At 57.2% G+C, this 57,671-nt stretch carries 55 protein-coding genes (1 of these 55 running past the window's edge); 17 read left to right on the forward strand and 38 right to left on the reverse strand.

Features of this window, described 5'->3' with window-relative positions; genetic code table 11:
• From PMI23_RS16485 to PMI23_RS16505, 5 genes are all read left to right on the forward strand, one after another.
• The coding region (locus tag PMI23_RS16485) for an ABC transporter permease (protein WP_042704968.1) at positions 1-331 on the forward strand (331 nt) is incomplete at its 5' end.
• The gene (locus PMI23_RS16490; protein ID WP_007911975.1) at positions 331-1,596 is read left to right on the forward strand and encodes an ABC transporter ATP-binding protein; all 1,266 of its coding nucleotides are present in this window, start codon (positions 331-333) and stop codon (positions 1,594-1,596) included. The genes PMI23_RS16485 and PMI23_RS16490, both read left to right, overlap by 1 nt.
• Positions 1,593-2,969, forward strand: coding sequence for a glycosyltransferase family 4 protein (locus PMI23_RS16495; protein ID WP_007911973.1), 1,377 nt, complete (start codon positions 1,593-1,595; stop codon positions 2,967-2,969). Before PMI23_RS16490 ends, PMI23_RS16495 begins: the two co-directional genes overlap by 4 nt.
• Positions 2,953-4,083 carry a glycosyltransferase family 4 protein gene (locus PMI23_RS16500; RefSeq protein WP_007911970.1) on the forward strand — a complete coding sequence of 377 codons (1,131 nt, stop codon included), beginning with the start codon at positions 2,953-2,955 and terminating at the stop codon, positions 4,081-4,083. The genes PMI23_RS16495 and PMI23_RS16500 overlap by 17 nt, the downstream gene beginning before the upstream one ends.
• Positions 4,084-5,214 (forward strand): glycosyltransferase family 4 protein, encoded by a 1,131-nt coding sequence (locus PMI23_RS16505; protein ID WP_007911969.1) that lies wholly within the window; start codon positions 4,084-4,086, stop codon positions 5,212-5,214.
• Positions 5,215-5,276: 62 nt separating this feature from the next.
• On the opposite strand, the gene PMI23_RS16510 is transcribed toward PMI23_RS16505, so the two are convergent.
• The 19 genes from PMI23_RS16510 to mnmG form a co-directional block, all read right to left on the reverse strand.
• Entirely contained in the window at positions 5,277-7,307 is a 2,031-nt protein-coding gene (locus PMI23_RS16510; protein WP_007911968.1) for a pyridoxamine 5'-phosphate oxidase family protein, read from the reverse strand.
• 45 nt (positions 7,308-7,352) lie between these two features.
• Positions 7,353-7,979, reverse strand: coding sequence for a glutathione S-transferase family protein (locus PMI23_RS16515; protein ID WP_007911967.1), 627 nt, complete (start codon positions 7,977-7,979; stop codon positions 7,353-7,355).
• Positions 7,980-8,084: 105 nt separating this feature from the next.
• The gene (locus tag PMI23_RS16520; RefSeq protein ID WP_007911966.1) at positions 8,085-9,011 is read right to left on the reverse strand and encodes a LysR family transcriptional regulator; all 927 of its coding nucleotides are present in this window, start codon (positions 9,009-9,011) and stop codon (positions 8,085-8,087) included.
• A gap of 74 nt (positions 9,012-9,085) precedes the next feature.
• Positions 9,086-10,918 carry a glutamine--fructose-6-phosphate transaminase (isomerizing) gene (glmS, locus tag PMI23_RS16525; protein WP_007911965.1) on the reverse strand — a complete coding sequence of 611 codons (1,833 nt, stop codon included), beginning with the start codon at positions 10,916-10,918 and terminating at the stop codon, positions 9,086-9,088.
• 2 nt (positions 10,919-10,920) lie between these two features.
• Positions 10,921-11,697, reverse strand: coding sequence for a DeoR/GlpR family DNA-binding transcription regulator (locus tag PMI23_RS16530; RefSeq protein WP_007911964.1), 777 nt, complete (start codon positions 11,695-11,697; stop codon positions 10,921-10,923).
• A gap of 158 nt (positions 11,698-11,855) precedes the next feature.
• Entirely contained in the window at positions 11,856-13,223 is a 1,368-nt protein-coding gene (glmU, locus tag PMI23_RS16535) for a bifunctional UDP-N-acetylglucosamine diphosphorylase/glucosamine-1-phosphate N-acetyltransferase GlmU (RefSeq protein ID WP_007911963.1), read from the reverse strand.
• 118 nt (positions 13,224-13,341) lie between these two features.
• Entirely contained in the window at positions 13,342-13,767 is a 426-nt protein-coding gene (locus PMI23_RS16540) for a F0F1 ATP synthase subunit epsilon (protein ID WP_007911962.1), read from the reverse strand.
• A 45-nt stretch (positions 13,768-13,812) separates the two neighbouring features.
• Positions 13,813-15,192 carry a F0F1 ATP synthase subunit beta gene (gene atpD, locus PMI23_RS16545; protein WP_007911961.1) on the reverse strand — a complete coding sequence of 460 codons (1,380 nt, stop codon included), beginning with the start codon at positions 15,190-15,192 and terminating at the stop codon, positions 13,813-13,815.
• 27 nt (positions 15,193-15,219) lie between these two features.
• The gene (gene atpG / locus PMI23_RS16550; protein WP_007911960.1) at positions 15,220-16,080 is read right to left on the reverse strand and encodes a F0F1 ATP synthase subunit gamma; all 861 of its coding nucleotides are present in this window, start codon (positions 16,078-16,080) and stop codon (positions 15,220-15,222) included.
• Positions 16,081-16,130: 50 nt separating this feature from the next.
• Positions 16,131-17,675 (reverse strand): F0F1 ATP synthase subunit alpha, encoded by a 1,545-nt coding sequence (gene atpA / locus PMI23_RS16555; RefSeq protein WP_007911958.1) that lies wholly within the window; start codon positions 17,673-17,675, stop codon positions 16,131-16,133.
• 21 nt (positions 17,676-17,696) lie between these two features.
• The gene (locus PMI23_RS16560) at positions 17,697-18,233 is read right to left on the reverse strand and encodes a F0F1 ATP synthase subunit delta (protein ID WP_007911956.1); all 537 of its coding nucleotides are present in this window, start codon (positions 18,231-18,233) and stop codon (positions 17,697-17,699) included.
• 12 nt (positions 18,234-18,245) lie between these two features.
• A complete protein-coding gene (locus PMI23_RS16565; protein ID WP_003229781.1) occupies positions 18,246-18,716 on the reverse strand; it encodes a F0F1 ATP synthase subunit B in 471 nt (156 codons plus the stop codon).
• A gap of 59 nt (positions 18,717-18,775) precedes the next feature.
• Positions 18,776-19,033, reverse strand: coding sequence for a F0F1 ATP synthase subunit C (atpE, locus tag PMI23_RS16570; protein ID WP_003097235.1), 258 nt, complete (start codon positions 19,031-19,033; stop codon positions 18,776-18,778).
• A gap of 133 nt (positions 19,034-19,166) precedes the next feature.
• Entirely contained in the window at positions 19,167-20,036 is an 870-nt protein-coding gene (gene atpB / locus PMI23_RS16575) for a F0F1 ATP synthase subunit A (protein WP_007911917.1), read from the reverse strand.
• Positions 20,037-20,052: 16 nt separating this feature from the next.
• On the reverse strand, positions 20,053-20,460 hold the full coding sequence (locus PMI23_RS16580) for a F0F1 ATP synthase subunit I (protein ID WP_003229783.1): 408 nt from the start codon (positions 20,458-20,460) through the stop codon (positions 20,053-20,055).
• A gap of 148 nt (positions 20,461-20,608) precedes the next feature.
• Positions 20,609-21,481 (reverse strand): ParB/RepB/Spo0J family partition protein, encoded by an 873-nt coding sequence (locus tag PMI23_RS16585; RefSeq protein ID WP_007911911.1) that lies wholly within the window; start codon positions 21,479-21,481, stop codon positions 20,609-20,611.
• A gap of 9 nt (positions 21,482-21,490) precedes the next feature.
• Positions 21,491-22,288: a ParA family protein gene (locus tag PMI23_RS16590; protein ID WP_007911909.1), complete on the reverse strand. Its 798-nt coding sequence runs from the start codon at positions 22,286-22,288 to the stop codon at positions 21,491-21,493.
• An 18-nt stretch (positions 22,289-22,306) separates the two neighbouring features.
• A complete protein-coding gene (rsmG, locus tag PMI23_RS16595) occupies positions 22,307-22,951 on the reverse strand; it encodes a 16S rRNA (guanine(527)-N(7))-methyltransferase RsmG (protein ID WP_007911906.1) in 645 nt (214 codons plus the stop codon).
• A complete protein-coding gene (gene mnmG / locus PMI23_RS16600) occupies positions 22,948-24,846 on the reverse strand; it encodes a tRNA uridine-5-carboxymethylaminomethyl(34) synthesis enzyme MnmG (protein ID WP_007911904.1) in 1,899 nt (632 codons plus the stop codon). Before mnmG ends, rsmG begins: the two co-directional genes overlap by 4 nt.
• Before the next feature lie 571 nt (positions 24,847-25,417).
• On the opposite strand from mnmG, the gene PMI23_RS16605 reads away from it, so the two are divergent.
• The 3 genes from PMI23_RS16605 (at position 25,418) to PMI23_RS16615 (ending at position 29,426) form a co-directional block, all read left to right on the forward strand.
• Positions 25,418-25,924, forward strand: a complete 507-nt coding sequence (locus PMI23_RS16605; protein WP_007911902.1) for a sigma-70 family RNA polymerase sigma factor — start codon at positions 25,418-25,420, stop codon at positions 25,922-25,924.
• On the forward strand, positions 25,924-26,871 hold the full coding sequence (locus tag PMI23_RS16610) for a FecR domain-containing protein (RefSeq protein WP_007911899.1): 948 nt from the start codon (positions 25,924-25,926) through the stop codon (positions 26,869-26,871). The genes PMI23_RS16605 and PMI23_RS16610 overlap by 1 nt, the downstream gene beginning before the upstream one ends.
• Positions 26,872-26,990: 119 nt before the next feature.
• Positions 26,991-29,426, forward strand: a complete 2,436-nt coding sequence (locus PMI23_RS16615; protein ID WP_007911894.1) for a TonB-dependent siderophore receptor — start codon at positions 26,991-26,993, stop codon at positions 29,424-29,426.
• Positions 29,427-29,469: 43 nt separating this feature from the next.
• On the opposite strand, the gene mnmE is transcribed toward PMI23_RS16615, so the two are convergent.
• The 5 genes from mnmE to rpmH form a co-directional block, all read right to left on the reverse strand.
• Positions 29,470-30,840, reverse strand: a complete 1,371-nt coding sequence (gene mnmE, locus PMI23_RS16620) for a tRNA uridine-5-carboxymethylaminomethyl(34) synthesis GTPase MnmE (protein WP_007911892.1) — start codon at positions 30,838-30,840, stop codon at positions 29,470-29,472.
• 81 nt (positions 30,841-30,921) lie between these two features.
• Positions 30,922-32,604, reverse strand: coding sequence for a membrane protein insertase YidC (gene yidC, locus PMI23_RS16625; protein WP_007911890.1), 1,683 nt, complete (start codon positions 32,602-32,604; stop codon positions 30,922-30,924).
• A 2-nt stretch (positions 32,605-32,606) separates the two neighbouring features.
• Positions 32,607-32,852 carry a membrane protein insertion efficiency factor YidD gene (gene yidD, locus PMI23_RS29345; RefSeq protein WP_077430980.1) on the reverse strand — a complete coding sequence of 82 codons (246 nt, stop codon included), beginning with the start codon at positions 32,850-32,852 and terminating at the stop codon, positions 32,607-32,609.
• Positions 32,845-33,246: a ribonuclease P protein component gene (gene rnpA, locus PMI23_RS16630; RefSeq protein ID WP_042704971.1), complete on the reverse strand. Its 402-nt coding sequence runs from the start codon at positions 33,244-33,246 to the stop codon at positions 32,845-32,847. The genes yidD and rnpA overlap by 8 nt, the downstream gene beginning before the upstream one ends.
• Before the next feature lie 16 nt (positions 33,247-33,262).
• Positions 33,263-33,397 carry a 50S ribosomal protein L34 gene (rpmH, locus tag PMI23_RS29350; RefSeq protein WP_003213577.1) on the reverse strand — a complete coding sequence of 45 codons (135 nt, stop codon included), beginning with the start codon at positions 33,395-33,397 and terminating at the stop codon, positions 33,263-33,265.
• A gap of 567 nt (positions 33,398-33,964) precedes the next feature.
• Between rpmH and dnaA the strand changes: the two genes are divergently transcribed.
• The 4 genes from dnaA to gyrB are packed head-to-tail and all read left to right on the forward strand — an operon-like array spanning position 33,965 to position 40,178.
• Positions 33,965-35,494 carry a chromosomal replication initiator protein DnaA gene (dnaA, locus tag PMI23_RS16635; protein WP_007911888.1) on the forward strand — a complete coding sequence of 510 codons (1,530 nt, stop codon included), beginning with the start codon at positions 33,965-33,967 and terminating at the stop codon, positions 35,492-35,494.
• A gap of 39 nt (positions 35,495-35,533) precedes the next feature.
• A complete protein-coding gene (gene dnaN / locus PMI23_RS16640; protein WP_007911887.1) occupies positions 35,534-36,637 on the forward strand; it encodes a DNA polymerase III subunit beta in 1,104 nt (367 codons plus the stop codon).
• A gap of 14 nt (positions 36,638-36,651) precedes the next feature.
• Positions 36,652-37,755 carry a DNA replication/repair protein RecF gene (gene recF / locus PMI23_RS16645; RefSeq protein ID WP_007911886.1) on the forward strand — a complete coding sequence of 368 codons (1,104 nt, stop codon included), beginning with the start codon at positions 36,652-36,654 and terminating at the stop codon, positions 37,753-37,755.
• Between the two features lie 5 nt (positions 37,756-37,760).
• Positions 37,761-40,178 carry a DNA topoisomerase (ATP-hydrolyzing) subunit B gene (gene gyrB / locus PMI23_RS16650; protein WP_007911885.1) on the forward strand — a complete coding sequence of 806 codons (2,418 nt, stop codon included), beginning with the start codon at positions 37,761-37,763 and terminating at the stop codon, positions 40,176-40,178.
• Positions 40,179-40,304: 126 nt separating this feature from the next.
• On the opposite strand, the gene PMI23_RS16655 is transcribed toward gyrB, so the two are convergent.
• The 7 genes from PMI23_RS16655 to PMI23_RS16685 all read right to left on the reverse strand — a co-directional run bounded on the left by PMI23_RS16655 (position 40,305) and on the right by PMI23_RS16685 (position 46,093).
• The gene (locus PMI23_RS16655) at positions 40,305-40,748 is read right to left on the reverse strand and encodes a DUF3291 domain-containing protein (protein WP_007911884.1); all 444 of its coding nucleotides are present in this window, start codon (positions 40,746-40,748) and stop codon (positions 40,305-40,307) included.
• Between the two features lie 292 nt (positions 40,749-41,040).
• Positions 41,041-41,976 carry an N-acetyl-gamma-glutamyl-phosphate reductase gene (argC, locus tag PMI23_RS16660; RefSeq protein ID WP_007949983.1) on the reverse strand — a complete coding sequence of 312 codons (936 nt, stop codon included), beginning with the start codon at positions 41,974-41,976 and terminating at the stop codon, positions 41,041-41,043.
• A gap of 74 nt (positions 41,977-42,050) precedes the next feature.
• A complete protein-coding gene (locus PMI23_RS16665) occupies positions 42,051-42,905 on the reverse strand; it encodes a ThiF family adenylyltransferase (protein WP_007949984.1) in 855 nt (284 codons plus the stop codon).
• A 16-nt stretch (positions 42,906-42,921) separates the two neighbouring features.
• Positions 42,922-43,365: a GNAT family N-acetyltransferase gene (locus PMI23_RS16670; RefSeq protein WP_007949985.1), complete on the reverse strand. Its 444-nt coding sequence runs from the start codon at positions 43,363-43,365 to the stop codon at positions 42,922-42,924.
• 45 nt (positions 43,366-43,410) lie between these two features.
• Entirely contained in the window at positions 43,411-44,133 is a 723-nt protein-coding gene (locus PMI23_RS16675) for a 2OG-Fe dioxygenase family protein (RefSeq protein ID WP_007911880.1), read from the reverse strand.
• Between the two features lie 16 nt (positions 44,134-44,149).
• Entirely contained in the window at positions 44,150-45,073 is a 924-nt protein-coding gene (locus PMI23_RS16680) for an iron-containing redox enzyme family protein (RefSeq protein WP_007911878.1), read from the reverse strand.
• Positions 45,074-45,175: 102 nt separating this feature from the next.
• The gene (locus PMI23_RS16685) at positions 45,176-46,093 is read right to left on the reverse strand and encodes a fatty acid desaturase family protein (protein ID WP_007911876.1); all 918 of its coding nucleotides are present in this window, start codon (positions 46,091-46,093) and stop codon (positions 45,176-45,178) included.
• Between the two features lie 317 nt (positions 46,094-46,410).
• Here PMI23_RS16685 and PMI23_RS16690 point away from each other — a divergent pair, with 317 nt between their 5' ends.
• Positions 46,411-47,409: a LysR family transcriptional regulator ArgP gene (locus PMI23_RS16690; RefSeq protein ID WP_007911875.1), complete on the forward strand. Its 999-nt coding sequence runs from the start codon at positions 46,411-46,413 to the stop codon at positions 47,407-47,409.
• A gap of 73 nt (positions 47,410-47,482) precedes the next feature.
• Here the strand turns inward: PMI23_RS16690 and PMI23_RS16695 are convergent, their stop codons facing one another.
• Entirely contained in the window at positions 47,483-48,199 is a 717-nt protein-coding gene (locus PMI23_RS16695; protein ID WP_007911873.1) for a response regulator transcription factor, read from the reverse strand.
• A 169-nt stretch (positions 48,200-48,368) separates the two neighbouring features.
• Between PMI23_RS16695 and PMI23_RS16700 the strand changes: the two genes are divergently transcribed.
• The gene (locus tag PMI23_RS16700; protein WP_042704970.1) at positions 48,369-49,901 is read left to right on the forward strand and encodes a sensor histidine kinase; all 1,533 of its coding nucleotides are present in this window, start codon (positions 48,369-48,371) and stop codon (positions 49,899-49,901) included.
• Between the two features lie 168 nt (positions 49,902-50,069).
• Here PMI23_RS16700 and PMI23_RS16705 read toward each other — a convergent pair whose 3' ends face one another.
• From PMI23_RS16705 to glyQ, 4 genes are all read right to left on the reverse strand, one after another.
• Positions 50,070-50,849 carry a lysophospholipid acyltransferase family protein gene (locus tag PMI23_RS16705; RefSeq protein WP_007911870.1) on the reverse strand — a complete coding sequence of 260 codons (780 nt, stop codon included), beginning with the start codon at positions 50,847-50,849 and terminating at the stop codon, positions 50,070-50,072.
• Between the two features lie 83 nt (positions 50,850-50,932).
• A complete protein-coding gene (gene gmhB / locus PMI23_RS16710; protein WP_176472334.1) occupies positions 50,933-51,472 on the reverse strand; it encodes a D-glycero-beta-D-manno-heptose 1,7-bisphosphate 7-phosphatase in 540 nt (179 codons plus the stop codon).
• A 4-nt stretch (positions 51,473-51,476) separates the two neighbouring features.
• Positions 51,477-53,531: a glycine--tRNA ligase subunit beta gene (gene glyS / locus PMI23_RS16715; RefSeq protein WP_007911868.1), complete on the reverse strand. Its 2,055-nt coding sequence runs from the start codon at positions 53,529-53,531 to the stop codon at positions 51,477-51,479.
• Positions 53,528-54,481 (reverse strand): glycine--tRNA ligase subunit alpha, encoded by a 954-nt coding sequence (glyQ, locus tag PMI23_RS16720; protein WP_025112261.1) that lies wholly within the window; start codon positions 54,479-54,481, stop codon positions 53,528-53,530. The genes glyS and glyQ overlap by 4 nt, the downstream gene beginning before the upstream one ends.
• An 81-nt stretch (positions 54,482-54,562) precedes the next feature.
• On the opposite strand from glyQ, the gene PMI23_RS16725 reads away from it, so the two are divergent.
• The 3 genes from PMI23_RS16725 to PMI23_RS16735 all read left to right on the forward strand — a co-directional run bounded on the left by PMI23_RS16725 (position 54,563) and on the right by PMI23_RS16735 (position 56,361).
• Positions 54,563-55,120, forward strand: a complete 558-nt coding sequence (locus PMI23_RS16725; RefSeq protein ID WP_007911866.1) for a DNA-3-methyladenine glycosylase I — start codon at positions 54,563-54,565, stop codon at positions 55,118-55,120.
• 40 nt (positions 55,121-55,160) lie between these two features.
• Complete coding sequence (locus PMI23_RS16730; protein WP_007911865.1) at positions 55,161-56,048, forward strand: lysophospholipid acyltransferase; 888 nt, start codon at positions 55,161-55,163, stop codon at positions 56,046-56,048.
• A 73-nt stretch (positions 56,049-56,121) separates the two neighbouring features.
• Entirely contained in the window at positions 56,122-56,361 is a 240-nt protein-coding gene (locus tag PMI23_RS16735; protein ID WP_007911864.1) for a PilZ domain-containing protein, read from the forward strand.
• A 1-nt stretch (position 56,362) separates the two neighbouring features.
• Here the strand turns inward: PMI23_RS16735 and PMI23_RS16740 are convergent, their stop codons facing one another.
• Positions 56,363-56,677, reverse strand: a complete 315-nt coding sequence (locus tag PMI23_RS16740) for a tetratricopeptide repeat protein (protein WP_007911863.1) — start codon at positions 56,675-56,677, stop codon at positions 56,363-56,365.
• A 167-nt stretch (positions 56,678-56,844) separates the two neighbouring features.
• A protein-coding gene (gene trkA, locus PMI23_RS16745; protein ID WP_007911861.1) for a Trk system potassium transporter TrkA crosses the window boundary here: on the reverse strand, positions 56,845-57,671 show its 3' portion. Its footprint extends 550 nt past the window's final position; only the last 827 of its 1,377 coding nucleotides appear in the window; its start codon lies beyond the right edge, outside the window; its stop codon occupies positions 56,845-56,847.

Raw genomic sequence — 57,671 nt, forward strand, 5'->3', positions numbered from 1 at the left:
AGTGATCTTTGCCGCGGGGCTGGGGATGCTGCTCGGCATTCTCAATGTGTTCTTTCGCGATGTCGGGCAGATGTTCGGCATCTGCCTGCAGTTCTGGTTCTGGCTGACGCCCATCGTTTACCCGCTTTCGATCCTGCCGTCAGGCATCCAGCACGTCATCAGCCTGAACCCGATGACGGCGCTGATGACCAGCTACCAGAACGTGTTCCTTTACAACCAATGGCCGCAGTGGTCGTCACTGACACCGCTGCTGATCATCGGTCTGCTGCTCTGCACCATGGCGTTGCGCCTGTTCCGTCAACGAGTCGGTGAAATGGTGGACGAACTCTGATGGGACACATACGCGTTACTGGCCTGGCCAAAGCCTATAAACAATATCCGAATCGCTGGAGTCGCTTGCTGGAATGGCTGGTGCCGTTCTCGCCGAACCGCCATCACCTGCACTGGGTCTTGCAAGACGTCGATTTCGAGATCAAACCCGGTGAAGCGGTTGGCATCGTCGGCGTCAACGGCGCGGGCAAAAGTACCCTGCTGAAAATGATCACCGGCACCACCCAACCGACCTGTGGACAGATCCATCTGCAAGGCCGCGTGGCCGCGTTGCTGGAATTGGGCATGGGTTTTCACCCGGACTTTACCGGTCGGCAGAACGCTGTCATGGCCGGTCAGTTGCTGGGCATGCAGGTCGAAGAGATCGAAGCGTTGATGCCGCAAATCGAAAGCTTTGCCGAAATCGGCGACGCCATCGATCATCCGGTGCGTACCTATTCCAGCGGCATGCAGATGCGCCTGGCGTTCAGTGTCGCGACCGCGCGGCGTCCGGACATCCTGATCGTCGACGAAGCGCTGTCGGTCGGTGATGCGTATTTCCAGCATAAAAGTTTCGAGCGCATCCGCAGCTTCCGCAAAGCCGGTACGACCCTGCTGATCGTGTCCCATGACCGCTCGGCCATTCAATCGATCTGCGACACCGCGATTCTCCTGGAGAACGGACGTCTGGCCATGCGTGGCAAACCCGAAGAAGTCATGGACTACTACAACGCCATGCTGGCCCAGCGCGAGGGCCAGACGGTGCGCCAGGAGATGCTCGCCAATGGCCAGGTACAGACCATTTCCGGCACCGGTGAAGCAGCGATTCTCAGCGTGCGCCTGCTCGATGAGCAAGGACGCAGCCTTGAAGTCGCGGAGGTCGGTCAGCCTGTGGTGCTGGAAGTGCAGACCGAAATTCGTGAAGACATCGAGCGGCTGATTCTCGGCTTCATGATCAAGGATCGTCTGGGCCAGGCCATTTATGGCATCAACACCCATCGCCTCGACAAAGCCATTACCGAGCTGAGTGCCGGCGAACGCGTGACCTTTCGCTTCGCTTTCGACATGCGTCTGGGCAAGGGTAACTACTCCGTGGCGTTGAGCCTGTCACGTCTGGATTCGCACCTGGATCGCAACTTCGAGTGGCGCGACTATGGTTTGATCTTCCACGTGATCAACAATCGCCAGGAAGACTTTGTCGGCTGCTCCTGGTTACAAGCCCGGACCGAAATCACCCGTTCCAGTGAAAACCTTTTAAAAACGCCTGATACGGAGATCTTGCGATGACACGATTGCTGGTGGAGTGCACTTACGTTTTCGAACATCCCTCCGCCAACTCGGGCATTCAACGTGTTGTACGCAACGTCATTCAGCAATTGCCGACGGCCGATGACACCCTCGAATGCATCCCGGTGGTGATGATCGATGGCGGTTTGTATGAAGTTAAAAGTCTGGCGCCGCTGAAGTCCCCGAAGCTCGACCTGATGGGTCTGCGGGTGAAACTGGAACAGTGGGCCAACGCCTTCTGGCTACGTCACCGAGCGGTGGAGCGACGCTGGCCGTTCAACCAGTCGCATTTCACCCGTCGGGTGCTGTACGTCGGCTGCCGACTCACGGCATTCGCCTGTTTCAGCTTGCCCATGCGCCTGCTAGAGCGCGTCCTCAAGGGCCAACAGATTCCCGAGCGCTGCATCCCGCTGGTCCACCGGGGGGGCGATCAATTGGTGCTGCTCGACTCGTCCTGGCACGCCAACTTTTTCCCCCTCGCCGAGCAACTCAAGCGTGAGGGCGTGGGCATCATTTCGGTGATTTATGACCTGATCCCCCTGACCCACCCGCAGTTTTGCGATGCCGGACTGGTCAAAGTGTTCAACGACTGGTTCGACTGGATCGCGCGCACCGCTGATGGTTATGTCGCGATCTCGACCACGATCCGCGATCAGGTGCGCGAGGAAATGCTGCGCCGGATCGGCACGCAACAGGTCGGGCAGCGCTGGTTTGATTATTTCCACCTCGGCTCCGAACTGGACTTGAGTGAGGCCGATGCCAAGGTCGACCGTGGCCTGCTGGACATGTTCCAGACCAAGGACCCGGTGTTTCTCATGGTCAGCACCATCGAGCCGCGCAAAAACCACGCGTACCTGCTCGAGGCGTTTGAACTCGCCTGGGCAACAGGATCGAAAGCGCGGTTATGCATCGTCGGCAAGATCGGCTGGAAGTGCGACGCACTGATCGAACGAATCCGCCAGCATCCCGAGCTGAACCGACGCTTGTTCATGTACAACTCGCTCTCGGACAAAAGTCTTGAGCACGCCTACTCTCACGCCACGGCGCTGGTGTTTCCGTCCCATGTCGAAGGTTTCGGCTTGCCACTGGTGGAAGCCATGCAACGCCAGTTACCGGCAATGGCCAGCGACATCCCGGTGTTTCGCGAGATCGGCGGCGACTACATGGCGTATTTCGACCTGACGAATCCACAGAGTCTGACTGATCTGGTGACCGACATGGAGCGCTCCGGCGAGTTTCCGGCAACGCTGAGCCTCGAACAATGGCGCTGGTTGAGCTGGCGTGAAGCGAGCGCCCAATTGGTCGAACGTATTGAACGCAACTTGAATGCAGCGATGCCTGCCCCCGAGAGTCAGCATGCGCATTGCTCTTAACGCGCGCATTCTCCAGGCACCGCGCACCGGCATCGGCCATTACGTTGCCGAACTGGTCAACGCCTTGCGCAGTGAGCCCGACATTGACGTGACGCTGTTCCACGGCTGGGGCTGGAGCTCGGCATTGCCGGAAGCGGCCATGCCCGGTTACTCGCGCCTGACACCGCTGCTGCGGCAGATCCCCGGGGCCTATCAGGCGCGCCGCTGGCTGGAACAGAAACGCTTCGATCAGGGCCGCGCGCAAGGCATCGACCTCTATCACGAACCAAGCCTGTGGCCACTGGCCTTCGACGGCCCGACCGTGATCACCCTGCATGACCTGACGCACCTGCATTTCCCTGAGACCCAGCCTGCGGCGCGACTCAAGGAAATCGAACGTCGATTGGCCGTGGGTGTGCAGCAAGCCCAAGTAATTCTCACCGACTCGCAAGCCATTGCCGACGAAGCTCAAGCGTATTTCGGCCTGCCTGCCGAGCGTTTTGTGGTGGCACCACTGGGGGTCGCCAAGCGCTTTCATCCGCGCGAAGCGTGCGCCATTGACGCGGTGCTCAAGGCTCATGCGGTGGCGGCGCGGGAATATTTTCTTTGCGTGGGCACGCTGGAGCCGCGCAAGAACCTTGGCCTGGCCCTGCGCGCCCATGCCCTGCTGCCGGAGGCGGTGCGCCAGCGCTTTCCACTGTTGATCGTCGGCATGGCCGGCTGGGAGCGCGAACAGTTCAGCGAACCCCTGCGTCAGGCGCTGGCCAGCGGGCATGTGTGCCTGCTCGGTTATTTGCCCGATGAACAGGTCGCGCAATTGCTGGCCGGCGCGCGGGCGCTGATTTTTCCGTCGCTGTATGAAGGTTTTGGTCTGCCGGTACTGGAGGCCATGGCCAGCGGTACGCCGGTGCTGCTCACGCGTTCTTCGGCGATGCCGGAAGTCGCGGGTGCGGCGGGCAACTATATTGAAGCTGACGATGCAGAAGGCCTGCGCGATGCGCTGAGCCGACTGATCGACGATCAAGCGCATTGGCAGGCATGCCAAGAAGCCGGGTTGCAGCAGTCACGGCTTTTTTCCTGGGAGCGTTGTGCACAGGCCACGGCCGGTGCCTACCGTCAGGCCATGGGAGGTTGAATGCGAGTTCTTCATTTTTTCAAGACGTACCTGCCTGACTCGGTCGGCGGCATTGAGCAAGTGATCTTCCAGCTCTGCGAGAGCGGCGCTCAGCACGGTATCGACGGCCAGGTGCTGACACTCAGCGCCGACCCGAATCCCCCCATGGTGCAACTCGGTCAGCACGAAGTGCACCGCGCCAAACTCGACATCCAGTTCGCCTCCACCGGTTTTTCCTGGAGCGTGTTCAAACAGTTTCGCGAACTGGCGGCCGAGGCGGATGTGATCAACTACCACTTCCCGTGGCCGTTCATGGACCTGGTGCATTTCGCCAGTGCGATGAATAAACCGAGCGTGGTGACTTACCACTCGGACATCATTCGCCAGAAGCACCTGCTCAAACTCTATCGCCCGTTGATGAACCGCTTCCTCGCCAGCGCCGACCGCATTGTTGCCGCTTCGCCGAACTACCTGCACACCAGCGACGTGTTGCAGCAATTCCAGGACAAGACCCGAGTGATTCCCTACGGTTTGAACAAGGCCGGTTATCCACAGCCTGATGCCGAACGGATAAATCGCTGGCGCCAGCAGCTTGGGGATAAGTTTTTCCTGTTTGTCGGCGTGATGCGTTACTACAAAGGCCTGCACATTTTGCTGGAGGCCCTGAAAGACGTGGACTATCCCGTGGTCATTGTCGGCGCCGGGCCATTGGAACTGGAGCTGCACGCACAGGCGCAGGCGCTGGGCCTGCGTAACATTCATTTCCTCGGGCGCCTGGGTGACGAAGACAAAGTCGCACTGCTGCAACTGAGCTACGCGATTGTTTTCCCGTCGCACCTGCGCTCGGAAGCGTTCGGCATTTCTCTGCTGGAAGGTGCGATGTACGGCAAACCGATGATTTCCAGCGAGATTGGCACCGGCACCAGCTACATCAATATTCACAACGAAACCGGGCTGGTGGTCCCGCCCAGTCATCCACAGGCATTTCGCGAGGCGATGCGCACGCTATGGGAAGACCCGGTCCGCGCCGCTGCCATGGGGGTGAAAGCCGAAGCACGTTACCGGCAGTTATTCACAGCCGATGACATGGGCCGCAAGTGGACGGAGCTGTATCAGGAATTGCTGGAAGAGAAATCCCTGTCCTACGCCTGAGCGTGGGTTGAACACCGATCCCCTGTAGGCGCAGCCTTCGGCAGCTCCTACACGGGTTCGGGTTACAGGTCCAAGACCAGTGGCTGATTGCTTTGCGCCGGAACCGCGCAGCAAATCAGCACATGCCCCGCTTCCGGAATATCCGCCGGCACCTGTGGATAATTCACCGCACCACTGACCAGCCGGGTCTTGCAGGTACCGCACGAACCACCGCGGCAACTGAACTCGGGGCGCAATCCGCGACTTTCCGCCAGCTCCAGCAAACTGCCGCCATCGGGTTGCCAGCGTGCTTCCTTGGCCGAGCGCTCGAACACCACTGGCACCGAAGTGGTTGCCGCAGGCGGTTGCTCGATCACGATCGCGTCCGGATCGGCCTGGCGTTTCAGGGTCGACGGGCCAAAGGTTTCCGCATGAATCTGCGCATCGCGCACATCCAGTTCGCGCAAAGTGTCGTAAAGCCCTTGGGTAAAACCACCGGGGCCGCAGAGCACAAAGTCGAGCTGATCAAAATCCTCGGCATCCAGCAGGTTCCTCAGCACCGCGCCGTCGATCCGCCCACGCACATCGAAATCCGCGCCCTCTTGCAGATCGTCTTCCGGCTGGCTGAGCAAACGCAGGACTCGTACAGAATCGCCTGCGGTTTCGAGCAATCGATCCAGCTCCTTGCGAAACGGCTGATCCGCCAGACTGCGCGAACTCTGCAACAACAATGTCGGACGAATTCCCCGCGTCCGCAGGCCTTGGTAGACCACCTCGCGCAGCATCGACAGCAACGGCGTGATGCCCACACCGGCAGCCAGCAGCACCAATGGTCGCTGTTCCAGCGGCGCCACGGTGAAATGCCCTTGCGGTGCCCGCGCTTCAAGTAAGTCGCCAACGCGAATCTGCTCATGCAGATGCGATGAAATCAGACCTTCGCGCTTGACGCTGATCCGGTAGAAACCATCCGATGGTGCACTCGAAAGACTGTAGGTGCGGATATGCACCTCGCCATCAATCGTGAAACGCAGCGGCAAATGCTGACCCGCGAGAAACACCGGCAACCCGGCGCCATCAGTTGGCTCCAGATAGATCGAGCGGATATGACGACTTTCAGCTTCGATCTTCGCCACCCGCAGCGGCCGCCATTGATTGCCCAGTGCCTGTGCCTGCAAACGCGCATCCGCCTCGGCCCAATTGCCGGTCAACAGACTGGTCGGCGACATGCCGTCGAAGCGCCAGCGCAACGCCAGGGCTGCCGGGCGCCGCACCAGTTTTTCCACCTCAAATGTCCACAGCCGTTCCGCACCTTGAAAGGCTTCGATCTGCGGGTCTTCGAGAAGAATCTCGGTACGCCCGCTGAGTTGCAGCAGATCGCCTGTGGAAAAGTCGATGAACAGCAGGCCAGCCTTGGGGTTCAGCAACAAATTGCCGAGGGTGTTGAAGTGCAGATTGCCGGCGAAATCGGGGATGGTCAGACGATTGCCTTCCACCCGTACGAAACCGGCCTGGCCACCCCGGTGGGAAACATCCACCGCACGCTGGCCGTCGACATCCACATAACTGGCGACAAAAAACGTATCGGCACCGGCGATCAGCGCAATGGCCGCATCATCGAGACCGTTCAGATGCTCAGCCGGACGCGTCTGCGGATCCGTCAACGCCACCCGCTGAAACTGGCGCAGTTGAATGTATTGCGGGCAATTGCCGAAGGCCTGATCCACGCTCACATCAAAACCGTGAGCGCTCAGATTGCCGACATGGCCATTGAGGCGATTGCGCCGACGGGTGTGCAACTCGATGCCGAGCAAACCGATCGGCTCGCCATTGCGCAGTTGCGCTGGGTCATCGGCAGCAGGCTGGCTGGCGAAATGCAGATGCTCGGGATCCGGCGAATGGGCAAACCCCGGCGCGCCTTCGAGCACACTGGCCCACGGCCGCCCATCTGCATCAACTGCGCCGTACAGCATGAAAGGCAATTGCTGATAGAACTCACGGTGCTGATCCGGCATCCAGGTGCGAATCACCTTACGTCCGAAGGCTTCCATGCGTTCGGCAACGCCGACATGGGCCTGCAATTGCTGTTCGCCAGCGTGCCACGGTGAACGTTCCATCACGACCTCTCCCCTGCACCGTCGGCACAGTGTGGATTGCGAAAATCAGGCGGTGGTTTGCAGACCCGCAACAGTGCGCGGCATGCCGACGAAGCCGGGCAATGCTTCAACCCGGGCCAGCCAGGCGCGGACGTTGCCGTAGTCGTCCAGCGACACATTGCCTTCCGGTGCGTGGGCGATGTAACTGTAGGCCGAAACGTCGGCAATAGTCGGTTCGGCGCCGGCCAGATACGGCGTTTTGCCCAACTCGATGTCCATCACCTTGAGCAGGTTGTGCGCCCGGGTAATCGCTTCTTCTGCATTCAGCTGGGCACCAAACACCGTGACCAATCGCGCAGCGGCGGGGCCGAAAGCGATCGGCCCGGCGGCAGCCGACAGCCAGCGCTGTACCCGCGCGGCGCCGACCGGATCGGTTGGCAGCCAACGACCATGGCCGTATTTCTGCGCCAGATACACCAGAATCGCGTTGGAATCGGCGAGCACCACACCGTCGTCATCAATGGCCGGCACCTGGCCAAAACTGTTGATCGCCAGATACGCCGGCTGCTTATGCTCACCTTTGGCCAGATCGACGAAGATCAGCTCGGTCGGCAATTGCAGCAGGGACAACATCAGCTCGACACGGTGGGCGTGGCCGGAACGTGGAAAGTTGTAGAGTTTGATCGCTTGCATGGTCGACTCCGCTGAACAGGGGCGCCGCTGCGGGGATGAGCGCGCCGATGGAGGTCATCTTGCGCTGATCGCGAAAACAACAGAATCACCAGCAAACGCAATCAATTATTTCATTGGTTGCAATAAAGCCGCATTTTTCAATGCAGGATGCTCGCGCAACGCTTCTGCCGTGAAATCGACAAAACTGCGAATCCGCGCTGGCGCCTTGCGCCCGCCCTGATACACCACGTGTATCGGCAAGGGCGGCAGTTCAAATTCAGCAAGGACGATTTCCAGCTCGCCAGTCGCGATTTTGCTGGCGACTTGGTAAGACAGAACCCGAGTCAAACCCAGCCCCATGCAGGCTGCGGTAATCGCTGCCTGATTGGCAGTCACGATCAGACGCGGCTCAGGGCGCACGCTAAGCGGTTCGCCCGCGTCGAGAAACGGCCAACTGCGTTGCTGACCAATCGCTGAAGTCGCCACCACTGGCGCCCCCGCCAACGCGTGGGGATGAGCCGGTCGGCCATACTTGGCGAAGTAGTCGGGCGAGCCGCAAATGACCCGACGCACCTCACCCACGCGAATCGCATGCTGACTGCTGTCCGGCAGATCACCGATGCGCACCGCCACATCAAGGCCCTCCTCGACCATATTGACGATCCGATCGACCAACACCGCGTTGATCGTGACATCCGGATACTGCGCGAGATAACGCGCCATCAGCGGCGTCACAAACAAATCCCCGAACAACACCGGCGCCGTCACCGTCAGTTGCCCACGCGGCTCGGCATGACTGCCCGCCGCCGAATCCTCGGCCTCCTGCACCTCAGCGAGAATCCGCCGACAATCTTCCAGATAACGCTGCCCGGCTTCGCTCAAATGCACACTGCGCGTGGTGCGGATCAACAACTGCGTGCCGATGCGCTGCTCCAGCGCCGCCACCGCCCGCGTGACGCTCGCCGCTGACAAACCAAGACGCCGCGCGGCAGAGGAGAAGCCTTGCTCTTGGGCGACGGTGGTGAAGATGTGCATTTCCTGGAAGCGATCCATGGTGCCTCTCGAGTCAGATACAAAAATCGCAGCCGAAGCTGCGATTTTTTGCGCAAGTATCAGCTGTGGATAACTTATTCCACCGTCACCGACTTCGCCAGGTTACGCGGCTGATCCACATCCGTGCCCTTGAGCACCGCCACGTAGTACGACAGCAACTGCAGCGGAACCGTGTAGAGGATCGGCGAGAGGATGTCGTGGATGTGCGGCATCTGCACCACATGGGTGCCTTCGCCGTTGGTCATCCCGGCTTTTTCGTCGGCGAACACGATCAGTTCGCCGCCACGGGCGCGGACTTCCTGCAGGTTGGATTTGAGCTTTTCCAGCAGTTCGTTGTTCGGCGCCACGGTGACCACGGGCATGTCGTTATCCACAAGTGCCAACGGGCCGTGTTTCAGTTCGCCAGCCGGGTAGGCTTCGGCGTGGATGTAGGAGATTTCCTTGAGTTTCAGGGCACCTTCCATCGCCACCGGGAATTGCGCGCCACGACCGAGGAACAGGGTGTGGTTCTTCTCGGCGAACAGCTCGGCGATTTTTTCCACGGTGCTGTCCATGGCGAGTGCTTCGCCGAGACGGGTTGGCAGGCGACGCAGTTCTTCGACCAGTCGCGCTTCAACGCCGTCGGCCAAGGTACCGCGCACCTGGCCGAGCGACAGCGTCAGCAGCAACAGGCCGACCAATTGCGTGGTGAACGCTTTGGTCGAGGCCACGCCGATTTCACGGCCGGCCTGGGTCAGCAGGGTCAGATCGGATTCGCGTACCAGCGAACTGATGCCGACGTTGCAGATGGCCAGACTGGCCAAGAAGCCCAGCTCTTTGGCGTTGCGCAGAGCGGCGAGGGTGTCGGCGGTTTCACCGGATTGCGAGATGGTCACGAACAGGGTGTCCGGTTGTACCACCACTTTGCGGTAGCGGAATTCGCTGGCGACTTCGACCTGGCACGGGATCCCGGCCAGCTCTTCCAGCCAGTAACGCGCGACCATGCCGGCGTGATAACTGGTGCCGCAGGCGACGATTTGTACATTGCGGACTTTGGCGAACAGCTCGGCGGCTTGCGGGCCAAAGGCTTGAACCAATACCTGATCGTTGCTCAGGCGACCTTCGAGGGTGCGTTGAACAACCGCAGGCTGCTCGTGGATTTCCTTGAGCATGTAGTGGCGGTATTCACCTTTGTCGGCGGCTTCGGCACCGTCGCTGTACTGCACGGTCTGGCGCTCGACCGCATCGCCGTTGATGTCCCAGATCTGCACGTTATCGCGGCGAATTTCGGCGATATCGCCTTCTTCCAGGTACATGAAGCGGTCAGTGACCTGACGCAGCGCCAACTGGTCAGACGCGAGGAAGTTCTCGCCCAGACCCAGACCGATCACCAACGGGCTGCCACTGCGCGCAGCAACCAGACGATCCGGTTGTTTCGCATTGATCACGGCCAGACCGTAAGCACCGTGCAGTTCCTTGACCGTCGCTTTAAGCGCAACGCTCAGGTCTGGCTGATCCTTGAGTTTGTGGCTGAGCAGGTGGGCGATGACTTCGGTGTCAGTGTCCGAAGTAAATACGTAGCCCAGCGCTTTCAGTTGTTCACGCAAGGCTTCGTGGTTTTCGATGATGCCGTTGTGCACCACCGCGATGTCGCCGGAGAAATGCGGGTGCGCGTTGCGTTCGCACGGTGCGCCGTGAGTCGCCCAACGGGTGTGGGCAATACCGAGGCGACCCACCAGTGGATGCTCGGCCAACGCGGCTTCGAGTTCGCTGACTTTGCCCGGGCGCCGCATGCGCTCAAGGGTTTCGTCGTTGGTGAAGACAGCGACACCGGCGCTGTCATAGCCACGGTATTCAAGGCGCTTGAGGCCTTCGAGCAGGATGGCGGTGATATTACGTTCAGCAACTGCGCCGACAATTCCACACATGCTTATTTCTCCTGACTGACAGCCGCGCAAATCACGGTGATACCGCGGGCCTGTATCTGATCGCGCGCTTCGATAGGCAGGCGATCATCGGTAATTAGGGTATGGACGCTGCTCCACGGCAGTTCCAGATTGGGAATCTTGCGACCGATCTTGTCGGCCTCGACCATGACGATGACTTCCCGCGCGACCTCGGCCATGACCCGGCTCAAACCGAGCAGCTCGTTGAAGGTGGTCGTGCCGCGCACCAGATCGATGCCGTCGGCACCAATGAACAACTGGTCGAAGTCGTAAGAGCGTAGTACCTGCTCGGCAACCTGGCCCTGAAAGGATTCCGAATGCGGATCCCAGGTACCGCCGGTCATCAACAGCACCGGTTCGTGTTCGAGTTCGCTCAAGGCGTTGGCGACGTGCAGGGAATTGGTCATCACCACCAGACCGGGCTGTTGGCCAAGCTCCGGAATCATTGCAGCGGTGGTGCTGCCGCTGTCGATGATGATTCGCGCGTGTTCACGGATACGTTTCACCGCCGCGCGGGCAATCGCCTGTTTGTATTTGGAAACGCTCTGCGCAGTCTCCGCGACCAGTTCCTGCGGCATGGTGATCGCCCCGCCGTAGCGGCGCAGTAACAAGCCGTGGCTTTCCAGCGCGGCCAGATCCTTGCGAATCGTAACTTCTGAGGTTTCGAAGCGCTTGGCCAGTTCATCCACACTGACTTCGCCCTGCTCGTTGAGCAAGGCGAGGATGTTGTGACGGCGTTGCGGCGTGTTGCGTTTCGACATGGGGACTTAAGTTTCGTTTCGAAAGATAACGGAAGTAATCAAAACCTATCGCCCTCAAATCGTCAACCCATCGCCCATAAAAAATCGCAACCACCGACAATTCCCGTAGGAGCTGCCGAAGGCTGCGATCTTTTGATCTTGAAGCCGCTGTGGATAACTCAGTCCTTCTTGATCTTCTCCGGCCGCTTCCAGCCGTCGATATTCCTCTGCCGCGCTCGGCCAACGGCCAACTGCGCGTTATCCACATTCTGCGTAATGGTCGACCCGGCCGCCGTGGTCGCCCCGGCAGAGATATCCACAGGCGCGACCAACGAATTATTGGAGCCAATGAACACATCAGCACCCAACACGGTTTTCCACTTGTTGGCACCGTCGTAGTTGCAAGTAATGGTGCCCGCGCCGATGTTGGTACGCGCTCCGATCTCGGCATCGCCCAGATAAGTCAGATGTCCCGCCTTGGCGCCTTCGCCCATGTGGGCATTTTTCAGCTCAACGAAGTTACCCACATGCGCGCGTGCTTCAAGCACGGTGCCTGGACGCAGACGCGCGAACGGGCCGGCATCGCTGTCCTCGCCCATAACAGCGCCTTCGATATGACTGTTGGCCTTGATCACCACGCCTTTGCGCAGGGTGCTGTCCTTGATCACGCAATTCGGGCCGATGACCACGTCGTCTTCGATGACAACGTTGCCTTCGAGGATCACGTTGATATCGATCAGCACATCGCGGCCCACGCTGACTTCGCCTCGCACGTCGAAACGCGCCGGGTCACGCAGGGTCACGCCTTGCGCCATCAAGCGACGGCCAGCACGCAACTGGTAATGACGCTCCAGCTCGGACAACTGCTTGCGATCGTTGGCGCCCTGCACTTCCATCGGGTCGTGCGGTTGCTCGGTGGCGACAACCAGACCGTCACTGACTGCCATCTCGATCACGTCGGTCAGGTAGTACTCGCCCTGCGCGTTGTTGTTCGACAGACGGCTCATCCAGTCGGCCAGACGATTGGCCGGAACAGCGAGGATACCGGTGTTGCCTTCAGTGATCGCGCGTTGCGCTTCGCTGGCATCTTTATGCTCAACGATCGCGGCCACCTTGCCGTCAGCATCGCGCACGATGCGGCCATAACCGGTTGGGTCTTCCAGTTCGACAGTGAGCAAACCCATCTGCCCGGGCACGACATGTTTGAGCAGACGTTGCAGGGTTTCGACTTCGATCAGCGGTACGTCACCGTAAAGAATGAGCACAGTGTCAGCAGTAATGAACGGCACCGCTTGCGCAGTGGCGTGACCGGTACCGAGTTGTTTGTCTTGCAGGACGAAATTCAGATCATCAGCGGCCAGGCGTTCACGCACCACATCGGCGCCATGGCCGATCACGACATGAATGCGTTGTGGCTCAAGTTGCCGGGCGCTGTGGATAACATGACCCAGCATGGAATTGCCGGCAATCGGATGCAGCACCTTCGGCAGGGCTGAACGCATACGGGTGCCTTGACCGGCCGCGAGGATAACGATTTCAAGAGACATGACTGGCTACCAATCCTGGGTGGTCAGCAACTGCGACCGGTTTTTAGGAATTCGGAAAAGAAAAAAGGGTAGCCGAGGCTACCCTTTTTTATCAATCGCACAACAAGTGGCTGACGGATTAACCGCCAAACTTCTTGCGGATCTGCTGGACGGTGCGCAGCTGAGCTGCAGCCTCGGCCAGACGTGCTGACGCAGCGCTGTAGTCGAAATCAGCGCCTTTTTCATGCAGAGCATGCTCAGCAGCCTTGAGAGCGGCTTGAGCCTGAGCTTCATCCAGGTCGGCGGCACGTTGCACAGTGTCGGCAAGCACTTTGACCATGTTCGGCTGAACCTCGAGGAAACCACCAGAGATGTAGAACACCTCGGGTTCCCCGCCTTGCTTGATCAGGCGGATCGGACCTGGCTTCAGATTAGTGATCAGCGGCGCGTGACCCAGAGCGATACCAAGATCACCCAGTGCACCGTGCGCAATCACCATCTCGACCAGGCCGGAAAAGATTTCTCCTTCCGCGCTGACGATATCGCAATGGACTGTCATAGCCATCTGATTGCCTCAACCTAAATTAGCGCCCGTTGCCGGGCGCCGGGATTACAGTTTCTTGGCTTTCTCGATCGCTTCTTCGATGCCGCCAACCATGTAGAACGCTTGTTCTGGCAGGTGGTCGTAGTCACCGTTGAGGATGCCTTTGAAGCCAGCAATGGTGTCTTTCAGGGAAACGTATTTACCCGAAGCACCGGTGAAGACTTCAGCCACGAAGAACGGCTGCGACAAGAAGCGCTGGATCTTACGAGCACGGTTTACCAACTGCTTGTCGGCTTCCGACAGCTCGTCCATACCCAGGATCGCGATGATGTCCTTCAGCTCTTTGTAACGTTGCAGAACGTACTGAACGCCGCGAGCGGTGTCGTAGTGGTCCTGGCCGATTACGTTCGGGTCCAGCTGGCGCGAAGTCGAATCCAGTGGATCTACCGCTGGGTAGATACCCAGGGAAGCGATGTCACGGGACAGAACGACGGTGGCGTCCAAGTGGGCGAAGGTGGTCGCTGGCGACGGGTCGGTCAAGTCATCCGCAGGTACGTATACCGCTTGGATCGAAGTGATCGAACCTTCCTTGGTCGAAGTGATACGTTCTTGCAGAACGCCCATCTCTTCAGCCAGGGTCGGCTGGTAACCTACTGCCGAAGGCATACGGCCCAGCAGTGCGGATACTTCAGTACCGGCCAGGGTGTAACGATAGATGTTGTCGACGAACAGCAGAACGTCGTTACCTTCGTCACGGAACTTCTCGGCCATGGTCAGGCCGGTCAGTGCTACGCGCAGACGGTTACCCGGCGGCTCGTTCATCTGACCGTAAACCAGTGCCACTTTGTCCAGAACGTTGGAGTCCTTCATCTCGTGGTAGAAGTCGTTACCCTCACGAGTACGCTCACCCACACCGGCGAACACGGAATAACCGCTGTGCTCGATGGCGATGTTACGGATCAGTTCCATCATGTTTACGGTTTTGCCTACACCGGCACCACCGAACAGACCGACTTTACCGCCTTTGGCAAACGGGCAAACCAGGTCGATAACCTTGATGCCGGTTTCCAGCAGGTCGTTGCCGCCTGCCTGTTCAGCGAACGAAGGCGCTGGACGGTGAATGCCCCAACGCTCTTCGGTGTCGATCGGGCCAGCTTCGTCGATCGGGTTACCGAGGACGTCCATGATCCGGCCCAGGGTCGCTTTACCGACCGGTACGGAGATGGCTGCGCCAGAATCGGTAACTTCCAGACCGCGCTTCAAGCCCTCGGTGGAACCCATCGCAATGGTGCGAACCACGCCGTCGCCCAGCTGTTGCTGAACTTCCAGAGTGGTTTCAGCCGCGCTCACTACTTTCAGCGCGTTGTAGATGCTCGGTACGCTGTCGCGTGGAAATTCCACGTCGATAACGGCGCCGATGATTTGAACGATACGTCCGCTACTCATAGCTGGATCCTCTGAATATTTGAACCGTTAAACCGCGGCAGCGCCGCCGACGATTTCCGAGATCTCTTGGGTGATCGCAGCCTGACGCGCCTTGTTGTAGATCAGCTGCAAATCGCTGATCAAATCACCGGCGTTGTCGGTAGCGTTCTTCATCGCGATCATCCGCGCAGCTTGTTCAGCCGCGTTGTTCTCGACCACCGCCTGGTAGACCTGCGACTCAACGTAGCGGACCATCAAGCCGTCAAGCAGCTCTTTGGCATCCGGTTCGTAGAGATAGTCCCAGTGGTGCTTGAGATCCTGATCCGGGGTGGCCACCAGTGGAATCAACTGCTCCACGGTAGGCTGTTGCGTCATGGTGTTGATGAACTTGTTGGACACCACGGACAGGCGGTCAATACGGCCGTCCAGGTAGGCATCCAGCATCACCTTGACGCTGCCGATCAGATCATTGATCGACGGCTCTTCACCCAGGTGGCTGATAGCTGCAACGACGTTACCGCCGAAGTTGCGGAAAAAGGCCGCACCTTTGCTACCAACGACACACAGATCAATCTCGACGCCGTTTTCGCGGTTTACCGCCATGTCCTTGACCAGGGCCTTGAACAGGTTGGTGTTCAAGCCGCCGCACAAACCACGGTCACTGCTCACAACGACATAACCCACACGCTTGATTTCGCGGTCGATCATGAACGGGTGGCGGTATTCCGGGTTGGCGTTGGCCAGATGCCCAATTACCTGGCGGATACGCTCCGCATAAGGACGGCTAGCAGCCATGCGCATTTGTGCCTTGCGCATTTTGCTGACCGCCACTTTTTCCATGGCGCTGGTAATCTTTTGCGTGCTTTTGATGCTCGCAATCTTACTGCGAATCTCTTTTGCGCCTGCCATGTAACACCTATCAGGTTAGCAAGCGGGAGCCTCGCGGCTCCCGCTGCGGCTTACCAGGTTTGGGTGGCCTTGAACTTCTCGATACCGGCTTTCATGCCAGCGTCGATTTCGTCATTGAAGTCACCTTTAACGTTGATCTTGGCCATCAAATCGGCGTGATCGCGGTTGAAGAAAGCAATCAGCGCTTGTTCGAAGCTGCCGATCTTGGCGATTTCAATGTCAGTCAGGAACCCACGCTCAGCGGCATACAGCGACAGCGCCATGTCAGCGATCGACATTGGTGCGTATTGCTTCTGCTTCATCAGCTCGGTAACGCGCTGACCATGCTCAAGTTGCTTACGGGTCGCTTCGTCCAGGTCAGAAGCGAACTGGGCGAATGCCGCCAGTTCACGGTACTGAGCCAGAGCGGTACGGATACCACCGGAGAGCTTCTTGATGATCTTGGTCTGAGCGGCACCACCCACACGGGATACCGAAACACCGGCGTTCACTGCAGGGCGGATGCCCGAGTTGAACATGGCCGATTCCAGGAAGATCTGACCGTCGGTGATGGAAATCACGTTGGTCGGAACGAACGCGGAAACGTCGCCAGCCTGGGTTTCGATGATCGGCAGTGCGGTCAGGGAACCGGTTTTGCCGGTCACTGCGCCGTTGGTGAACTTCTCTACGTACTCTTCCGAAACGCGGGATGCGCGCTCCAGCAGACGGGAGTGGAGATAGAACACGTCGCCTGGGTAAGCTTCACGGCCTGGTGGACGGCGCAGCAGCAGGGAAATCTGGCGGTAAGCCACTGCTTGCTTGGACAGATCGTCATAAACGATCAGCGCGTCTTCACCGCGGTCGCGGAAGAATTCACCCATGGTGCAACCGGAGTACGGTGCCAGGAATTGCAGCGCAGGAGATTCCGAAGCACTGGCAGCCACGATGATCGTGTTGGCCAGGGCGCCGTTTTCTTCCAGCTTGCGAACCACGTTGGCGATGGTCGATTGTTTCTGACCGATGGCTACGTAGACGCAGAAAATGCCGCTGTCTTTCTGGTTGATGATCGCGTCGATCGCCAGAGCGGTTTTACCGATCTGACGGTCACCGATGATCAGCTCACGCTGGCCACGGCCGACAGGGATCATCGCATCGACAGCCTTGTAGCCAGTCTGTACAGGCTGGTCTACCGACTTACGCCAGATCACGCCCGGAGCAACTTTCTCGACCGCGTCGGTCAAGGTGTTGCCCAGTGGACCTTTGCCGTCAACAGGGTTACCCAGTGCGTCGACTACGCGACCCAGCAGTTCCTTACCAACCGGAACTTCGAGGATGCGGCCGGTGCACTTGGCGCTCATGCCTTCAGCCAGAGACTGGTAAGCGCCCAATACAACGGCACCTACGGAGTCTTGCTCCAGGTTGAGAGCCATACCGTAGACGCCGCCCGGAAACTCGATCATCTCGCCGTACATAACATCGGCCAGACCGTGAATCCGCACGATGCCGTCAGATACGCTGACGACAGTGCCTTCGTTACGGGCTTGGGAGGTCACATCGAGCTTGTCGATGCGGCCCTTGATAATTTCACTTATTTCGGAAGGATTGAGTTGCTGCATTGCTCTGCTGCCCCTTCAAACTCAAGATTTCAATGCTTCGGCAAGTTTCGCGATTTTGCCGCGAATCGAGCCATCGATAACCAGGTCGCCGGCGCGGATAACGACACCACCTATAAGGGCAGCATCCTCCGCAACTTGCAGGCGCACTTCCCGGTTGAGTCGTGCACTGAGAACCTTGGCGAGTTTGTCTTGCTGTTCTTGGTTCAATGCAAAAGCACTGGTCACTTCAACGTCTACCGACTTCTCTTGTTCGGCCTTGTACAGGTCGAAAAGAGCGGCAATCTCCGGCAGAAGCGGGAGACGGTCGTTTTCGGCAACGACATTGATGAAGTTCTGTGCCTTGGCATCAAACTTGTCGCCGCACACGTCAATAAACGTGGCGGCCTTTTCTGCGCTCGTCAGTCGCGGGGCCTTGAGCACGCGCTGCATGGTGTCGTCTTGCGACACCGCTGCAGCCAGGCCGAGCATGGCTGACCAATTGGCCAGTTGCTGGTGGGCCTGAGCGTGCTCGAAGGCCGCCTTAGCGTAAGGTCGGGCCAACGTGGTCAGTTCTGCCATGATCGCCCTCGCTTAGATTTCAGCAGCCAGTTGGTTAACCAGCTCTGCGTGCGCGTTTTGATCGATTGTGGCACCCAGGATCTTCTCGGCGCCGCCGACAGCCAGCAAGCCCACTTGGGCACGCAGCTTGTCTTTGACACTGTTCAGTTCCTGTTCGATCTCGGCTTGAGCCTGAACCTTCACACGGTCAGCATCGACACGGGCCTTTTCAACGGCCTCTTCGACAATCTGGTTACCGCGTTTCTTGGCTTGCTCGATGATTTCAGCTGCCTGAGCTTTCGCTTCGCGCAGTTGCTGACCCGCTTTTTCTTGGGCCAACTCCAGGTCGCGAGCTGCACGGCTGGCAGCGTCCAGACCATCAGCGATCTTCTTTTGACGTTCGTGCAGAGCAGCGATGACCGGAGGCCATACATACTTCATGCAGAACAGTACAAAAATCAGGAACGCAACGGACTGGCCAATCAGGGTCGCATTAATGTTCACGCCAACACCTCGCAGTTACGTTGTCCATCACATCAAATTACTCGGAAGAATCCGGGTAATTAGCCAGCGATCTGACCAACGAACGGGTTCGCAAAGGTGAAGAACAGAGCGATACCAACACCGATCATGGTTACGGCGTCGAGCAGACCGGCAACGATGAACATTTTAACTTGCAGCATTGGAACCATTTCTGGCTGACGCGCTGCGCCTTCCAGGAACTTGCCGCCCAGCAGGCCGAAACCAATTGCGGTACCCAGTGCGCCCAGGCCGATCAACAGTGCAACAGCGATAGCGGTTAGACCAACTACAGTTTCCATCTTTCCTCCCGACTTTTACGTCGTATGGTTTAGGTTTTTTAGATTAAAGCGGTAAAACAAATCGTTTCAGGTGCCCTGTGAAGAGCCCCTTCCCGTTTGACCGGGAAGGACATCAGACTAGTCGAGACTGGTCTTAATGGTTTTCTTCGTGCGCCATCGACAGGTAGACGATGGTCAGCATCATGAAGATGAACGCCTGCAGCGTGATGATCAGGATGTGGAACACAGCCCACGCCCACTGCAGAACAACGCCCAGGCCGCTCAGCCAGAGCAGACCGCTGCCGAACATCACAGCGATCAGAATGAACACCAGCTCGCCGGCATACATGTTGCCGAACAGACGCAGAGCCAGAGAGATCGGTTTGGCGATCAGGGTCACGAATTCCAGCAGGAAGTTCACCGGGATCAGCAGGGCTTGAACGAAGATGTTCTTGCTGCCGAACGGGTGCAGGGTCAGTTCGCCGATGAAGCCGCCGAAGCCCTTGACCTTGATGCTATAGAAAATGATCAGTGCGAAAACCGAGAACGCCATGCCCAGGGTCGCGTTCGGGTCGGTAGTCGACACGGCGCGGAACGGGATGTGGTGGTCGCCGGAGATCAGGATGGCCAGCTGAGGAATCCAGTCGACCGGTACCAGGTCGACGGCGTTCATCAGGAACACCCAGACGAAGATGGTCAGTGCCAGCGGTGCAATCACCGGGCTACGGCCATGGAAGCTGTCTTTCACGCTGCCATCGACGAATTCGACCAATACTTCAACGAAGTTCTGCAAAGCACCCGGCTGACCCGAAGTCGCTTTCTTTGCCGCCATGCGGAAAAGAAGTACGAAGATCAGACCCAACGCGACCGACCAGCCGAGAGTATCGACGTGGAAAGCCCAGAAGCCCATTTCTTTGGCTTCTGCTGCGGTATGGGCAAAGCCCCAGCCGCCGTTAGGTAGCTGACCGAAGGTCAGGTTCTGCAAGTGGTGCTGGATATAGCCCGAAGCGGTTGTTTCTGCCATGGTTGCCTCAAACGCCCTAAGGTCTCGAAAGTCTTGTTCTCATCAGCAGGGGAGCGAACCAGCTGACCGACTGAGTCAGCACGAACGCGCCGAATACAGCTATCGGCGCCAGTGGCTTAACACCTGCAAACACCAGTGCAAAGAGCACTGCCGTCAAAATCAGTTTGCCTGCCTCGCCGGCATAAAATGACCGGACGATGGACTGGGCTGCTCGGGCGCCGGAAAACCGAAATGCCTTGTGAGCGAAATAAACATTGGGCAGCAAGGCTATCAGGCCTCCGCAAAGTCCCGAGTATCCGGCAACGACTCCGTGCCATTGCCAGAGCGCCAAAGCGGCAATGAGCAAAATGACAAATTGAGCCATTAACACCGGAAAAACCGCCAGGCGATGGAACGGCAGGCGGTTTGGCTTGCGGGTTTCCATCACGTTTGCTCTCCAATGGTCGGCTGCCAGAATTCAATAACTTGGCATAATTTGTGCCGACAAAATGCGCGCAGAGTATAGGGGCGGTTCTGCCCCTATTCAACTGTCAGGTAGTGATTTCCGACTGCGCGCTACATGAGGAAATGTTTCAGCGGATGTGTGCGAGCACACCTTGAAGCTCATCGAGGGAGTTGTAACCGATCACCAACTGACCCTTTCCCTTCTTGCCGTGGCGAATCTGCACCGCAGAGCCTAGGCGCTCGGCCAGACGCTGTTCGAGACGAGCGATATCCGGGTCGGGTTTGGTCGCCTCCACAGGCTCCGGTTTGCCACTCAACCACTGACGAACCAGTGCCTCAGTTTGGCGCACAGTGAGACCGCGTGCGACAACATGTCGCGCCCCTTCCACCTGCTGATTTTCCGGCAGACCGAGCAATGCACGGGCGTGACCCATTTCCAGGTCGCCGTGGGACAGCATGGTCTTGATGACTTCCGGCAGCGCAATAAGCCGCAACAGGTTAGCCACAGTGACGCGGGACTTACCCACAGCCTCGGCAACTTGTTGCTGAGTGAGCTGGAATTCCTGCTGCAAACGCTGCAGAGCCACCGCTTCTTCGATCGGATTGAGGTCTTCGCGCTGGATGTTCTCGATCAGCGCGATGGCGATTGCGGTTTCATCCGGCACATCGCGGACCATCGCCGGGATGGTTTCCTGGCCGGCTTGCTGACTTGCGCGCCAGCGACGTTCACCGGCGATGATCTCGAAGCGGCCACCGCCAATCGGGCGCACCACGATCGGCTGCATTACGCCTTGCGCCTTGATCGACGCTGCCAGTTCTTCCAGCGCCTGCGGATCCATGTCACGGCGCGGCTGGTATTTACCGCGCTGCAGCAGATCCAGCGGCAGATGTTGCAACTCACGGGTGTCAGCCTGCGCGGCTTGTTCTTCCAGCGCGCTGACGGTCGGACCACTCAGCAGTGCATCCAGTCCACGTCCGAGACCTCGTTTCTTGACGGCCATGGGGATTCCTTAAGTTGCCTGAGCGGCGGCGATGCGTGAATTTTTGCGCTGACGGCGAACCATCTCGCCGGCCAGGGCCAGATAAGCCAGGGCGCCACGCGATTGTTTGTCGTAGGCCAGCGCCGGCATGCCGTAGCTCGGCGCTTCGGCCAGACGGATGTTGCGCGGGATCACCGTGTCGTAGAGCTGCTCGCCGAAGTGTTCCTTGAGCTGCGCCGAAACGTCATTCATCAGGCTCAGGCGCGGGTCATACATGGTCCGCAGCAGGCCTTCGACTTTCAGGTTCGGATTGAGCAGTTCGGCGATGCGCTTGATGTTATCCACAAGGTCGCTCAGCCCTTCGAGCGCAAAGTACTCGCACTGCATGGGGATAATGACCCCATCGGCGGCGACCAATGCGTTCAGCGTAAGCATCGACAGCGACGGCGGGCAGTCGATCAAAATGTAATCGTAGTTTTCGCGGATCGGCGCCAGCGCGCTGCGCAGACGGCTTTCCTTCATCTGCATTTCCAGCAGCACCACTTCGGCCGCCGTCAAATCGCGGTTGGCCGGCAGCAGTTGATAACCGCCGTGCTCGGAATAGTGCATGGCCTGGGCCAGATCGCATTCGCCGATCAGCAGGTCGTAGACCGAGTTTTCCAGGCCGTGTTTATCCACACCGCTACCCATGGTGGCGTTGCCCTGTGGATCGAGATCGATCAACAGCACCCGGCGCTTGGTCGCGACCAGGGATGCTGCGAGGTTGATGCAGGTGGTGGTCTTGCCCACACCACCCTTCTGGTTCGCTATCGCGAATACCTTAGCCATTCTTGCTTGTGTTCCCAATCATGCCGTGCGGCGCAGTATCAGCAGATGGCGTTGGCCTTGGCAACCGGGTACGGCCAGGGCGTGTTCGCTATCGAGTTTGAAGTCTGCCGGCAATGCTACCAGCTCATCGGCCGGATGAACGCCCTTCATTGCCAGCCAGCGTGTATCGGCATCGCCGAGGTGGCGAGTCCAGTTGGTGAAGTTTTCCATGCTGCTGAACGCCCGGGAAATGATCCCGTTGAACGGCTGCGCAGGCTGGAACGCTTCGACACGACTGTGGATAACTTGCAGGTTATCCAGTTTGAGTTCGAGTTTGACCTGGGTCAGGAAGCGGGTTTTCTTGCCGTTGCTGTCCAGACAGGTCACTTGCGAGTCTGGATACAAAATCGCCAACGGGATTCCCGGCATGCCGCCGCCGCTGCCAACGTCAAGCCAGCGACCATTTTCAATGAACGACATCACGCTGAGACTATCGAGCAAGTGCCGCGAAACCATTTCGTCCGGATCGCGCACGGCGGTCAGGTTGTAGGCCTGGTTCCATTTGATCAACAGGGCCAGATAACCCAGCAGCAATTCGTGCTGGGTTTCAGTGAGATTGACACCGAGCTCGCGGGCTCCTGTGGATAACTCTTCGGCGTGTTGCGAAGTGACCTTAGAACTCAAGCGCTTTGCTCCAACTGACGGCCCGCGCCGCGTTTTTTCAAATGAATCATCAACAGCGAAATCGCTGCCGGGGTCACACCCGGGATCCGCGAAGCCTGGCCCAGCGTCTCTGGTCGAGTCGCGCCAAGCTTGCTCTGGATCTCCTTGGAGAGACCGGAAATGTTGGTGTAATCGATATCCACAGGCAATTTCGTGTCTTCACTGGCGCGCAGACGGGCGATTTCGTCCTGTTGACGATCAATGTAACCGGCGTATTTGGTCTTGATTTCAACCTGCTCGGCGACCTGTGGATCTTCCGCGCCGTTGCCGGTCACTTCGACCAGACCAGCGTAGTCGATTTCCGGACGACTCAAGAGGTTGAGCAAGTTGTATTCGTGAGTCAGCGGCGTGCCGAATTTCTCGGCAATCGCATCGCCCTGCTGCGTGTTCGGGCGAACCCAAGTGCTTTTCAGGCGCTGTTCTTCCAGCTCGATGCTTTCGCGTTTCTTGCAGAAGGCCGCCCAACGGGCGTCATCGACCAGACCGAGTTCGCGACCTTTTTCGGTCAGACGCAGGTCGGCGTTGTCTTCGCGCAGAATCAGGCGGTACTCGGCACGGGAAGTGAACATGCGGTACGGCTCTTGAGTGCCAAGGGTGATCAGGTCGTCGACCAACACGCCGATGTACGCCTCATCGCGACGCGGGCACCAGGCTTCTTTGCCCTTGGCGCGCAGTGCGGCGTTGGCGCCAGCGAGCAAACCTTGGGCGCCGGCTTCTTCGTAACCGGTGGTGCCGTTGATTTGCCCGGCGAAGAACAGACCGCCAATGACTTTGGTTTCCAGACTGTACTTCAGGTCGCGCGGATCGAAGTAGTCGTACTCGATGGCATAGCCCGGACGCACGATGTGTGCGTTTTCCATGCCGCGGATCGATTGCACGATCTGCAATTGCACGTCGAACGGCAAGCTTGTGGATATCCCGTTCGGGTACAGCTCATGGGTGGTCAAACCTTCCGGTTCGATAAACACCTGATGGCTTTCCTTGTCGGCAAAGCGGTGGATCTTGTCTTCGATCGACGGGCAATAACGCGGACCGATGCCTTCGATTTCACCGGCAGCCGAATACATCGGCGAACGATCGAGGTTCGCGGCAATGATTTCGTGGGTGCGGGCGTTGGTGTGCGTAATCCAGCAGCTCACTTGGCGTGGATGCTGTTCTTTGTTGCCCATGAACGACATCACCGGGATCGGCGTATCGCCGGGCTGCTCGGTCATTACCGAGAAATCCACAGACTTGCCGTCGATACGCGGCGGTGTACCGGTTTTCAGGCGACCGACCCGCAGTGGCATTTCACGCAGACGGTGAGCCAGCGCGATCGACGGTGGATCACCGGCTCGACCGCCGGAAAAATTCTGCAAACCGATGTGGATAAGTCCGCCGAGGAAGGTACCGGTGGTCAACACCACGGAATCGGCGAAGAAGCGCAGACCCATTTGCGTGACAACACCGCGGACTTGTTCCTGTTCGACGATCAGATCGTCAGCAGCTTGTTGAAATATCCACAGGTTCGGCTGGTTTTCCAGGATTTCACGGACAGCGGCTTTGTACAGAATCCGGTCAGCTTGCGCACGGGTCGCCCTTACGGCTGGGCCTTTGCGGCTGTTCAACACGCGAAACTGGATGCCGCCCAAATCGGTGGCCATGGCCATCGCGCCGCCGAGGGCATCGATTTCCTTGACCAGATGGCTTTTGCCAATGCCACCAATGGCCGGGTTGCAACTCATGGCTCCGAGGGTTTCCACGTTATGCGTCAGCAACAGGGTTTTTGCCCCCATACGTGCTGAGGCCAGTGCTGCCTCGGTACCGGCATGACCGCCGCCGATGACGATCACTTCAAAACGGGAAGGGAAATCCACCACGCACCTCGTGCCTGCTTAAGTAGGTAATTCAGGAATAGTTTGAGATCAGGTTTCTGGACCTGGTCGACAAGTATAGGGACTTCGCCCTTCCTAAAGAACCCTTTGCACAAAATTTAACCAGCTGTGGAGAACTCGAGGTTAAAAGAATAAAAAAGAGAGAAATTTATAAAACCTTTGTTTTTATGTTTATTTCTACTGAGGCACGTTTCTGTGGATAGATCGCTACAGGCCTTTATATTCAATATGTACAGAGATTCAAAACCCTGTGATCATGTGCCAATGAGGACCTTGGATAACCGGTTTAAGCCTGTGGATGAAAGGGGCGTTTATCCACAGGGGCGGTTATGTCCAGTTTTCAGGCCCTGTTATCAACTGCCCTTAGTGGCAGTTATTCACAGGGCTTAATCCACAGAAAAACGATACAACGGCTTTTTCACAGCGCAAAAAAAACGCCAGCGAGGGTTCGCTGGCGACAAAGAAGCCGATGGAGGGAAGTGCGAGGGCTATTGTGAGAGAACGTAACAGGGGCTAATAATAGGCATTATCATTAACTCATCAGTTTTTCCCCATGTCCCTACCCGCCCACACTGCTGCGATCGAGCAAATCTACGAGCAACACCATTCGTGGCTATATGGCTGGCTCAAGGGCAAATTGCATGACGCCTGCGATGCGGCCGATGTAGCGCATGACACGTTTGTGCGGATTCTCGCGGCGCGCAACGCCGCGCAGATTCGTGAACCACGGGACTATCTGGCGACTGTTGCACGCGGGCTGGTGATCGATCGTTATCGCAGGAAGGCTATCGAAGCTGCGTATTTGCAGACCGTGGCAGCTCGACCGCAAGCCACCGCCATCAGCGAGGAAGACAAGGCGCTGATCATCGAAACTCTGGTCGCTGTGGATAAAGCCTTGGCGGGGCTCGGCCCCAGAAGCCAACAGATTTTCATGCTGTCGCAGATCGATGGCCGGACTTATCAACAGATCGCCCTGCAGCTAAAGGTTTCGCTGACCACGGTGAAGAAACACATGATCCGTGCCCTGACGGAATGTGCCCTGATCATGGCGCAACATTGATGGCCATCGCTCCCGATCGCCAGGTTTTCGAAGCCGCCGCCAGTTGGTATGTGCAGTTTCAGACGGACCCGCCGACGCTCGCCGAACAGAGGGCCTGGCAGCTGTGGATAGACAGTGATCCAGCGCACCTGGCGGCATGGAACCAGATGGAACAACTGCAGCGCCACCTCGGTACGTTGCCGCCTGATTTGAAACGTCGCGCCCTGAATACCGGACAGCAACGACGCCAGGTGCTCAAGTTGTTGCTGCTCGCTGCGGGGACGGGGTTCGTTGGCTGGAATGTCCAGCAACACACATCGCTGGGGAATGTCTGGGCCGACTATAAAACTGGCGTTGGCCAGCGTCGCAACCTGACATTGGCTGATGGCAGTCAGATTCAGCTCAACACCGACACTGCCATTGACGTGTCTTTTGATCCGACGCAGCGGCTGATTCGCCTGCGCTCCGGCGAGATCCTGATTCAAACCGGCAAACTTGGCGATCAACGGCCCTTTTTCGTCGACACCCGTGATGGCCGGATTCAAGCGCTGGGCACCCGGTTTTCCGTACATCAGTTATCGGAGTCTACCCGTGTCGGTGTGCTGGAAGACCGGATCAGCGTTCAGCCTGCTGATCTATCAACAGCCGCAATTATTCTGAACGCAGGCGAAGGGGCCGACTTTGATCGTCGACACATCGGGCTCACTCATCCCTTCAAATCCACGGAAGTGGCGTGGACCAATGGCCAGTTGATTGTGCTCAATGCACGCTTGGGCGACGTGATTGAAGAATTGGGCCGCTATCGCCGCGGTGTTTTGCACTGCGATAACCGCGCGCGGGATCTGCGGGTATCCGGCACATTCCGGCTCGACTCCACCGATGCAGTGCTGGCCAATCTTCAGGCTTCGCTGCCAATCGACGTGCGCTATTTCACCCGTTACTGGGTCTCGATCAGCCACAGCGCTTGATCGAAATGTCACTTGGGGAAAATAAATCGACAACAGGGTTATCTTTTTTTGCCCTGACCCGGCCCTACAGGTAATCGCGATAAACGCGGCTCTTTGCCACCTTCAGGGCTAATCCACACATGCGTCTTTCCACGTTTCGTCAGCGTTTTTCCTACCACTGCATTGCTTACAGCCTACTGATGACCAGCGCTGCGTCCTGCCTGGTGATTAGCCATAACGCGATCGCTGCAACGGTCGCCCAGCGTTATGCCATTGCCGCCGGCCCGCTGGACAATGCCTTGAGCCAGTTCGCCTCCGCTGCGAATGTAATCCTGTCGTTCTCGCCGCAACAGACCAGCCGTTTGCGCAGTGCCGGTTTGAACGGCGATTTCACCGTCGACCAGGGTTTCGCCCAACTGCTGCAAGGCTCGGGGTTGCAAGCCGTACCACAGGCGCCGGGCAGTTACATTTTGCAGGCACTGCCCAACGGCGACGCACTGGAATTGGCCCCGACCAACATTAACGGTCAGTTGGCCAATCCGATGAATCTGGATTACGCCGCCGACGTCGGTTACAAAGCGCAGAACAGCCGGATCGGTACGAAAACCAGTACGCCATTGTCGGAAACACCGCGTTCCGTGTCCGTCGTCACTGCCCAGCGCATGAAAGATCAGAAATCTCAGACACTCACTGAAGTACTCGGCTACGTTCCGGGAATCTTCGCGCCACCCTTTGCCGCCGGCGACAGTCTGGCTGGAGACCTGTTCTACATTCGCGGTTTCAACGCTACCGATTATGGCTACGGTCTTTTGCGCGATGGACTACGCGTACAGGGCAATCGTTATGACACCAGCACCGAGCCTTACGGACTTGAGCGGGTCGAGATTTTCCGCGGCCCGTCTTCTCTGTTGTATGGGGAAAACGCACCGGGCGGTCTGGTCAATCTTGTTAGCAAACGTCCGACCGCTGCACCGCAGGGCGAAGTGCAATTGGGTTATGGCTCGAACAATCGCCGGCAGATCGGCGTCGATGTCTCCGGTCCACTCAATGACAGCGGCAACGTTCTCGGGCGGGTGGTGATGCTTGGGCGCAAGTCGGACACCCAGACCGATCATGTCCCGGACGACCGGATCTACATTGCGCCATCCCTGACCCTGAATTTCGATGATTTCAACACGCTGACTCTGCTGGCCAACTACCAGAAGGATCACACCAACATGGAACTTGGCCTACCGGCGGCCGGTACTTTGCTGACAAACTCCAACGGCAAGTTATCCAAAGGCACCCTGCTCGGCGACCCGGACTGGAACACTTTCGAACGGGAAACCTGGAGCACCGGTTACGAGTTCAGCCACTCGTTCAACGACGATTGGCAGTTCCGTCAGAACTCGCGCTACATGCAGTCGCGCATTACCCGTCACGAAACCTGGCCGGGCAACCTCAACAACGCCGGGTTTGGCACACGCCTGAACATGACTGCGTACGATCGCTTCAACAAGTCGATGGTGTACTCGCTGGATAACCAGCTGGAAGGCAAGTTCCAGGTCGGCGGTCTGGAGAACACCGTGTTGTTCGGCGCCAGCTACGACCGTACCTCGTTCAATCAGGACTGGAACGCTGGCATCGTCGGGCCGATCGATGTGTATAACCCTGTGTACCTACGTGACCCGACGACACCGATTGCTGTGCAAAACACCTTGCTCGAGCAACAGATGAAAGGTGTTTATGCACAGATCCAAAGCAAGTACGACCATTGGTTGTTTCTGCTCGGTGGCCGTCAGGACTGGGTCGACAGTGATTTCCGCGACAAGGTCGCCCAGTCGAGCGACATCAGTTCCGAGGACAAGAAGTTCACCTATCAGGGCGGCGTGATGTACCAGTTCGACAACGGCATGACGCCGTATGTCAGCTATTCCACCTCGTTCGTACCGGTGCAGCAGATTTCCAATGCCGGCGCACCGCTCGACCCGATCACCAGCAGCCAATACGAAGTGGGTCTGAAATACGAACCGATCGGCTGGGATACTGCGTTTACCGCTTCGGTGTACGACCTGCGCAAAAAGGACGACACCTACTTCGACTCGACGACAGCGACCTACCGCCAGGTCGGCGAAAGCCGTTCCAAAGGTGTGGAACTGGAACTGAACAGCAATCTGACCCAGAACCTCAATGTGACAGCGGCCTACACCTACACCGATGCGCGGATTACCAAAGATGCCGCGACGTCATTGGTCAAAGGCCATCAAATGACCGGGGTGCCACGTAATCAGGCTTCGGTCTGGACGAAATACCGATTCCTCGATGGCGACTTGAAAGGCCTGTATGTCGGCGGTGGTGTGCGTTACTTCGACAGTGCCTTCGCCTACACCTCGCCTTCTCTGTACGGCAAGCTCGATGCCGGCGATGTCACGTTGGTGGATGCGGCGATCGGTTATCAAATCGACACGAATTGGAGCGTCGATCTGAACGCGAAAAACCTGTTCGACAAGGAATATGTGTCGGGATGCAACGATGCTGGTCGTTGTTATTGGGGCGAAGATCGCACCTTGCTGGGGACGGTGTCTTACAACTGGTAAAGCAAAAAAGGGGCTGTGGATAAATATTCCACAGCCCCTTTTGTTATTTGCCGATGCAGAAGCTGGAAAAGATCCTTCCCAGCAGATCATCGGAGCTGAACGCCCCGGTGATTTCACCTAGAGAATGCTGGGCCTGACGCAAATCTTCGGCGAGCAATTCGCCGGCGCCGGCCAATGTAAGTTGCGCGCGGCCGTGTTCCAACGCGGCGCTGGCGTGACGTAATGCCTCCAAATGGCGGCGACGTGCACTGAAGCTGCTTTCCGAAGTTTGCTCGTAACCCATGCAGGCTTTGAGATGGTCACGCAGCAAGTCCAGTCCTTCACCGGCCGACTTGGCACTCAGACTGATCGTCACATGCCCGTCTTCACTGGTTTCGAGGGCAATTGCTTCGCCCGTCAGATCCGCTTTGTTGCGGATCAGGGTAACTTTCGCCGGATCCGGACGGGTCTCGAGGAATTCCGGCCACAATGCAAACGGGTCCAGTGCTTCCGGAGCGGTCGCATCGACCACCAGCAACACCCGATCGGCTTCACCAATAGCCTTCAATGCCCGTTCAACACCGATCTTTTCCACATGATCATCGGTATCACGCAGCCCTGCAGTATCGACAACATGCAACGGCATGCCGTCGATGTGGATATGTTCGCGCAGGATATCCCGCGTGGTGCCGGCAATCTCCGTCACGATGGCAGCTTCGCGACCGGCCAAAGCATTCAACAGGCTGGACTTGCCGGCATTCGGACGACCGGCGATCACCACGGTCATGCCATCGCGCAACAAAGCGCCCTGCCCGGCTTCACGCAGTACTGTGGATAACTCGTTGCGCACTTTGTCGAGCATGTTCAACACATGGCCATCGGCGAGGAAGTCGATTTCCTCTTCCGGAAAGTCGATGGCGGCTTCGACGTAGATACGCAAACCGATCAACTGCTCGGTCAAGTTATGCACACGTTGGGAAAATGCACCCTGCAATGAGCGCAGGGCATTACGCGCAGCCTGGGCCGAACTGGCCTCGATCAAATCGGCAATCGCCTCGGCCTGGGCCAGGTCGAGTTTGTCATTGAGGAAAGCACGTTCACTGAATTCACCCGGACGGGCCAAACGGCAACCCAACTCCAGGCAACGCTTGAGCAACATATCCAGAACGATCGGGCCGCCGTGGCCTTGCAGTTCCAGCACGTCTTCGCCGGTGAAAGAGTTCGGTCCCGGGAAATACAGGGCCAGGCCCTCGTCCAGGACTTGCTGGTCGTCACTGAAAAACGGCCCGTAATGGGCGTAACGCGGTTTCAGCTCACGGCCGCTGATGGCTTTGGCTGCAACACTGGCCAGCGGCCCGGAAATACGGACGATGCCCACACCGCCGCGACCCTGAGCGGTGGCGACGGCGGCGATGGTTTCACGAGGTGTGCTCATAAACCGGAATCCAGACAAAAGTGGCAGATAGCAAAACGCCCCACTAGGGGGCGTTTTGAGTGGTGTTATCCACAGTGCAAGTTACGCCTCGGCTTTTTTCGTCGCCGCTTCGATCTTACGCGTGATGTACCACTGTTGTGCAATCGACAGGCAGTTGTTCACAACCCAGTACAGCACCAGACCTGCCGGGAACCACAGGAAGAAGAAGGTGAAGATGATTGGCATCATTTTCATGACCTTCGCCTGCATCGGATCCGGAGGAGTCGGGTTCAGCTGCTGCTGGATGAACATGGTTGCACCCATGATGATCGGCAGAATGAAGAACGGATCCTTGATCGACAGGTCAGTGATCCACAGCATGAACGGCGCCTGGCGCATTTCCACGCTTTCCAGCAGAACCCAGTACAGCGAAAGGAAAACCGGCATCTGCACGAGGATCGGCAAGCAGCCGCCCAGCGGATTGATCTTCTCTTTCTTGTACAGCTCCATCATGGCTTGCGACATTTTCTGCCGGTCATCGCCATGTTGCTCTTTCAGAGCAGCCAGTTTCGGCGCGACAGCACGCATGCGCGCCATCGATTTGTAGCTGGCAGCCGACAGCGGGAAGAAAATACCCTTGATCAGCATGGTCAGGAAGATGATCGACCAGCCCCAGTTACCGACGATGGCGTGGATGTGTTGCAGCAGCCAGAAGATTGGCTGGGCAATGAACCACAGAATGCCGTAGTCGACGGTCAGTTCCAGACCTGGGGACAACTCTTTCAGCACAGCCTGGCTTTTCGGACCGGCGTACAGCACAGCGCTGGTTTCAACTTTGGCACCCGGAGCAGCGGTCAGTGTTGGACCGGTGTAACCGATGATGTAGTTGCCTTTGCTGTCTTTACGGGTCTGGACGATGTTGTTTTCGCCCTTGGCCGGAATCCACGCGGTCACGAAGTAGTGTTGCAGCCAGGCTACCCAGCCACCGGTGACGGTTTCTTTCAGCTGCGCCTTGTCCATGTCCTTCATGGACACTTTCTTGTACGGCTCCGAACTTGTCCACAGGGCGGCGCCCAGGTAAGTCGCGGTGCCAGTAGCAGTAGTGGACGAAGGATCAGCGCTGTTGTCGCGTTTCAACTGAGCAAACATTGCGCCGTTCCAGGGCTGAGCGCTCTGGTTATCCACAATGTAGGAAACGGCTACGTCATACAGGCCGCGTTTCAGGGTGAAACGCTTGATGTAGTTGACGCCGTCCTTGCTGAACTTCAGGTCGACGACCAGTTGGTCCTGACCGTCAGCCAGTTGATAAGTCTTCTTCTCCGAAGAGTAGACCGGACGACCGGCCGGATTTGCATCCGGGCCATTGGTGCCGATCAGACCGCTTTGGGCCAGATAAACACGTTCGCCACCGTTATCGAACAGTTGGAACGGCACATCAGGACGATCCTGACGACGTGGATACAGAGGCAAGGTCAGTTGAGCGACATCGCCACCTTGTGGATCGATCGCGAGATCGAGCACGTCGGTTTTGATCTGGATCAGATCCTTGCTGGCGGCTACCGGCGTTTCGGCAGGTGCGCTGGTATCGCTAGCGGCGCGCGGAATATCGTCACTGGCGGCAGCATTATTGCCAGTGGCGGTGTCCGGCAAACCGGATGTAGTCGTACTGGAAGCAACATTCTGAGTCGGCAGGGCAGCCTGACCATAGTCCTGGTTCCATTTAAGGACCATAACGTAGGCCACGATTGCCAGGGCGACGATCAGGATCGTGCGTTTGATATCCATGATTACTCGGCCATCGAAGAAGAACGGGAGGTAGGGATAGGTGGAACCGGGTCATAACCACCGGGATTCCACGGATGACAGCGACCTAAACGACGAAAGGCCAGCCAGCCACCGCGCAGAAGGCCATGATTTTCGATGGCTTCTAACGCGTAGCAGGAACAACTGGGGTAGAAACGACAGTGGTTGGCCATTAAAGGACTAATGGCATAGCGATAAAACTGGATCGGAACGAGGGCCAGTTTACGCATCTGGACTGTCTACCCCTACAGTTTCGGTTTTGACTTCTGGAACGGGCTTGCTGCGTGCAAGACGCTTCCAGAGTTTGCCGAAATGCTGAATCAATTCGGGGTTTTCTACATCGCCCAGACCTTTGCGCGCGACGATAACGATATCCCAGCCGACCAGTGAATCCTGGTGCAGACGGAATGATTCGCGCATCAAACGTTTGAGGCGATTGCGCTCAACGGAGAGCTTTACGCTCTTTTTCCCGATAACCAGCCCGAGACGGGGGTGATCAAGATCGTTGTTGCGTGCAAGGAGCAGGAGATTTTTCCCCGGAACCTTGCCGGTAGGGGAGTCAAAGACTGCCTTGAAATGCCGGGGGGTAAGCAGACGCTTTTCCCGACTGAAGTCCTGACTCACCTCCAGTACCGGATTATCAAACTGCCAGACGCGCACGACCTTTGGCGCGACGACGCGACAGGACTGCGCGGCCGTTCTTGGTAGCCATGCGAGCACGGAAACCGTGGGTACGAGCGCGTTTGATAGTGCTTGGTTGGAAAGTACGTTTCATTGTCGTGTTACCTGGTTCGTCCACAACGGGCCGGAATGGCCCCCGTTTTAAGAGACCGGGGATTCTAGAGAAAGCAAGCCTTCAGGTCAATTTCCAACCAACGTTTCCTTATAAATAGATCTCGAGGTGTTCTTTGCCCGATCACCTGCTCGCCATACATAAAAATAAAGAAGGGAATTATTTAAAGCTTTTCTGTAAAGCTTATAAAAGCTAGGCACACCGTCTTCTGTGGATAAGTGGCATTAGCCCTTGTTTGACGTGATGTACAGAGAATGACAACTACAGTGGAAAACCGTGTTCAGCCTGTGCTGCACTGTCGGATAACCTGTGTGTGGAATAGCATGTTATCCACAGGCAGGTTATCCACCGAGTTCAACCCCCAGTTGTCCAGTGCCCTTAGTGGCGGTTATCCACAGAGCTTATTCACACACCGTTGGTCGTTTTTTTAGCGGTTAACGCGTTGATAAATCATGGTCACCGGGCAACCTGCATGTGGATAAGTGGACGGCTCGCCGCTACAATGGCCGCTTGTTTTTGCCTCACCGGCTTTCAACTTAGGGGATATCCGTGTCAGTGGAACTTTGGCAGCAGTGCGTGGAGCTTTTGCGCGAGGAGCTGCCTGCCCAACAATTCAACACCTGGATCCGTCCACTACAGGTCGAAGCCGAAGGCGACGAGTTGCGCGTCTACGCACCGAACCGTTTTGTGCTGGACTGGGTCAACGAAAAGTACCTGGGTCGTGTCCTTGAGCTGCTGGATGAGCATGGCAACGGCATGGCGCCAGCGCTCTCCTTATTAATAGGCAGCAAACGCAGTTCCGCTCCGCGTGCCGCACCGAACGCGCCGCTTGCAGCCGCGCAGGTTTCCCAGCAGGCCCAGGCAAATGCCACGCCTGTGAGTACGCCGGCACCCACCCAGACGTCAGCGCCGGCAGCCAAGCGCTCGACGCAGAAAAGCCCCGAAGTCAGCGATGAACCGTCTCGCGACAGTTTCGACCCGATGTCCGGTGCCGCTTCCCAGCAAGCCCCGGTCCGCGCCGAACAGCGTACCGTGCAGGTCGAAGGCGCGCTCAAGCACACCAGTTACCTGAACCGCACCTTCACCTTCGAAAACTTCGTCGAAGGTAAATCCAACCAGCTCGCCCGCGCGGCGGCCTGGCAAGTGGCGGACAACCCCAAGCACGGCTACAACCCACTGTTCCTTTATGGTGGCGTCGGCCTGGGTAAAACCCACTTGATGCACGCGGTGGGTAACCACCTGTTAAAGAAGAACCCGAATGCCAAGGTCGTGTACCTGCATTCCGAGCGTTTCGTCGCCGACATGGTCAAGGCGCTGCAACTGAACGCGATCAACGAGTTCAAGCGTTTCTACCGTTCGGTGGATGCCTTGCTGATCGACGACATTCAGTTCTTTGCTCGCAAGGAGCGTTCGCAGGAAGAGTTTTTCCACACTTTCAACGCCCTGCTTGAAGGTGGCCAGCAGGTCATTCTCACCAGTGACCGCTACCCGAAAGAAATCGAAGGCCTTGAAGAACGCCTCAAATCCCGCTTCGGCTGGGGCCTGACGGTTGCCGTCGAGCCGCCGGAACTGGAAACGCGCGTGGCGATCTTGATGAAGAAGGCCGACCAGGCCAAAGTCGACTTGCCGCACGACGCCGCGTTCTTCATTGCCCAGCGTATTCGCTCCAACGTCCGTGAGCTGGAAGGCGCGTTGAAACGCGTGATCGCCCACTCGCACTTCATGGGCCGCGACATCACTATCGAGCTGATTCGCGAATCCCTGAAAGACCTGTTGGCGTTGCAGGACAAACTGGTCTCTGTGGATAACATTCAGCGCACCGTCGCCGAGTACTACAAGATCAAGATCTCGGACCTGCTGTCCAAGCGCCGTTCGCGCTCGGTAGCGCGTCCGCGTCAGGTAGCCATGGCGTTGTCCAAGGAGCTGACCAACCACAGCCTGCCGGAAATCGGCGATGTGTTTGGCGGCCGTGACCACACCACCGTGTTGCACGCCTGCCGCAAGATCAACGAACTTAAGGAATCCGACGCGGACATCCGCGAGGACTACAAGAACCTGCTGCGTACACTGACCACTTGATGAACACCAGCGCAGCTTATTAAGGCAAGGGACTAGACCATGCATTTCACCATTCAACGCGAAGCCCTGTTGAAACCCCTGCAACTGGTCGCAGGCGTCGTCGAGCGTCGACAGACCTTGCCGGTACTGTCCAACGTGCTGTTGGTAGTCGAAGGCCAGCAACTGTCGCTGACCGGTACCGATCTTGAGGTCGAACTGGTCGGTCGTGTGCAACTCGAGGAGCCGGCAGAAACAGGTTCCATCACCGTGCCTGCGCGCAAGCTGATGGATATCTGCAAAAGCCTGCCCAACGACGCGCTGATCGACATCAAGGTCGACGAGCAGAAGCTGGTGGTAAAAGCCGGCCGTAGCCGTTTCACCCTGTCGACCTTGCCGGCCAACGATTTCCCGACCGTTGAAGAAGGCCCGGGTTCGCTGACCTGCAGCCTCGAGCAAAGCAAACTGCGTCGCCTGATCGAACGCACCAGCTTCGCCATGGCTCAGCAGGACGTGCGTTACTACCTAAACGGCATGTTGCTGGAAGTGTCCGAGGGCATCATCCGCGCTGTGGCCACCGACGGTCACCGTCTGGCCATGTGCTCGATGAAAGCCGATATCGGCCAGCCGGATCGTCACCAGGTGATCGTGCCGCGCAAAGGTATCCTCGAACTGGCGCGTCTGCTCACCGAGCCGGACGGCAATGTCAGCATCGTGCTGGGTCAGCACCACATCCGCGCGACCACCGGCGAATTCACCTTCACCTCGAAACTGGTCGACGGCAAATTCCCGGACTACGAGCGCGTGCTGCCTAAGGGCGGCGACAAGCTGGTATTGGGCGATCGTCAGGCGCTGCGCGAAGCGTTCAGCCGTACCGCGATTCTGTCCAACGAGAAGTACCGTGGTATCCGTCTGCAGCTGGCCAGCGGTCAGTTAAAGATCCAGGCCAACAACCCGGAGCAGGAAGAAGCGGAAGAAGAAGTGGGCGTTGAATACAACGGCGGCTCCCTGGAAATCGGCTTCAACGTGAGCTACTTGCTCGACGTGCTGGGCGTGATGACCACCGAGCAGGTTCGCCTGATCCTGTCCGACTCCAACAGCAGTGCGCTGGTGCAAGAGTCGGACAACGACGATTCGGCTTACGTTGTCATGCCGATGCGTCTGTAATCAGCTGACTCTGGATGTCCTTAAGTCGTGTTTCGGTCACCGCGGTGCGCAATCTGCACCCGGTGACCTTCTCCCCCTCCCCCCGCATCAACATTCTTTACGGCGCCAACGGCAGCGGCAAAACCAGTGTTCTGGAAGCCATTCATCTGCTGGGGCTTGCCCGTTCGTTTCGTAGCACGCGGCTTTTGCCGGTCATCCAGTACGAGCAGCTCGCCTGTACCGTGTTCGGTCAGGTCGAACTGGCCGAGGGTGGGCATAGCGCTTTGGGTATCTCGCGCGACCGTCAGGGCGAATTCCAGATACGCATCGACGGCCAGAACGCCCGCAGCGCAGCGCAACTGGCAGAGATCCTGCCGCTGCAGTTGATCAACCCCGACAGCTTCCGTCTGCTTGAAGGCGCGCCGAAGATTCGCCGGCAGTTTCTCGATTGGGGTGTGTTCCACGTCGAGCCGCGGTTCATGGCCACCTGGCAGCGTTTGCAGAAGGCCTTGCGCCAGAGAAACTCCTGGCTGCGGCATGGTACACTTGACGCCGTTTCGCAAGCGGTTTGGGACAGGGAACTGTGCCAGGCCAGCGCTGAAATCGATGAATACCGCCGCGCTTACATCAAAGCCTTGAAACCAGTCTTTGAACAAACCTTGAGCGAACTGGTTGAGCTCGAAGGTTTGACGCTCAGCTATTACCGAGGCTGGGACAAAGACCGGGAATTGAGTGCCGTACTGGCCGGATCCCTGCAACGGGATCAGCAAATGGGTCATACCCAGGCCGGACCGCAACGGGCTGATTTGCGTCTTAGATTGGGTGCACACAACGCCGCGGACATTTTGTCCCGGGGTCAGCAGAAGTTGGTGGTCTGTGCACTGCGGATTGCCCAAGGGCATCTGGTCAGCCAGGCCCGCCGCGGTCAGTGTATTTATCTGGTGGATGACTTGCCGTCCGAGCTGGACGAGAGCCACCGTCGCGCGCTGTGCCGCTTGCTGGAAGACTTACGCTGCCAGGTGTTCATTACCTGTGTAGATCACGAATTATTGAGGGAAGGCTGGCAGACGGAAACGCCAGTCGCTCTGTTCCACGTGGAACAGGGCCGTATCACCCAGACCCACGACCATCGGGAGTGAAGGCATTGAGCGAAGAAAATACGTACGACTCAACGAGCATTAAAGTGCTGAAAGGCCTGGATGCCGTACGCAAACGTCCCGGTATGTACATTGGTGACACCGACGATGGCAGCGGTCTGCACCACATGGTGTTCGAGGTGGTCGACAACTCGATCGACGAAGCCCTCGCCGGCCACTGCGACGACATCAGCATCATCATCCACCCGGATGAGTCCATCACCGTTAAAGACAACGGCCGTGGCATCCCGGTAGACGTGCACAAAGAGGAAGGCGTTTCCGCGGCCGAGGTCATCATGACCGTCCTCCACGCTGGCGGTAAGTTCGACGACAACTCCTACAAGGTATCCGGCGGTCTGCACGGTGTAGGTGTGTCGGTAGTGAACGCACTGTCCGAAGAGCTGGTTCTGACTGTTCGCCGCAGCGGCAAGATCTGGGAACAGACCTACGTCCACGGCGTACCTCAGGCACCGATGGCCATCGTTGGCGACAGCGAAACCACCGGCACCCAGATCCACTTCAAGGCTTCCAGCGAAACCTTCAAGAACATTCACTTCAGCTGGGACATCCTGGCCAAGCGCATTCGTGAACTGTCCTTCCTCAACTCCGGTGTCGGCATCGTCCTCAAGGATGAGCGCAGCGGCAAGGAAGAGCTGTTCAAGTACGAAGGCGGCCTGCGTGCGTTCGTTGAATACCTGAACACCAACAAGACTGCGGTCAACCAGGTGTTCCACTTCAACATCCAGCGTGAAGACGGCATCGGCGTGGAAATCGCCCTGCAGTGGAACGACAGCTTCAACGAGAACCTGTTGTGCTTCACCAACAACATTCCGCAGCGCGACGGCGGTACCCACCTGGTGGGCTTCCGTTCGGCACTGACGCGTAACCTGAACAACTACATTGAGCAGGAAGGTCTGGCGAAGAAGCACAAAGTCGCCACCACCGGTGACGATGCCCGTGAAGGCCTGACTGCGATCATCTCGGTGAAAGTGCCGGATCCGAAGTTCAGCTCGCAGACCAAAGACAAGCTGGTCTCTTCCGAAGTGAAGACCGCGGTCGAACAGGAAATGGGCAAGTACTTCTCCGACTTCCTCCTGGAAAACCCGAACGAAGCGAAACTGGTCGTCGGCAAGATGATCGACGCCGCTCGTGCCCGTGAAGCCGCGCGCAAGGCCCGTGAGATGACCCGCCGCAAAGGCGCGCTGGACATCGCCGGTCTGCCAGGCAAGCTCGCTGACTGCCAGGAAAAAGACCCGGCGCTGTCCGAACTGTACCTGGTGGAAGGTGACTCCGCGGGCGGCTCTGCCAAGCAGGGACGTAACCGCAAGACTCAGGCGATCCTGCCGTTGAAGGGTAAGATCCTCAACGTCGAGAAAGCGCGTTTCGACAAGATGATCTCTTCCCAGGAAGTGGGCACCTTGATCACCGCACTGGGCTGCGGTATCGGTCGCGACGAATACAATATCGACAAGCTGCGTTATCACAACATCATCATCATGACCGATGCTGACGTCGACGGTTCGCACATCCGTACCCTGCTGCTGACCTTCTTCTTCCGTCAGTTGCCGGAGCTGATCGAGCGCGGCTACATCTACATCGCCCAGCCGCCGCTGTACAAGGTCAAGAAAGGCAAGCAAGAGCAATACATCAAAGACGACGACGCCATGGAAGAGTACATGACGCAGTCGGCCCTGGAAGATGCGAGCCTGCACCTGAACGAAGAAGCCCCGGGCATTTCCGGTGAAGCGCTGGAACGTCTGGTTAACGACTTCCGCATGGTGATGAAGACTCTCAAGCGTCTGTCGCGCCTGTACCCGCAGGAGCTGACCGAGCACTTCATCTACCTGCCGGCCGTAAGTCTGGAAAAGCTCGGCGACCACGCAGCGATGCAAGAGTGGCTGGCCCAATACGAAGCGCGTCTGCGCACCGTGGAAAAATCCGGTCTGGTCTACAAGGCCAGCCTGCGTGAAGATCGTGAACGTGGCGTGTGGCTGCCAGAGGTCGAACTGATCTCCCACGGCCTGTCGAACTACGTCACCTTCAACCGCGACTTCTTCGGCAGCAACGACTACAAAACCGTCGTCACCCTCGGCGCTCAACTGAGCACCCTGCTCGACGAAGGCGCGTATATCCAGCGTGGCGAACGCAAGAAAGCGGTCACCGAGTTCAAGGAAGCCTTGGACTGGCTGATGGCTGAAAGCACCAAGCGCCACACCATTCAGCGATACAAAGGTCTGGGCGAAATGAACCCGGATCAGCTGTGGGAAACCACCATGGACCCAAGCGTGCGCCGCATGCTGAAAGTCACCATCGAAGACGCCATTGGCGCAGACCAGATCTTCAACACCCTGATGGGTGATGCGGTCGAACCTCGCCGTGACTTCATCGAGAGTAACGCGCTGGCCGTGTCCAACCTGGACTTCTGATCCGCGCAAGCAATTCGGTGTGTGTTGCCGAAACAAAAAAGGCCCGCATCAGCGGGCCTTTTTTATGGGTGTTCTTAGTAATAAACCGCTGGTCCCTGAATTCATTACAGCGGGCCGAGGCAATGTTCAACTCAGAACCATCGCAGACTCACTCGATTTCAAATCAAACGCTTCGCGCGAAGGTCCAATTTCCCAAAGCAACTGCAAGCGCTGGTGGGCTTCGTACAATGTCGGAATATGACCTTCATCCACCCACCACATCACAACCCGTGGTTTGCTGATAGGCAGGAACCACTCCGCACCTCTCAAACGAAAGTCGTTGTGCGGTGTTTTATACAAGAAATCTTTCAAGGCCGCCGGGCTCTTCCACAGCGAAAGTGTATAAAGATACCCTTCTCCCCATAGTTCATCGAGAAGCTGTTGATTGTCCTGAACTTCCCGCCATATAAAGCCAGGATGCGCGTCGGCTAAACCATTTACGTAGGCGGTAGAAGAATAAAAACCGTCCATGCGCGGATCAGATTTTAAATGTTTTGGTTTGACCAGATCAAACTGCGCGAGAATAGCCATTGACTGTTAATCCTTTAATAAGGCTAGAGGCTGTTAAAAAGTTGTGTAATTACTAGTGAAGTTATGAGCGGGTTTGCAGGCGAGCGCCAACATCCAGGTTACTTTGCAGTAATCAGACGGCTATTAATTATCGAGAAGTCAGTACGCGCTTTATTAAAGTTACATGCCGTGAACTATGATTTTTTTAAACGGCGAGGAGGCATGAATATGTCATCTCATCTGTAAGCTGTGAATGCTTGAATCTGCCCTGCCACCATTGAGCTTGCCAGGTGACAGGGAGATTCGCTTGCAATCAGGCCTGACCGTTCAACATCAAATTGAGGTTCTGTACTGCGGCGCCTGATGCGCCCTTGCCGAGGTTGTCGTACACCGCGGCAAGCAATACCTGGCCTGACTTCTCATCCGAGAAGACATAGATGTCCAGGCGATTGGTGTCATTCAGGTATTCAGGGTCCAGTTGCGTAACGGTCTTGACCTGATCCAGCGGAACCACCTTGATGAACTCGGATTTGGCGTAATGGTTGCTGAGGCAGGCGTGGATCTGTTGCACCGAGGCGCCAGCGGGCAACAAGCGCAAATGCAGCGGCACGTACAAGACGATGCCTTGGCGGTACTTGCCATAGCCAGGCGTGAAGATCGGCCGATGATCCAGCAATGCCTCAGACATCATCTCCGGGACGTGCTTGTGGTTAAGGCTCAAGCCATAACCGCGGTATGGAGCGTCCGTGTGTTGCGGATGATCCGGGATTTCATAGGCGTCGATCAGTGATTTGCCCGAACCGGAATACCCGGAAATGGCATGCACATTCACCGGGTAGTCCTTGGGTACCACACCGGCTTCCGTCAGCGGACGCAACAGCGCGATGGCGCCTGTCGGGTAGCAGCCAGGATTGGATACACGCTTGGCTGTCGTGATGATGTCAGCCTGACCTGCAGTCAGTTCCGGCAGACCATACACCCAACCTGGTGTGGTGCGATGGGCAGAGCTGGGATCAAGTACACGTACCTTTGGATTCTCGATGAACGACACCGCCTCAACAGCGGCATCGTCCGGCAGGCAGAGAATCGCGACATCACAGGTGTTAAGTGCTTCAGCCCTTTTTACCGGGTCCTTGCGATCGGCATAGGGCAACTGCAAAAGCTCAATATCCGTGCGACCGTTCAGACGCGAATGTATCTGAAGTCCAGTCGTACCGGCTTCCCCGTCGATAAAAATAAGTGGCTTCATGTTCACGAAAATTCACGATAATGAGTGTTTTGAAACTTTATCACACCTTTACTGTGCTGCGCAGGGTGACGTTTTTATGCAAACAGTTTTTCAGGTTTATTTGAAATACTGTTTTTTAGTCCTGCTACCCCGTCACTGACCAATGTCTCTTCGAACTTTCCCGCCATGAAGTCAATTTGATATACATAAGGTACTGGTTTAAAGAACATTTCCCGATTCAACAACTTGGCCAGGGTAAACGTCGAGGTCAGGGTTGTAGCTAATAAACAGGCAGAGCTTAGAGAGGCAACTTTACGTTCCTCGAAATCAAGCTTCGGATCTTCCAGATAGGCACGGTGCAAATGCAGCGGGTCGAGGCCCATACCGAAATTGATCAGTTTCTCCGTCTCAGTCATATCGGGCGTCAACGCAAAATATTCTTCGAATGACATCGAATCCGGATGGAAGTGATGCAACGTTCCGCCAAAGCCTATAGGGCAGGAAACGACCGCCGGGATACCCAGTTCCCGCGCCTTTTGGTACATCTGAATTCGCGGCTCAATCACGAAGTAGTCCATGGCGTCGCATAACATGTCCACACCGGTCAAAAAGTCATCGACTGTTTCAGCGCTCACCCCGTTGTACTGTTCAATGCGCAAGGCCGGATTGATCGACAACAGACGCTCACGCAGGACATCGGCCTTCTTCAGTCCGACTGTATGAGTCGTTGCGCCAAATTGGCGGTTGAAGTTCTCTGGTCCGAAGGTGTCGAAATCAGCAATTTTGATTCCGCCAACGCCCATGCGTACCAGTGTCTCCGCGTGGGTATATCCGACACCGCCGCATCCTGGAACTGCAATTGTCTTGCTGGCTAACAGTGCCAGTTCTTCCTGGCTGATCAAGCCGATCATTCGACTGTAAATGACTTCGCGGGAATATTCATTTTGCATATAACGCTCCTTGTATTTATTTGGCGACGTAGTGAAAACCAACGATTGAGAAACCGTGTCGGGTCCAGAAAGACTGCGCCATCGAATTGCTAACGAATGTATCAAGGCAGACCTGTTCACACTGGTAATGATCGGCCAAGGCTCTTACGTAGCTGAGCAGTTGTGCCCCCACTCCACGAGATCGGTTTCCCGGCTTGATGATGAAATGATCGATATATAAATATTTGCCGCAGTAAATCCGGGTATTCAGCCAATAGCCGGTCAGGCCCACCAACTCGGTTCCTGCGAATACCCCGACACACTGCCAATTCAACTTGGCGACAGTTTCCAATCGTTCTAACAGCAGGTCTTTATTCAAATCCGGATAAAAAGTCGACAGCAACGCCAGCGTCATGGGCAATTCATAATTCTGCATAACCCTGATCGTCACTGCCGTCTCCATACGTTCAGCCTTGTGCATGCAACCCCCTCACCCAGACACGTTAATAAGACTGGACGAGAACGGTCAGTGGAACTCGATAACCAGCAGATCGCGATAACCGCTGTCAGCTCCATTACAGATCTGAATGGCTGTCGTATCGTGAAAAACCGTGTCATCCCTGAACAACAGTGCCTGACAAGGCTTCTCCAGCGTGCCCACATAAATAGGCTGCTGGTGCATGATATCGACCAGGGTTGTTTCGCCTCCGACTACACCACTTCTGTCGGCCATGAACAGGCAACTGAATTTCACCCCATCCCGATGTTTGCCTTCGGGTACCGGCAATCCCGTCATGTCTGGAGTGGCGAGGATACGATTGAAATAGGTGTTGATCTTCCAGCCTTGGACATCTTCGATTTCACTGAAGGTGTTGGCGAGTTTCAGTAGAAGCTTCTTCAGCACTTCATTGTCGGCCATCTCCGCAGTGACGGGGGCGAAGTGCCGGTCGATGCCACCGTTCAGCGGATTGAAATACTCCGGTTGGGAATACGGTACATGGGGCTGCTGCTCCAGGCGATTGCCGTTCGCATACCACTTGAATTTACCGAAACGGCGATAGCGGTACATGCCTCCATCGTTCATGTAACGATCAAGTTCGAGGTTTTCCCAATAACCCTGAAATTGCGCCCACTCGGGCATCTCGGAAAAATCCACACCCAGCAGTTCAGCGGAGTGCCCTGCAACAAATCGGCTGTTGTTGAGTGCCCAGACAGTCTGTGGCTCAGTATTGGCAAGATTGCTTTTCATAAGAGTTCTCTAAGTATCACGTCAACAGCGTTTTGTTGTTTTTCATAGCCAGTTCGATGCTTTTGTAATAGTCGACGGCTACGTTGTATCGGATCAGGCAGCCGATACACATTTCTTCAATGGCTTCAGGGCATGACTTCGCCAATGGCATCAGCACGCGATAGAGAAGTTGCTTGCCGTGATTGGCATCAATCTTTATATGCATGTCGTGGTAATAGATGACGTCTTCGGGCATGTGCAGACGACGCATGGCCTTGACTGTTCGGGAGAACCGGTAGGGCGCAGTGTGTTCAAGAATCGCCAGTGCGCCCAGTAGACGAGGGTGATACTGGCGCCGTAATGCGTACATCAGCAGCAGATTGCCGTTCTTCAGGGCCTCCGCCGGCGCTTGTTGAACGCGGGCCTGGGGGCCGATGAGTTCGTGCAGTGTTGCTGCGGATTTACGGAACAGCACGGTATGCATTTCGGATAGCGTACCCAGGCCCATTTCGTCCCAGTAGTTTTCCGCAAGCGCCAACTTCATATCGCCTGTCATGCCCAATTGTGCCAGGGCGATGACGTCATCGAAGCGACCGTCGACCTGCTCTTCCATGGCGATGTAAAAGCTCAGTTCTTCAAGCGTCGACTCTTCAGCCAGCCAAGTGAAAAACGCTGAAACCTCATCGCGATGAGTCGAATGCAGGCGGGTGTACCACTTCAAAAATTCGGCAGCGTTCTTTGGCAACCGGGTTTTATCGAGACGACTTTCTTCGTAGGCGTTCCATTCATCTTCCAGTCTATGGGTGCGCGTATATTCGTGGTGAATCGGCGCCATTTTATAAGCGCTTGGTTCGGCCAGTTCACGAAGATAAAACGAGTTGAGCGCGGTCTGTTCCGATAGCGAGTTTATGGTCGACGGCGGCGTGGTCGTCTGATCCGTGGAACGATCTTGTAGAGTCATTTCAGTTCCTTTGCTTTACCAGGGGCGAGCAGTCGCCAGACGCGAGCACGTGCCACGCCCCGTCGGAGTTAGCGTTCAGTCTTGCAACAGGCGCTGCGCGGGTCAGCTTTTGCGCATTGAGCGGAGCAGTCCCAAGTAAAAACTTTTATAGGAGACTTCCAGGTAACGGCAGTTTTCATGAATTTTTTCGTGCAGGTCGTGCAGACGGTCAATAGGCAATCCGGGCATCAGATGATGCTCAACGTGGTAGTTATTGCCGTTGGTGAACCAGTTCATGAATGCGTTGCTTTTGATGGTTCTGGTGTTTTCGTAGGGGTCTGTCGAATCCGTTGCGCAACGGAAATGCTCTGGCATCTCAATCAGGGCGTGTACCGGAGCCGCGACAAACATGAGCGGAATAATCCACAGATAGACGATGATTTCATAACCGAACTGAAAGGAGACCAAACCCAATAACGCAATCATCAATACCATCGAAAGATGATCTCGCTTGATCCGTTTGGAAACGTTGCTGGAAACGTTTTGGTACTGCGAGCTAAACGCAATGAACACATTTTTGAAAAAACGTGGGTAGTGCGAAACCATCAAAAGTCTGGTTAATAGCGCGCTGATGGAACGAAGGGATAACTCACCATATTGATCACCGTAATCAAAGAACTCCCGATTTTCCGGAGTGCCCAGGTAACGATGGTGGTGCATATGGCTGGCTTTGTAATCAGCAAATGAAACCAACATTGGCAGACCGAGCAGTATGCCGAACAGCTCGTTAAGCTTTTTATTCCGGAATCCCTGTGAGTGCAGGACTTGATGTTGAAGTTCCACGCCATGGGCGAACATTGATCCAAGAAGAATGACGCCTATGGCGATTTCCCATGGATGACCACTCAGTGCCAGACAACCACCGGTTACAATCAGCGCTAAGTAGATTGCAAATTTCAGTGCAAACGTTACATCGCTGGACCTGCTCTGAATATCGGTCAATGCCAATCGATTGGCATTAGTAAATGTAGTTCTCTGCACAACTCACTCCGTCGAACTGAACAAGAATTTCGCTGATATTTTCTAATCGTTAGGCAAGCTATCGAGTTGATTTTTAATCATTCCATTATGTGTACCTTTTACAGGCTCTGGTGTTAACTAATACCTCCGGTTTGAATGTTTAATTGTTCAGCTCGGGTGCTTCTGAAATACATCAAGTTTGATGAATGGCAATAACGCCAAGCAATCGCGCGCAGTACAACTGTGAGGGATCTAACGGTTGTGCCTGCAGTATCGATTCTCAATAGATTCCGCTTCGAAGTAAAAAAGATATTGTTGATCACCCATAAGGAAAACGGATGTTTGATTACAAATTGCTTTCTGCTCTCTCTGCGGTCATTGAACAGGGAGGCTTCGAACGAGCAGCCCAGGTTCTTGGTCTGTCCCAACCCGCAGTGTCACAGCGAATCAAGCTATTGGAGGCCAGGGTCGGCCGTCCGGTGTTAGTGCGCGTGACGCCACCGGTGCCAACCGAGATAGGGCGGCGGCTGCTTTATCATGTTCAGCAGGTGCGGTTACTTGAGCGTGATCTTCAGAGTCATGTGCCTTCTCTGGATGAAGACGGGTCCCCGGAACGCCTGCGTGTCGCCCTGAACGCTGACAGCCTGGCGACATGGTGGGCGCGATCAGTGGGCGATTTTTGCGCCGAGCAGAATTTGTTGCTGGATCTGGTCGTCGAGGATCAAGCGGTCAGTCTCAGGCGTATGCGTGCTGGTGAGGTGGCGGCCTGTGTGTGTGCCACTGAACGGCCAATGGCGGGGGCGCGCAGTCTGTTGCTCGGTGCCATGCGCTACCGCGCAGTGGCGAGTCCGGAGTTTATCGCCCGACATTTTCCGAACGGTATCAATGCCCAGTTGATTGCCCGCACGCCGGCGCTGGTGTTTGGCCCCGACGATTTTCTGCAGCACCGTTATCTCGCAGCCTTGGGCGTGCTCGGAAGTTTCGAGCACCATTTCTGTCCGTCATCAGAAGGATTTATACGACTGACAGAGGCCGGATTGGGTTGGGGTCTGGTTCCGGAGTTGCAGATTCTCGATCATCTGCAGCGTGGCTTGCTGGTCGAGTTGATACCCGACAAGCCAACCGATGTGCCGTTGTACTGGCACCATTGGCGCAATAGTGGCGAGTTGTTGGGCAAGCTGACCGAACATCTCGCGCAATCATCAAAACGATGGCTGGTGCCGCTGGATTCCCTGGCAAACATTCCTCGCCATATCGCTTCCATTCATCAGCCACGCTTCCCGATGCCCACTGAGCACGACAGTCATTCCTGTCTGACGATGAGCAGCAAAGTATAAGAACGTTGTGTTGAACTGAAACAGGACTGTCAGGTGGGGATAACGCGCCCCCTGACAGTTTCGGCTCAGCCGTTCAGGTGACGGCCGCCACACTTTCCAACCGATAGCCGTAGCCATAAATTGTCAGCAGTTGCCAGCCACGATCCGCCGTCAGTCCGAGCTTGTTGCGCAGGCGATAGATATGCGTGTCCAACGGTCGCGACGAAGCCATTTCCTCATGGGGCCAGAACCGTTCATACAGGTAGTCCCGCGACAATGGCCGTCCGAGGTTGCTGAACAGGCAACGCGCGAGACGGTATTCCCGTTCGGTCATGACGATCGGCTTGCCCTCGCGGGTGACCGTCAGTTCCGCATCGTCAAACGCCAAGTCATTGAAACTCAGCACTTCGGCAGCGGCTGGACGCTGTTGACTGTGCCGGCGCAACACCGCCGCCACGCGTGCTTTCAGTTCATTGGGACGGAACGGTTTACTCACGTAATCATCGGCGCCTGCGTTCAAGGCCTGGACGATATCGCTTTCGCCATCGCGACTGGTCAGCATGATCGCTGCCGGTGGCGCTTCCATGTGCTCGCGGGTCCAGCGCAGCAGGGCCAGACCCGTGAGATCGGGTAACTGCCAATCGAGGATCAGCAGGTCGAAGGTTTCCCGGCGTAGCTGTCGCAGCAGGTCTTCACCACGCTCGAAGCTGTGCAGCGACCACGGCTGCTCGCCAGCGTCGGCCATTTGCTGCAGGGTTTGCTCGACCCGACGCAGTTCGGCGGGTTCGTCGTCCAGTATCGCAACGCGCATACGCGATGATTCCTTGATGCTTGGGCAGTTGGCCGACAACCATAGTCGCTCCGCCATTGCTGGGAAAGTAAGCGGCCCGCCATTGGTCGACGTCCGCTATGATTCTTCGGGTCTACGTCTCAGACCTGTGGCCCATGAAACCATTCACATCGCCCTGCCCTGTTTCCCTATGAACAACAATCGTCGGCGTGAAAGCCGAGAGCCGAGCCAAGTGCAGCGACTGTTTCGACAGCTGGTGCGCGAGTGGTTGTGGATAAGTCTAGTGCTGTTGCCGCTGACTGCGCTGTTGTCGTATCGCGCGCAGGTCAATCTGCAGGATGCAACGCCTGTTACGGGAGCGTTGTTATCGGTAGGGCTGGTGGCTTGTGTGCTGGGGTTGCTGTTGTGGCGACCGCGATGGGCACTTTGGCTAACGCTGATCGGCATGGCGTGTGTGTTGTTGATCAGTGCCGGGCTAGCGGAAATGCGCCACTGGTGGTCGCCGACACCGGCGGTGCTGGGTATGTTGTTCGGCTATTTGATCTGGAACTGGCGGCGTCTGAGTGTGGTGCTGACGTATTTCGGCTGGGAGCTGGCGCGGCTGGACAGCGAGCCGAAAGTGTTCCCCGAACGTCGTCGTACGCAATTTACCGGGACTGATCGCTTGCAGGGCCAGATCATGGCGCTTGAACAGGCCATGAGTCGCACCCGAGATACCCGTCGCTTTATTGCCGACGGTCTGGAGTACTTGCCCGTCGCCACACTGATCAGCGATCCCAGAGGCCAGATCCTGTTGGGCAATCGCAAGGCTCGTCAGCTATTCGATCACAATCTGGTGGGGGACGACGTCCTCGATCAACTGGCCAGCCTCGGTTATCCGGAGTTGTCCACAGAGCCGCGCCCGTCGCTGTCGGCCATGCCGTTGTTGGAGTTTCGCGATCACAAGGAACGCAGCCTGCGCCTGGAGCGTGCCGCACTGCTGCCGGTGGACGGAGACACGCCAATCGGTTGGCTGCTGAGCCTTACCGATCTCAGCGCCGAACGTGCTGCCGAGGAGCAACGTGGAGTATTACTGCGCTTTCTTTCCCATGATCTGCGTGCCCCGCATTCGGCCATCCTCGCCCTGCTCGATGTTCATCGCCATCAGGCCCAGGTGGATTCGCCGTTGTTCGACCAGATCGAGCGGCAGGTGCGTCGCGCGCTGGATCTGACCGATGGTTTCGTCTTGCTGGCGCGGGCCGAGTCCGAGGCCTATCAGTTCCAGCCGAGCCTGTTCGCGATGTTGGTGCTGGACGTGCTGGATCAGGCTTTGCCCATCGCCCAGCAGAAACGTATCGAACTGCTGCACGACATGGATGAGCAATCCCAGGAGCGCCTGATCATGGCTGACCAGGGACTACTGACGCGTGCGCTGTTCAACCTGCTGGAAAACGCGATCAAGTACAGCCCGGCAGACACCACGATTGAACTACGAGTCAGTTGCCACGGAGAGTGGCTATGTTGCGAACTGACCGATCAAGGCAAAGGCATCGCCGAACAAGAGTTGCCTGATCTGTTCAGTCAGTACCGACGCTTTTCCTCGGCCCAGGGCATCGACGGCGTGGGCCTCGGCCTGTCGATGGTCAAAGCGGTGGTCGATCACCATGGCGGCAGAATCGAATGCCGCAGCATGGTCGATCAAGGCACCACGTTCCTGCTTGAGTTACCGTTGATCCCCGAATGATCAGGCACAAAAAAACCGGCTATATCAGCCGGTTTTTTTACTTCCGAAAAAAACTTATGCACCTTTTACGGTGTTTTATGAGCTTGAGAAATATATAAGTAAATCAATCACTTAATTTCAATATTCAAGCGTTTTCAACAAAACCGTACACAGGTTATCCACAAAATCTCAGACAGCGATCTGATCGCTTGCCGCCGGTGCCTGCGGGGTGGGTGGCAGCGAACCCATTTCCCGCTGAGTCTTCTCGTTCCAGGCTTGCACCCGGTCGTTCAGCTCGGCGATGGCGCGAGGGCCAGTACCTTCGGCGTACATCGGCTCGCCGATGACTACAGTGATCACGCCAGACTTCTTGCCCCAACCGATTTTCGGCCAGAACTTGCCGGCATTGTGTGCAATCGGCAGGACCGGAAGCGCCGCATTCACCGCCAAAGCGCTACCACTGCGGGAGAATTTGCCGACAGTGCCGTAAGGAACACGCGTACCTTCCGGGAAGATCAGCACCCAAACGTTGTCCTTGAGCAGTTCATCACCTTTGGCGGCGACCTGTTTCAAAGCAGCTTTCGGGTTGTCGCGATCAATCGCGATCGGCCGCAACATGGCCATGGCCCAGCCGAAGAACGGCACGTAAAGCAATTCGCGTTTGAGCACTTGGCTCAATGGCGAAAAATAGGCGGAGAGAAAGAACGTCTCCCAGGTGCTCTGATGGTTCGACTGAATCACGCAGGGCCGGTCAGGCACGTTTTCCGCACCTTTGATTTCGTAACGAATACCGAGGAACACCTTGGTCAACCACAAGGCGCAACGGCACCAGTACACGTTGATAAAACGATAGCGCGCCTTGAACGGCAGAAACGGCGCGATAAAAAAACTCAAGCTGCACCACAGCAGGGAGGTGGTGCCCAGCAGCAGGTAAAAGAGAAAAATCCTGATGGCCCGCAGTATCGACATAGTGACGTTTACCGTTACGGGGCAATGCCCGAGTGTTCAAGCGCACTCCCGATCAATCCCTGGTCAGGAAATTCAGAAGTACTCTAGTTGTGGATAAGTTCTGCGGCAATCGCCGCCAGATCGTCAAAAATCAGAGTGCCAACCGGCAGGGTTTTGCCCTGAGTCTTTGCGCCTTTTCCGGTCTTTACCAAAACTGGCTGTGAATCGACGGCTTTGGCGGCCTCCAGGTCACCAAGGCTGTCGCCGACGAACCAGACATTGTTCAGTTCGACGTTGTAATGCGCCGCGATGGTTTTCAACATCCCCGGTTTCGGCTTGCGGCAATCGCAGCCTTCGTCCGGCCCATGCGGGCAATACACGATCAGCCCGACTTCACCGCCCTGCTCCGCGACCAGTTCGCGCAAGCGCGCGTGCATGGCATCCAAGGTGGCGAGGTCGTAATAGCCGCGCGCAATGCCCGACTGGTTGGTGGCCACTGCCACCGTCCAGCCGGCCTTGCTCAACTGCGCAATCGCTTCGATCGAGCCGGGCAACGGAATCCACTCCGCCACTGACTTGATGTAAGCGTCGGAGTCGTAATTGATCACTCCGTCCCGATCGAGAATCAGCAGTTTCAACAGCAATCCCTCAACCCAGCAGCGAAATGTCGGCAACACCGAGGAACAGACCACGCAAACGCGCCAACAGCGCGTAACGGTTGGCCCGCACATTGGCGTCGTCGGCATTGACCATCACCGCGTCGAAGAACGCATCGACCGGCTCACGCAATGCCGCCAGGCGTGCCAGCGATTCGTTGTACTGACGGGCAGCGGCCATTGGCTGTACAGCCTGATCTGCTTGCTGGATCGCCGAGTACAGCGAGAACTCGTTGGCGTTGTCGAAGTACTTGGCTTGCACCTCGGTCGGTACCGCGCCTTCGAGTTTGCTCAACAGGTTCGATACACGCTTGTTCACCGCCGCCAGCGCTGCCGCTTCCGGCAGTTTGCGGAAGGCTTGCACCGCTTGCACACGTTGGTCGAAGTCCAGCGCCGAACCCGGCTTCAGGGCACGTACCGACAGGTAAGTGGCTACTTCGACGCCTTCATCTTCGTAACGCGCACGCAGACGGTCGAAGATGAATTCCAGAACGGCTTCGTTGAGACCGGCTGCCTTCACCTTGGCACCGAACGCATTCACCGCGAATGCGACGGCGTCGTTCAGGTCCAGATCGAGTTTTTTCTCGATCAGGATACGCAGCACACCCAGTGCCGCACGGCGCAGGGCATACGGGTCTTTGCTGCCGGTTGGCAGCATGCCGATACCGAAGATACCGACCAGAGTGTCGAGCTTGTCGGCGATGGCAACGGCTGCACCGGTCAGGGTCGCTGGCAGTTCTGCACCGGCACCGCGTGGCATGTACTGCTCGTTCAGCGCCAGCGCGACGTCTTCCGGCTCGCCGTCATTGAGGGCGTAGTAGTAACCGGCGACACCTTGCATCTCCGGGAACTCGCCGACCATTTCGGTGGCCAGGTCGCACTTCGACAGCAGGCCCGCACGAGCAGCCCACGAGGCGTTGCCGCCAATGCGTGCGGCGATGTACGCAGCCAGTTTCGATACGCGCTCGGCCTTGTCGTAGACGCTGCCGAGTTTTTCCTGGAACACCACGTTCTTCAGGCGATCATTGAAGGCTTCGAGTTTCTGCTTCTTGTCTTGCTTGAAGAAGAACTCGGCGTCGGTCAGACGTGGGCGAACCACTTTCTCGTTACCGGCGATGATCTGCTGCGGGTCTTTGCTTTCGATGTTGGCCACAGTAATGAAACGTGGCAGCAACTTGCCGTCGGCATCCAGCAGGCAGAAGTACTTCTGGTTGTCCTGCATGGTGGTGATCAGCGCTTCTTGCGGCACGTCGAGGAAACGTTCCTCGAATGAGCACACCAGCGGCACCGGCCATTCAACCAGCGCGGTCACTTCGTCGAGCAGCGCTGGCGGAACGATTGCCGTGCCTTCCTGACGGGTGGCCAGCTCTTCGGTGCGCTTGCTGATGATCTCGCGACGTTCGTTGGCATCGGCCAGCACGTAAGCGGCACGCAGGTCGGCGAGGTAGCTCGACGGCGAACCGATGCGCACGCTTTGCGGGTGATGGAAACGGTGACCACGGGAATCACGGCCAGCCTTTTGCGCGAGGATGGTGCAGTCGATGACCTGGTCACCGAGCAGCATCACCAGCCATTGGGTCGGACGCACGAACTCTTCCTTGCGCGCACCCCAACGCATGCGTTTCGGGATTGGCAGGTCGTTCAGCGAATCTTCGACGATGGTCGGCAGCAGGCTTGCGGTCGGCTTGCCGGCGATGCTCTGGCTGTAGCGCAGTTTCGGGCCGCTCTGATCGATTTCGCTCAGATCGACGCCGCACTTCTTGGCAAAACCCAAGGCTGCTTGCGTTGGATTGCCTTCAGCGTCGAACGCCGCCTGACGTGGCGGGCCATCGAGGTTGATGCTGCGATCCGGTTGCTGAGTCGCCAGCGCGGTGATCAGCACAGCCAGACGACGCGGCGCGGCGTAGACGGTTTTAGTCTCGTAGCTCAGGCCAGCGGCTTGCAGGCCCTTGTCGATACCGGCGAGGAACGCTTCAGCCAAGGTGTTCAGGGCTTTCGGTGGCAGTTCTTCGGTGCCCAGTTCAACCAGAAAATCTTGCGCACTCATTGTGCTGCCTCCAGCTTGGCCAGTACTTCGTCACGCAGGTCCGGGGTCGCCATCGGGAAGCCCAGCTTGGCGCGTGCCAGCAGGTAGGCTTGCGCAACGGAACGCGCCAGGGTGCGTACGCGCAGAATGTATTGCTGACGCGCGGTCACCGAGATCGCCCGGCGCGCATCCAGCAGGTTGAAGGTGTGCGACGCCTTCAACACCATTTCGTAGCTCGGCAACGGCAGCGGCTGGTCGAGTTCGATCAGGCGCTTGGCTTCGCTTTCATAGAAGTCGAACAGTTCGAACAGTTTGTCGACGTTGGCGTGCTCGAAGTTGTAAGTGGACTGCTCCACTTCGTTCTGGTGGAACACGTCGCCGTAGGTGACTTTGCCCATCGGGCCGTCAGCCCAGACCAGGTCGTAGACCGAGTCCACGCCTTGCAGGTACATGGCCAGACGCTCGAGACCGTAGGTGATCTCGCCGGTTACCGGGTAGCACTCGATGCCGCCCGCCTGCTGGAAGTAAGTGAACTGAGTCACTTCCATACCGTTCAGCCAGACTTCCCAGCCCAGACCCCAGGCGCCGAGGGTCGGCGATTCCCAGTTGTCTTCGACGAAGCGAATGTCGTGGACCAGCGGGTCCAGGCCGACATGCTTGAGCGAGCCCAGGTACAGTTCCTGGAAGTTGTCCGGGTTCGGTTTCAGGACGACCTGGAACTGATAGTAGTGCTGCAGACGGTTCGGGTTTTCACCGTAACGGCCGTCAGTTGGACGGCGGCTTGGCTGCACGTAAGCGGCGTTCCAGGTTTCCGGGCCGATGGCGCGGAGGAAGGTCGCGGTGTGGAAAGTGCCGGCGCCTACTTCCATATCGTAGGGCTGAAGTACCACGCAACCTTGCTCGGCCCAGTATTGCTGGAGCGCGAGGATCAAGTCTTGGAAGGTACGCACGGCTGGCGTAGGCTGGCTCACGAAATTCACCTGTTTCTTGGGCTGCGATTTAAAGAGCGGGAGTATACCCGATTCATTGCTGCGCACGCCCCCTGGAGCCTTATGCCACGCTGCTTTTGGTGTACCGAAGATCCGCTGTACATGGCTTATCACGACCAGGAGTGGGGCACGCCGCTACGCGATGCGCAGGGTTTGTTCGAGTTGCTTTTGCTCGAAGGGTTCCAGGCCGGGCTGTCGTGGATCACCGTGCTGCGCAAACGCGAGCGTTATCGCGAGGTGTTGTTCGGCTTCGATGTGCAGCGCGTGGCGCAGATGAGCGACGCCGAAATCGACGAATTGATGCTCGATCCGGGGATCATCCGCAACCGCCTCAAACTCAATGCCGCCCGCCGTAATGCCCAGGCCTGGCTGGCGCTGGAGGACCCGGTGGCGTTCCTCTGGTCGTTCGTCGGTGACCAACCGATCATCAATCATTTCAAGGATCGCAGCGAAGTCCCGGCGATCACCCCCGAAGCGCTGGCGATGAGCAAAGCCTTGAAAAAGGCCGGGTTCACGTTCGTCGGCCCGACCATTTGCTACGCATTGATGCAAGCCTCGGGCATGGTCATGGATCACACTCAGGATTGCGACCGCTACGCGCAGCTCGCCAACGGCGGTTAGAATGGCCGCCTCGCGCACCGCACAAGATCAGGAGTGACCTGTGGAAAAGTTTAAAGGCGCCTTGCTGGTAGGCGCTCTGCGGCTGTTTGCCCTGCTGCCATGGCGGGCCGTGCAGGCCGTGGGTTCGGCGATCGGCTGGATCATGTGGAAAACCCCCAACCGCTCCCGCGACGTGGTGCGGATCAACCTAGCGAAATGTTTTCCACAGATGGATACGGCCGAACGTGAGCGTCTGGTCGGGCAGAGCCTGAAAGACATCGGCAAGTCGCTGACCGAAAGCGCCTGCGCGTGGATCTGGCCAGCGCAGCGCTCGATCGACCTGGTGCGCGAAGTCGAAGGCCTCGACGTGCTGAAAGACGCTCTGGCCTCGGGCAAAGGCGTAGTCGGCATCACCAGCCACCTTGGTAACTGGGAAGTGCTCAATCACTTCTATTGCAGCCAGTGCAAGCCGATCATTTTCTACCGTCCGCCGAAGCTCAAGGCTGTGGATGAATTGCTGCGCAAACAGCGCGTGCAACTGGGCAACAAAGTCGCCGCGTCGACCAAGGAAGGCATCCTCAGCGTCATCAAGGAAGTGCGCAAAGGTGGTGCAGTGGGCATTCCCGCTGACCCGGAACCGGCCGAATCCGCCGGGATCTTCGTGCCGTTCTTCGCCACTCAAGCGCTGACCAGCAAATTCGTGCCGAACATGCTCGCCGGCGGCAAAGCCGTCGGCGTGTTCCTGCATGCGCTGCGCCTGCCCGACGGTTCTGGCTACAAAGTCATCCTCGAGGCCGCACCGGACGCCATGTACAGCACCGATACCGCCGAATCCTGCGCAGCGATGAGCAAGGTGGTTGAGCGTTATGTCGCGGCGTATCCAAGCCAGTATATGTGGAGTATGAAGCGCTTCAAGAAACGCCCGCCGGGCGAAGAGCGCTGGTATTGAGCTGATTGGCATGATCTGTGGATAACCTCTCTGGCGAGGTTATCCACAACCGTTCATCAAAGGGCGCAACAAGATGTCCGAACACCGCAAATCTTTCCGCATCAAGATTACCCACGACAGCTTTGGCGAATGCCTCGGGCAGACGCGCAATCTGTCGCCTACCGGGGTGTTTGTGCAGCATCCGGTTTTGGCTTCTTTGCCCAAAGGTGCAGTGGTTTACGGCCAGGTGCAGGGGTTACCCACAGGCGCGCCGCGGGTGCGTATGGAAGTGGTGACGGTAGATGCCGACGGTATCGGACTTCGCTACCTTTGATTTACTGCGCCTGACGATCCAGCTTCTTCAGAAACACCGTCATTTCCTTTTCGGCCTGCTTGTCGCCATGGGCGCGGGCCGCTTCCAGACCTTGTTCCCACGCTTGCCGCGCGGCGGCGTGATCGCCCAGCGCCAGATGCGCCTTGCCCAATAGTTTCCATGCGGCCGAATACTTGGGGTCGAAGGCGACACAGCGTTGGAAATGCTCGGCGGCCTTGGCGTTTTCGCCCAGATCCAGATAGCCCTTGCCCAGGCCGAAGCGCAGCAGGGAGTTATCCACACCCTTGGCGAGCATTTTTTCCAGGGATTCGAGCATCGGTGGATTCCTTTTCTAGTGCGTCAGAAAGATCTGCGGTGCCGCCATCGCTGGCAAGCCAGCTCCCACAAGGATCTCGGGTGCACATCACATTTGTGAACAACCGAAAAACCTGTGGGAGCTGGCTTGCCAGCGATGGGGCCAATGAAGGCACCGCTCATTCAGGATCAGAAGAAGCTCAACCCCACATGAAACAGCTTCTCCACATCGCGAATATGCTTTTTATCCACGAGGAACAGAATCACATGGTCGCCCGCCTCGATCACCGTGTCATCGTGGGCAATGATCACTTGTTCATTGCGGATCACCGCACCAATCGTAGTGCCGGGCGGCAGGCCGATCTTCTCGATAGGTTTGCCGATCACCTTGCTCGACTTCGCATCACCGTGGGCAATTGCTTCGATCGCTTCTGCGGCACCGCGACGCAATGAATGCACGCTGACAATATCGCCACGGCGCACGTGGGCCAGCAGCGTGCCGATGGTCGCCAGCTGCGGGCTGATGGCGATGTCGATGTCGCCGCCCTGGATCAGATCAACGTAGGCCGGGTTGTTGATGATCGTCATGACCTTTTTCGCCCCCAGCCGTTTGGCCAGCAGCGACGACATGATGTTGGCTTCGTCATCGTTGGTCAGCGCGAGAAAAATGTCGGCGTCGGCGATGTTCTCTTCCAGCAGCAAATCACGGTCAGAAGCGCTGCCCTGCAAGACCACGGTGCTGTCGAGGGTGTCGGAGAGATAACGGCAACGCGCCGGGCTCATCTCGATGATTTTCACCTGATAACGGCTTTCGATGGCCTCGGCCAGACGCTCGCCGATCTGCCCGCCACCGGCAATGACAATGCGTTTGTAGGTTTCGTCGAGGCGGCGCATTTCGCTCATCACTGCGCGAATATTCTCACGGGCAGCGATGAAGAAGACTTCGTCATCGGCCTCGATCACGGTATCGCCCTGGGGCAGAATCGGTCGGTCACGGCGGAAAATCGCTGCCACGC

The sequence above is a fragment of the Pseudomonas sp. GM24 genome, assembly GCF_000282235.1.
Lineage (GTDB): Bacteria > Pseudomonadota > Gammaproteobacteria > Pseudomonadales > Pseudomonadaceae > Aquipseudomonas.

Bases quoted from the DNA above. Each gene is read 5' to 3' on its own strand.
- PMI23_RS16490 (WP_007911975.1), top strand. From the start codon at position 331: ATGGGACACATACGCGTTACTGGCCTGGCCAAAGCCTATAAACAATAT.
- PMI23_RS16495 (WP_007911973.1), top strand. From the start codon at position 1,593: ATGACACGATTGCTGGTGGAGTGCACTTACGTTTTCGAACATCCCTCC.
- PMI23_RS16500 (WP_007911970.1), top strand. From the start codon at position 2,953: ATGCGCATTGCTCTTAACGCGCGCATTCTCCAGGCACCGCGCACCGGC.
- PMI23_RS16505 (WP_007911969.1), top strand. From the start codon at position 4,084: ATGCGAGTTCTTCATTTTTTCAAGACGTACCTGCCTGACTCGGTCGGC.
- PMI23_RS16510 (WP_007911968.1), bottom strand. From the start codon at position 7,307: ATGGAACGTTCACCGTGGCACGCTGGCGAACAGCAATTGCAGGCCCAT.
- PMI23_RS16515 (WP_007911967.1), bottom strand. From the start codon at position 7,979: ATGCAAGCGATCAAACTCTACAACTTTCCACGTTCCGGCCACGCCCAC.
- PMI23_RS16520 (WP_007911966.1), bottom strand. From the start codon at position 9,011: ATGGATCGCTTCCAGGAAATGCACATCTTCACCACCGTCGCCCAAGAG.
- glmS (WP_007911965.1), bottom strand. From the start codon at position 10,918: ATGTGTGGAATTGTCGGCGCAGTTGCTGAACGTAATATCACCGCCATC.
- PMI23_RS16530 (WP_007911964.1), bottom strand. From the start codon at position 11,697: ATGTCGAAACGCAACACGCCGCAACGCCGTCACAACATCCTCGCCTTG.
- glmU (WP_007911963.1), bottom strand. From the start codon at position 13,223: ATGTCTCTTGAAATCGTTATCCTCGCGGCCGGTCAAGGCACCCGTATG.
- PMI23_RS16540 (WP_007911962.1), bottom strand. From the start codon at position 13,767: ATGGCTATGACAGTCCATTGCGATATCGTCAGCGCGGAAGGAGAAATC.
- atpD (WP_007911961.1), bottom strand. From the start codon at position 15,192: ATGAGTAGCGGACGTATCGTTCAAATCATCGGCGCCGTTATCGACGTG.
- atpG (WP_007911960.1), bottom strand. From the start codon at position 16,080: ATGGCAGGCGCAAAAGAGATTCGCAGTAAGATTGCGAGCATCAAAAGC.
- atpA (WP_007911958.1), bottom strand. From the start codon at position 17,675: ATGCAGCAACTCAATCCTTCCGAAATAAGTGAAATTATCAAGGGCCGC.
- PMI23_RS16560 (WP_007911956.1), bottom strand. From the start codon at position 18,233: ATGGCAGAACTGACCACGTTGGCCCGACCTTACGCTAAGGCGGCCTTC.
- atpE (WP_003097235.1), bottom strand. From the start codon at position 19,033: ATGGAAACTGTAGTTGGTCTAACCGCTATCGCTGTTGCACTGTTGATC.
- atpB (WP_007911917.1), bottom strand. From the start codon at position 20,036: ATGGCAGAAACAACCGCTTCGGGCTATATCCAGCACCACTTGCAGAAC.
- PMI23_RS16580 (WP_003229783.1), bottom strand. From the start codon at position 20,460: ATGGAAACCCGCAAGCCAAACCGCCTGCCGTTCCATCGCCTGGCGGTT.
- PMI23_RS16585 (WP_007911911.1), bottom strand. From the start codon at position 21,481: ATGGCCGTCAAGAAACGAGGTCTCGGACGTGGACTGGATGCACTGCTG.
- PMI23_RS16590 (WP_007911909.1), bottom strand. From the start codon at position 22,288: ATGGCTAAGGTATTCGCGATAGCGAACCAGAAGGGTGGTGTGGGCAAG.
- PMI23_RS16605 (WP_007911902.1), top strand. From the start codon at position 25,418: ATGTCCCTACCCGCCCACACTGCTGCGATCGAGCAAATCTACGAGCAA.
- PMI23_RS16610 (WP_007911899.1), top strand. From the start codon at position 25,924: ATGGCCATCGCTCCCGATCGCCAGGTTTTCGAAGCCGCCGCCAGTTGG.
- PMI23_RS16615 (WP_007911894.1), top strand. From the start codon at position 26,991: ATGCGTCTTTCCACGTTTCGTCAGCGTTTTTCCTACCACTGCATTGCT.
- mnmE (WP_007911892.1), bottom strand. From the start codon at position 30,840: ATGAGCACACCTCGTGAAACCATCGCCGCCGTCGCCACCGCTCAGGGT.
- yidC (WP_007911890.1), bottom strand. From the start codon at position 32,604: ATGGATATCAAACGCACGATCCTGATCGTCGCCCTGGCAATCGTGGCC.
- yidD (WP_077430980.1), bottom strand. From the start codon at position 32,852: ATGCGTAAACTGGCCCTCGTTCCGATCCAGTTTTATCGCTATGCCATT.
- rpmH (WP_003213577.1), bottom strand. From the start codon at position 33,397: ATGAAACGTACTTTCCAACCAAGCACTATCAAACGCGCTCGTACCCAC.
- dnaN (WP_007911887.1), top strand. From the start codon at position 35,534: ATGCATTTCACCATTCAACGCGAAGCCCTGTTGAAACCCCTGCAACTG.
- recF (WP_007911886.1), top strand. From the start codon at position 36,652: ATGTCCTTAAGTCGTGTTTCGGTCACCGCGGTGCGCAATCTGCACCCG.
- PMI23_RS16655 (WP_007911884.1), bottom strand. From the start codon at position 40,748: ATGGCTATTCTCGCGCAGTTTGATCTGGTCAAACCAAAACATTTAAAA.
- argC (WP_007949983.1), bottom strand. From the start codon at position 41,976: ATGAAGCCACTTATTTTTATCGACGGGGAAGCCGGTACGACTGGACTT.
- PMI23_RS16665 (WP_007949984.1), bottom strand. From the start codon at position 42,905: ATGCAAAATGAATATTCCCGCGAAGTCATTTACAGTCGAATGATCGGC.
- PMI23_RS16670 (WP_007949985.1), bottom strand. From the start codon at position 43,365: ATGCACAAGGCTGAACGTATGGAGACGGCAGTGACGATCAGGGTTATG.
- PMI23_RS16675 (WP_007911880.1), bottom strand. From the start codon at position 44,133: ATGAAAAGCAATCTTGCCAATACTGAGCCACAGACTGTCTGGGCACTC.
- PMI23_RS16680 (WP_007911878.1), bottom strand. From the start codon at position 45,073: ATGACTCTACAAGATCGTTCCACGGATCAGACGACCACGCCGCCGTCG.
- PMI23_RS16690 (WP_007911875.1), top strand. From the start codon at position 46,411: ATGTTTGATTACAAATTGCTTTCTGCTCTCTCTGCGGTCATTGAACAG.
- PMI23_RS16695 (WP_007911873.1), bottom strand. From the start codon at position 48,199: ATGCGCGTTGCGATACTGGACGACGAACCCGCCGAACTGCGTCGGGTC.
- PMI23_RS16700 (WP_042704970.1), top strand. From the start codon at position 48,369: ATGAACAACAATCGTCGGCGTGAAAGCCGAGAGCCGAGCCAAGTGCAG.
- PMI23_RS16705 (WP_007911870.1), bottom strand. From the start codon at position 50,849: ATGTCGATACTGCGGGCCATCAGGATTTTTCTCTTTTACCTGCTGCTG.
- glyS (WP_007911868.1), bottom strand. From the start codon at position 53,531: ATGAGTGCGCAAGATTTTCTGGTTGAACTGGGCACCGAAGAACTGCCA.
- PMI23_RS16725 (WP_007911866.1), top strand. From the start codon at position 54,563: ATGCCACGCTGCTTTTGGTGTACCGAAGATCCGCTGTACATGGCTTAT.
- PMI23_RS16735 (WP_007911864.1), top strand. From the start codon at position 56,122: ATGTCCGAACACCGCAAATCTTTCCGCATCAAGATTACCCACGACAGC.
- PMI23_RS16740 (WP_007911863.1), bottom strand. From the start codon at position 56,677: ATGCTCGAATCCCTGGAAAAAATGCTCGCCAAGGGTGTGGATAACTCC.